Annotated in this window: 55 protein-coding genes; 38 read left to right on the top strand and 17 right to left on the bottom strand. The window is 64.8% G+C overall.

The genetic code is table 11. The features are described from left to right. Positions 1-448 precede the first annotated feature (448 nt). Positions 449-2,110 (top strand): tetratricopeptide repeat-containing diguanylate cyclase, encoded by a 1,662-nt coding sequence (locus E3T50_RS02845; RefSeq protein WP_134550496.1) that lies wholly within the window; start codon positions 449-451, stop codon positions 2,108-2,110. Positions 2,111-2,173: 63 nt separating this feature from the next. Here E3T50_RS02845 and E3T50_RS02850 read toward each other — a convergent pair whose 3' ends face one another. Further along, the gene (locus E3T50_RS02850; RefSeq protein ID WP_134550497.1) at positions 2,174-3,151 is read right to left on the bottom strand and encodes an NAD(P)H-quinone oxidoreductase; all 978 of its coding nucleotides are present in this window, start codon (positions 3,149-3,151) and stop codon (positions 2,174-2,176) included. 246 nt (positions 3,152-3,397) lie between these two features. On the opposite strand from E3T50_RS02850, the gene E3T50_RS02855 reads away from it, so the two are divergent. The 5 genes from E3T50_RS02855 (at position 3,398) to E3T50_RS02875 (ending at position 9,219) form a co-directional block, all read left to right on the top strand. Then, positions 3,398-4,435 (top strand): 2-keto-3-deoxygluconate permease, encoded by a 1,038-nt coding sequence (locus E3T50_RS02855; RefSeq protein ID WP_134550498.1) that lies wholly within the window; start codon positions 3,398-3,400, stop codon positions 4,433-4,435. 39 nt (positions 4,436-4,474) lie between these two features. Next, a complete protein-coding gene (locus E3T50_RS02860; RefSeq protein ID WP_134550499.1) occupies positions 4,475-5,863 on the top strand; it encodes a four-carbon acid sugar kinase family protein in 1,389 nt (462 codons plus the stop codon). Further along, on the top strand, positions 5,860-6,885 hold the full coding sequence (gene pdxA, locus E3T50_RS02865) for a 4-hydroxythreonine-4-phosphate dehydrogenase PdxA (RefSeq protein ID WP_134550500.1): 1,026 nt from the start codon (positions 5,860-5,862) through the stop codon (positions 6,883-6,885). Before E3T50_RS02860 ends, pdxA begins: the two co-directional genes overlap by 4 nt. A gap of 80 nt (positions 6,886-6,965) precedes the next feature. Then, on the top strand, positions 6,966-7,844 hold the full coding sequence (locus E3T50_RS02870) for a GntR family transcriptional regulator (protein WP_134550501.1): 879 nt from the start codon (positions 6,966-6,968) through the stop codon (positions 7,842-7,844). A gap of 190 nt (positions 7,845-8,034) precedes the next feature. Beyond that, a complete protein-coding gene (locus E3T50_RS02875) occupies positions 8,035-9,219 on the top strand; it encodes an MFS transporter (RefSeq protein WP_134550502.1) in 1,185 nt (394 codons plus the stop codon). A 118-nt stretch (positions 9,220-9,337) separates the two neighbouring features. Here E3T50_RS02875 and E3T50_RS02880 read toward each other — a convergent pair whose 3' ends face one another. From E3T50_RS02880 to E3T50_RS02895, 4 genes are all read right to left on the bottom strand, one after another. After that, positions 9,338-9,832, bottom strand: a complete 495-nt coding sequence (locus tag E3T50_RS02880) for a DNA alkylation repair protein (protein ID WP_134550503.1) — start codon at positions 9,830-9,832, stop codon at positions 9,338-9,340. Next, the gene (locus E3T50_RS02885) at positions 9,829-10,344 is read right to left on the bottom strand and encodes a hypothetical protein (RefSeq protein WP_241990730.1); all 516 of its coding nucleotides are present in this window, start codon (positions 10,342-10,344) and stop codon (positions 9,829-9,831) included. Before E3T50_RS02885 ends, E3T50_RS02880 begins: the two co-directional genes overlap by 4 nt. 249 nt (positions 10,345-10,593) lie before the next feature. Next, entirely contained in the window at positions 10,594-11,217 is a 624-nt protein-coding gene (locus E3T50_RS02890; RefSeq protein ID WP_134550504.1) for a LysE family translocator, read from the bottom strand. A 101-nt stretch (positions 11,218-11,318) separates the two neighbouring features. After that, positions 11,319-12,113 carry a hypothetical protein gene (locus E3T50_RS02895; RefSeq protein WP_134550505.1) on the bottom strand — a complete coding sequence of 265 codons (795 nt, stop codon included), beginning with the start codon at positions 12,111-12,113 and terminating at the stop codon, positions 11,319-11,321. A 763-nt stretch (positions 12,114-12,876) separates the two neighbouring features. On the opposite strand from E3T50_RS02895, the gene E3T50_RS02900 reads away from it, so the two are divergent. The 3 genes from E3T50_RS02900 to E3T50_RS02910 all read left to right on the top strand — a co-directional run bounded on the left by E3T50_RS02900 (position 12,877) and on the right by E3T50_RS02910 (position 15,828). Then, positions 12,877-13,932, top strand: coding sequence for a DctP family TRAP transporter solute-binding subunit (locus tag E3T50_RS02900; RefSeq protein WP_134550506.1), 1,056 nt, complete (start codon positions 12,877-12,879; stop codon positions 13,930-13,932). A gap of 130 nt (positions 13,933-14,062) precedes the next feature. Further along, on the top strand, positions 14,063-14,551 hold the full coding sequence (locus E3T50_RS02905; RefSeq protein WP_166784183.1) for a TRAP transporter small permease: 489 nt from the start codon (positions 14,063-14,065) through the stop codon (positions 14,549-14,551). Next, the gene (locus tag E3T50_RS02910; RefSeq protein WP_134550508.1) at positions 14,548-15,828 is read left to right on the top strand and encodes a TRAP transporter large permease; all 1,281 of its coding nucleotides are present in this window, start codon (positions 14,548-14,550) and stop codon (positions 15,826-15,828) included. The genes E3T50_RS02905 and E3T50_RS02910 overlap by 4 nt, the downstream gene beginning before the upstream one ends. A gap of 21 nt (positions 15,829-15,849) precedes the next feature. Here E3T50_RS02910 and E3T50_RS02915 read toward each other — a convergent pair whose 3' ends face one another. Genes E3T50_RS02915 through E3T50_RS02925 form a run of 3 tightly spaced genes read right to left on the bottom strand, consistent with a single transcriptional unit; the run spans position 15,850 to position 18,308 of the window. Next, complete coding sequence (locus tag E3T50_RS02915; protein WP_134550509.1) at positions 15,850-16,551, bottom strand: GntR family transcriptional regulator; 702 nt, start codon at positions 16,549-16,551, stop codon at positions 15,850-15,852. A gap of 47 nt (positions 16,552-16,598) precedes the next feature. Further along, entirely contained in the window at positions 16,599-17,741 is a 1,143-nt protein-coding gene (locus E3T50_RS02920) for a CaiB/BaiF CoA transferase family protein (RefSeq protein WP_134550510.1), read from the bottom strand. Between the two features lie 3 nt (positions 17,742-17,744). Further along, complete coding sequence (locus E3T50_RS02925; protein WP_134550511.1) at positions 17,745-18,308, bottom strand: MaoC family dehydratase; 564 nt, start codon at positions 18,306-18,308, stop codon at positions 17,745-17,747. Positions 18,309-18,473: 165 nt separating this feature from the next. Here E3T50_RS02925 and E3T50_RS02930 point away from each other — a divergent pair, with 165 nt between their 5' ends. After that, positions 18,474-19,673, top strand: a complete 1,200-nt coding sequence (locus E3T50_RS02930; RefSeq protein WP_134550512.1) for an acyl-CoA dehydrogenase family protein — start codon at positions 18,474-18,476, stop codon at positions 19,671-19,673. 38 nt (positions 19,674-19,711) lie between these two features. After that, positions 19,712-20,572, top strand: coding sequence for an HpcH/HpaI aldolase/citrate lyase family protein (locus E3T50_RS02935; protein ID WP_134550513.1), 861 nt, complete (start codon positions 19,712-19,714; stop codon positions 20,570-20,572). Between the two features lie 65 nt (positions 20,573-20,637). On the opposite strand, the gene E3T50_RS02940 is transcribed toward E3T50_RS02935, so the two are convergent. Next, on the bottom strand, positions 20,638-21,321 hold the full coding sequence (locus E3T50_RS02940; RefSeq protein ID WP_166784184.1) for a GntR family transcriptional regulator: 684 nt from the start codon (positions 21,319-21,321) through the stop codon (positions 20,638-20,640). 149 nt (positions 21,322-21,470) lie between these two features. Between E3T50_RS02940 and E3T50_RS02945 the strand changes: the two genes are divergently transcribed. The 10 genes from E3T50_RS02945 (at position 21,471) to E3T50_RS02990 (ending at position 31,498) form a co-directional block, all read left to right on the top strand. After that, the gene (locus E3T50_RS02945) at positions 21,471-22,658 is read left to right on the top strand and encodes a CaiB/BaiF CoA transferase family protein (RefSeq protein ID WP_134550515.1); all 1,188 of its coding nucleotides are present in this window, start codon (positions 21,471-21,473) and stop codon (positions 22,656-22,658) included. Further along, positions 22,658-24,316 (top strand): FumA C-terminus/TtdB family hydratase beta subunit, encoded by a 1,659-nt coding sequence (locus E3T50_RS02950; protein ID WP_134550516.1) that lies wholly within the window; start codon positions 22,658-22,660, stop codon positions 24,314-24,316. Before E3T50_RS02945 ends, E3T50_RS02950 begins: the two co-directional genes overlap by 1 nt. A 20-nt stretch (positions 24,317-24,336) precedes the next feature. After that, positions 24,337-25,740, top strand: coding sequence for an MmgE/PrpD family protein (locus E3T50_RS02955; RefSeq protein ID WP_166784185.1), 1,404 nt, complete (start codon positions 24,337-24,339; stop codon positions 25,738-25,740). Between the two features lie 3 nt (positions 25,741-25,743). Beyond that, positions 25,744-26,928: an MFS transporter gene (locus E3T50_RS02960; protein ID WP_241990733.1), complete on the top strand. Its 1,185-nt coding sequence runs from the start codon at positions 25,744-25,746 to the stop codon at positions 26,926-26,928. A 35-nt stretch (positions 26,929-26,963) separates the two neighbouring features. Beyond that, positions 26,964-27,866 (top strand): NAD(P)-dependent oxidoreductase, encoded by a 903-nt coding sequence (locus E3T50_RS02965; protein ID WP_134550519.1) that lies wholly within the window; start codon positions 26,964-26,966, stop codon positions 27,864-27,866. Beyond that, entirely contained in the window at positions 27,859-28,275 is a 417-nt protein-coding gene (locus tag E3T50_RS02970; protein WP_134468002.1) for a carboxymuconolactone decarboxylase family protein, read from the top strand. The genes E3T50_RS02965 and E3T50_RS02970 overlap by 8 nt, the downstream gene beginning before the upstream one ends. Before the next feature lie 65 nt (positions 28,276-28,340). Next, positions 28,341-29,432, top strand: a complete 1,092-nt coding sequence (locus E3T50_RS02975; RefSeq protein ID WP_174844719.1) for a tartrate dehydrogenase — start codon at positions 28,341-28,343, stop codon at positions 29,430-29,432. Next, a complete protein-coding gene (locus E3T50_RS02980) occupies positions 29,429-30,610 on the top strand; it encodes a mandelate racemase/muconate lactonizing enzyme family protein (protein WP_134550520.1) in 1,182 nt (393 codons plus the stop codon). The genes E3T50_RS02975 and E3T50_RS02980 overlap by 4 nt, the downstream gene beginning before the upstream one ends. A gap of 241 nt (positions 30,611-30,851) precedes the next feature. Then, complete coding sequence (locus E3T50_RS02985; RefSeq protein ID WP_134550521.1) at positions 30,852-31,106, top strand: AbrB/MazE/SpoVT family DNA-binding domain-containing protein; 255 nt, start codon at positions 30,852-30,854, stop codon at positions 31,104-31,106. Between the two features lie 8 nt (positions 31,107-31,114). Continuing rightward, positions 31,115-31,498 (top strand): PIN domain-containing protein, encoded by a 384-nt coding sequence (locus E3T50_RS02990; RefSeq protein WP_166784186.1) that lies wholly within the window; start codon positions 31,115-31,117, stop codon positions 31,496-31,498. An 89-nt stretch (positions 31,499-31,587) separates the two neighbouring features. Here E3T50_RS02990 and E3T50_RS02995 read toward each other — a convergent pair whose 3' ends face one another. Then, a complete protein-coding gene (locus tag E3T50_RS02995) occupies positions 31,588-32,094 on the bottom strand; it encodes a hypothetical protein (protein ID WP_134550523.1) in 507 nt (168 codons plus the stop codon). A gap of 186 nt (positions 32,095-32,280) precedes the next feature. Between E3T50_RS02995 and E3T50_RS03000 the strand changes: the two genes are divergently transcribed. Next, complete coding sequence (locus E3T50_RS03000) at positions 32,281-33,096, top strand: nuclease-related domain-containing protein (protein WP_134550524.1); 816 nt, start codon at positions 32,281-32,283, stop codon at positions 33,094-33,096. Positions 33,097-33,224: 128 nt separating this feature from the next. On the opposite strand, the gene E3T50_RS16105 is transcribed toward E3T50_RS03000, so the two are convergent. Together E3T50_RS16105 and E3T50_RS16515 are read right to left on the bottom strand one after the other, a co-directional pair. Next, the gene (locus E3T50_RS16105; RefSeq protein WP_420898705.1) at positions 33,225-33,464 is read right to left on the bottom strand and encodes an NrtR DNA-binding winged helix domain-containing protein; all 240 of its coding nucleotides are present in this window, start codon (positions 33,462-33,464) and stop codon (positions 33,225-33,227) included. Further along, positions 33,443-34,324: an HNH endonuclease gene (locus E3T50_RS16515; RefSeq protein ID WP_134550525.1), complete on the bottom strand. Its 882-nt coding sequence runs from the start codon at positions 34,322-34,324 to the stop codon at positions 33,443-33,445. The genes E3T50_RS16105 and E3T50_RS16515 overlap by 22 nt, the downstream gene beginning before the upstream one ends. 286 nt (positions 34,325-34,610) lie before the next feature. Between E3T50_RS16515 and E3T50_RS03010 the strand changes: the two genes are divergently transcribed. The 8 genes from E3T50_RS03010 to E3T50_RS03045 all read left to right on the top strand — a co-directional run bounded on the left by E3T50_RS03010 (position 34,611) and on the right by E3T50_RS03045 (position 39,981). Next, entirely contained in the window at positions 34,611-35,261 is a 651-nt protein-coding gene (locus tag E3T50_RS03010; RefSeq protein WP_134550526.1) for a vWA domain-containing protein, read from the top strand. Between the two features lie 103 nt (positions 35,262-35,364). Further along, positions 35,365-35,712, top strand: coding sequence for a DUF4234 domain-containing protein (locus E3T50_RS03015; protein WP_134550527.1), 348 nt, complete (start codon positions 35,365-35,367; stop codon positions 35,710-35,712). Positions 35,713-36,316: 604 nt separating this feature from the next. Next, positions 36,317-36,565, top strand: coding sequence for a type II toxin-antitoxin system Phd/YefM family antitoxin (locus E3T50_RS03020; RefSeq protein ID WP_104089781.1), 249 nt, complete (start codon positions 36,317-36,319; stop codon positions 36,563-36,565). Next, positions 36,562-36,819: a type II toxin-antitoxin system RelE family toxin gene (locus E3T50_RS03025; protein ID WP_134550528.1), complete on the top strand. Its 258-nt coding sequence runs from the start codon at positions 36,562-36,564 to the stop codon at positions 36,817-36,819. The genes E3T50_RS03020 and E3T50_RS03025 overlap by 4 nt, the downstream gene beginning before the upstream one ends. A gap of 313 nt (positions 36,820-37,132) precedes the next feature. Beyond that, complete coding sequence (locus E3T50_RS03030; RefSeq protein ID WP_134550529.1) at positions 37,133-37,468, top strand: hypothetical protein; 336 nt, start codon at positions 37,133-37,135, stop codon at positions 37,466-37,468. Positions 37,469-37,572: 104 nt separating this feature from the next. Next, a complete protein-coding gene (locus tag E3T50_RS03035) occupies positions 37,573-38,799 on the top strand; it encodes an exonuclease domain-containing protein (RefSeq protein WP_134550530.1) in 1,227 nt (408 codons plus the stop codon). 110 nt (positions 38,800-38,909) lie between these two features. Further along, positions 38,910-39,320, top strand: a complete 411-nt coding sequence (locus E3T50_RS03040) for a DUF2256 and DUF3253 domain-containing protein (RefSeq protein WP_134550531.1) — start codon at positions 38,910-38,912, stop codon at positions 39,318-39,320. A 70-nt stretch (positions 39,321-39,390) separates the two neighbouring features. Beyond that, the gene (locus tag E3T50_RS03045; protein ID WP_134550532.1) at positions 39,391-39,981 is read left to right on the top strand and encodes a dihydrofolate reductase family protein; all 591 of its coding nucleotides are present in this window, start codon (positions 39,391-39,393) and stop codon (positions 39,979-39,981) included. A 23-nt stretch (positions 39,982-40,004) separates the two neighbouring features. Here the strand turns inward: E3T50_RS03045 and E3T50_RS03050 are convergent, their stop codons facing one another. Further along, complete coding sequence (locus E3T50_RS03050) at positions 40,005-40,343, bottom strand: type II toxin-antitoxin system PemK/MazF family toxin (RefSeq protein WP_166784188.1); 339 nt, start codon at positions 40,341-40,343, stop codon at positions 40,005-40,007. A 17-nt stretch (positions 40,344-40,360) separates the two neighbouring features. Here E3T50_RS03050 and E3T50_RS16340 point away from each other — a divergent pair, with 17 nt between their 5' ends. Then, entirely contained in the window at positions 40,361-40,816 is a 456-nt protein-coding gene (locus E3T50_RS16340) for a hypothetical protein (protein ID WP_174844718.1), read from the top strand. Positions 40,817-40,828: 12 nt separating this feature from the next. Here E3T50_RS16340 and E3T50_RS03060 read toward each other — a convergent pair whose 3' ends face one another. Both E3T50_RS03060 and E3T50_RS03065 read right to left on the bottom strand, forming a co-directional pair. After that, positions 40,829-41,203, bottom strand: coding sequence for a YccF domain-containing protein (locus E3T50_RS03060; protein ID WP_134460256.1), 375 nt, complete (start codon positions 41,201-41,203; stop codon positions 40,829-40,831). Beyond that, positions 41,200-41,949 carry an IclR family transcriptional regulator gene (locus E3T50_RS03065; protein ID WP_166784189.1) on the bottom strand — a complete coding sequence of 250 codons (750 nt, stop codon included), beginning with the start codon at positions 41,947-41,949 and terminating at the stop codon, positions 41,200-41,202. The genes E3T50_RS03060 and E3T50_RS03065 overlap by 4 nt, the downstream gene beginning before the upstream one ends. A gap of 169 nt (positions 41,950-42,118) precedes the next feature. Here E3T50_RS03065 and E3T50_RS03070 point away from each other — a divergent pair, with 169 nt between their 5' ends. The 5 genes from E3T50_RS03070 to E3T50_RS03090 are packed head-to-tail and all read left to right on the top strand — an operon-like array spanning position 42,119 to position 47,057. Next, positions 42,119-42,937 (top strand): ABC transporter ATP-binding protein, encoded by an 819-nt coding sequence (locus E3T50_RS03070; RefSeq protein WP_134550535.1) that lies wholly within the window; start codon positions 42,119-42,121, stop codon positions 42,935-42,937. Position 42,938: 1 nt separating this feature from the next. After that, positions 42,939-43,784: an ABC transporter permease gene (locus E3T50_RS03075; RefSeq protein ID WP_198417933.1), complete on the top strand. Its 846-nt coding sequence runs from the start codon at positions 42,939-42,941 to the stop codon at positions 43,782-43,784. Then, the gene (locus E3T50_RS03080) at positions 43,785-44,855 is read left to right on the top strand and encodes an ABC transporter substrate-binding protein (RefSeq protein WP_134550536.1); all 1,071 of its coding nucleotides are present in this window, start codon (positions 43,785-43,787) and stop codon (positions 44,853-44,855) included. Between the two features lie 40 nt (positions 44,856-44,895). Continuing rightward, on the top strand, positions 44,896-46,134 hold the full coding sequence (locus E3T50_RS03085; protein ID WP_134550537.1) for a CaiB/BaiF CoA transferase family protein: 1,239 nt from the start codon (positions 44,896-44,898) through the stop codon (positions 46,132-46,134). Next, positions 46,134-47,057 carry a hydroxymethylglutaryl-CoA lyase gene (locus E3T50_RS03090; protein ID WP_134550538.1) on the top strand — a complete coding sequence of 308 codons (924 nt, stop codon included), beginning with the start codon at positions 46,134-46,136 and terminating at the stop codon, positions 47,055-47,057. Before E3T50_RS03085 ends, E3T50_RS03090 begins: the two co-directional genes overlap by 1 nt. 33 nt (positions 47,058-47,090) lie before the next feature. Here E3T50_RS03090 and E3T50_RS03095 read toward each other — a convergent pair whose 3' ends face one another. Then, the gene (locus E3T50_RS03095; protein ID WP_134550539.1) at positions 47,091-47,417 is read right to left on the bottom strand and encodes a cupin domain-containing protein; all 327 of its coding nucleotides are present in this window, start codon (positions 47,415-47,417) and stop codon (positions 47,091-47,093) included. A 171-nt stretch (positions 47,418-47,588) separates the two neighbouring features. Between E3T50_RS03095 and E3T50_RS03100 the strand changes: the two genes are divergently transcribed. Both E3T50_RS03100 and E3T50_RS03105 read left to right on the top strand, forming a co-directional pair. Continuing rightward, positions 47,589-48,137, top strand: coding sequence for a PadR family transcriptional regulator (locus E3T50_RS03100; protein WP_134550540.1), 549 nt, complete (start codon positions 47,589-47,591; stop codon positions 48,135-48,137). Between the two features lie 55 nt (positions 48,138-48,192). Beyond that, positions 48,193-49,848 (top strand): ABC1 kinase family protein, encoded by a 1,656-nt coding sequence (locus E3T50_RS03105; RefSeq protein WP_134550541.1) that lies wholly within the window; start codon positions 48,193-48,195, stop codon positions 49,846-49,848. 152 nt (positions 49,849-50,000) lie between these two features. On the opposite strand, the gene E3T50_RS03110 is transcribed toward E3T50_RS03105, so the two are convergent. Beyond that, positions 50,001-51,302, bottom strand: coding sequence for a GmrSD restriction endonuclease domain-containing protein (locus E3T50_RS03110; protein WP_241990731.1), 1,302 nt, complete (start codon positions 51,300-51,302; stop codon positions 50,001-50,003). Positions 51,303-51,762 lie beyond the last annotated feature (460 nt).

Raw genomic sequence — 51,762 nt, forward strand, 5'->3', positions numbered from 1 at the left:
AACGTGAGAGATGAGGGCCTCCGTGGCATCGAGTGAGTGTGGTAACCCAATCGATACAGGAGGTCCTCACCTTTTTACAACTCGCCACGCACACAACCACCGTGGGAAGAACACCTAGGTAGCCTCAGGAGATCTTGATGCGCGACGTTTTCACCCGCGTCCCTGCCTGATCCGGTCACCAGCCAGACATGCCAAACCTTGGTTGCCGGGGAAGTCCTGGATGGTCGGGCGCATGCTCGCCGATACGCGTCGGGTGTGACATGGCATCAAGAGTCGAGCGAGCTATCCCCAATAGGAGGGCTAGACGCGTTATATCTCCCTCGCCGCGAATTTTTCATGCTTAAGTTGAAGCAATAGCCGAAAAAATATAGGGATTTTTCTTTGCGGGGGACGCGCCGACGCGAACCGCTGATCGACTCACAAATCACAGACAGCCGGGGGGTTGAACATGCCGGAAACCGACGCTGATATGAGCCAAGTCGTTCCGCTGGGCATTGAAGAGCTGCTCGCGCACAGCCGGCTGGCGGCCGAGAGCGGGCAGCATCGCCTGGGCGCGAAGCAGGCCGAGAGTGTTCTGGTCGACAACGGCGCAACTCTGCTGCAGCAGGCGAGTGCGCGGGAGCTCCTCACCTTGCACCGGCTTCGCTTGGGCGACTACCAGGCGTCGGTCGAGCAGGGTCTTCTGGCCCTGGAGTATTTCACGGCAAATGGCGACCTGCTGGCACAGTCGAACGTGCACTGCACACTGGCGTTGGCCTTTTCGGATATCGCTCTGAATGAGACCGCGCTGCACCACGTGCTGGGCGCAATCGAAGCGGCTCGAGCGTGCGGAAACCCGGTAGCGGAATTCTGGGCACTGAGTCGGTCATCGCTGGTTCACGGGGCGATGGGTGACGCCGTGCGTTCGGTAGAGCTGGGCAAGCAGGCGCTGGCGCTCGCCGCGACGCTGCACGACCCAGAGACAAGTTTTGTGGCTCTGAACAATCTGGGCGACACCTATCTCACCATGGCGCGGGCGACTCTTGCCCGCGACGAGGATGCGTCGCAACCCTTCAGCGACGGGCTGGAGCTCACCCGAGAGGCGGTGGGTCTTGCCCAACGGCAGGGGAACACCTTCCACGAGGCGATCGCGCGAACGAACCTGGTGAGCATGCTGATCGGGTTGGGGCAGCACGACGAGGCCCGCGAGCATGGCCGTCAGGGTAAAGAATTATGCAGGGTGCATGGCTACCGCAGCCTCGAGATCGACATCGATTCCCAGCTCGCCGAGCTGGTGCGGGCGGACGGCCGGTGCGACGAAGCCACCGCCATGATGGAAGCCCAGCTCGCCGACCCCGACGTCGACGACGAACCGGCACTGCTTGCCAAGCTCCATCGGTCGCTCTTCGAGATGCACAAGGCCGGTGGTCGGTTCGACCGGGCTCTCGCGCATTACGAGCGGTGGCACGCCGTGACCCGGCGCATGACCATGCAGACGGCCGGGCTGCAGGCTCAGATGCTGATCAACACCCTCGAGATCGAACAGGCGCGCCACGAGGTGGAGAAGTCGCAACTGGAAGTGCGGGTGGAACGCCTCCGCGCCGAGGAACTCGACGACCAGGCAAACACCGATCCGCTCACCCGCTTGTCGAATCGCCGCGCGCTCGACCGAGAACTCCCGTGGATGATGGGACTCGCCCAAAAAGGTACGCAACCGCTGTGCGCGGCCATGATCGATTTCGACCACTTCAAGACGGTGAACGACCACCACGGTCACGCGACGGGTGACCAGGTACTGACGACCCTCGCCTCGATGCTGCGCGCGATCACCCGCAGCACCGACCTCGCAGTGCGGGTGGGCGGTGAGGAGTTCTTGCTCGTCTTCGCTGACACGAGCCTGGCCGACGCGACGGCGGCCTGCGAGCGGCTGGTGGCCTCCGTGCGTGACTATGAGTGGCAAAGCCTTGCACCGGGTCTGGCCTGCACGGTGAGCGCGGGGGTAGCGGCACTGGAACCCCACGAAACCGTATCGGCCTGGCTGTCTCGAGCGGATGCCGCCCTTTACGAGGCCAAGCGCAGAGGGCGGGATCGCGTTCATGCGGCCGGTACCGACGTTGCAGTGATTACCTAGCCGCATCGGCCGTGCCGCGCCGGCGCAGACGACGTTTGCTCCTCTGCCCGAAGGCCGCGCAGGTCAGGGCACGAGCACGACCTTGCCCACGTGAGCGGATGATTCCAGCCGCCGGTGCGCATCCGCTGCATTCGCAAACGAGAATCGGCCGTCGATGACCGGTCGAAATTCGCCCGACGTGATCCACGGCCACACCGCCGCTTCGAGCGACCGCATGATGGCGACCTTTTCGGCGTGCGACCGTGCGCGCAGGGTGGTGCCCCAGTAGCGGGCGCGCTTTTGCATGAGGCGAAACGGGTCGAACGTGGCCGGTTCTCCGCTCTGGTTGCCGAGCACCATGATGCGCCCGTTCACCGCGACGGCCTCGATATTGCGCGCCGCATAGGAGCCGCCCATGATGTCGAGAATCACGTCGGCGCCTCGCCCGTCGGTGGCGGCGGTGATCTCAGCGACGAAGTCTTGCTCCCGATAGTTGATCAGAACCTGAGCCCCCAGGCTGTGACAGGCGGCAAGTTTCTCGGCCGACCCGGCGGTCACGGCGACGCGGGCATCCATGAGCCGGGCAAGCTGGATGGCGGTCGTGCCGATCCCGCTACTACCGCCGTGCACGAGCAGGGTCTCGCCGGGCGCGAGTTCGGCGCTCATGAACACGTTCGACCACACGGTGCCCAGGGCCTCCGGCAGGGCTGCGGCATCGATGAGGTCCATCGACAGCGGCACCAGCAGTGCCAGGTCTTCGTGCACCACGGCTTCGGTGGCGTAGCCGCCGCCAGCGAGCAGCGCGCACACGCGATCGCCGATGCCGAACCGGGTCACGTCGTCGCCCAGCTCGGTGACCACGCCCGATACCTCGAGACCCGGCCAGTGCGGTGCGTCGGCGGGCGAGGGGTAGTGGCCCTGCCTCTGCATGATATCCGCTCGGTTCACGCCCGCCGCAGCCACCTCCACACGGATGTCATGGGCCCCGACAACGAGGTCGGGCACGGTCGTCACGGTGAGGACGTCCGCCCCGCCGGGGGAGTTCACGATAATTGCGCGCATACCCGCAGCCTACGCGCAGGGTGGGACAGGGTCGCCGGTGGCCGCGGCACGGGCGACTCCCGCGCGACTCCCGCGCGGCCGCAGTGATCGACGCCAACATCGGGTCTCTTTCGCAGGGGACCCGGGGTGCCCCCATCGCATCGAACGACGATGGCTTGACATTGCGACTCCGCCGGATAGAGTAGGTACATTGTGTACGGACACACTATCCACGGGCATCGCCGCCCCTAGCTAAGGAGATTCGCCATGGTAGCCGAATCCAAAATCGTCAGCCGAGTGCCTTTGTTTGACGGCATGAACCGCATTCCCGGTGGGCTGATGCTCATTCCGCTTATTCTCGGCTCGGTTGTCGGCACGTTCTTTCCCGGCTTTCTCACCCTGGGAAACTTCACCACCGCGCTGTTCCAAGCCAGCGCGCTTCCCCTGATCGGCCTGCTGATCTTTGCGACCGGCATGCAAATCACCCTGAAGACGTCCGGTCCGGTTCTTGCCACCTCCGGAGTCCTGCTGCTCTGTAAATCCATTCTCCCGGCCACCATCGTCGTGCTCCTCGCCCAGATCGTGGGCCTCGACGGAATATTGGGTGTCTCGATTCTCGCCCTGCTCGTCACCATGGACAACAGCAACGGCGGTCTCTGGCTCGCCTTCACCGGACGCTACGGTGACGCCCGCGACCGCGGCGCTTACATGGCATCGGCCATCAACGACGGGCCATTTTTCTCGATGCTCTTCCTCGGCGTCGCCGGCCTCGCCAACATCCCCTTCCAGCTGCTTCTGGCGGCCGTTATTCCGCTGTTGATCGGCATTCTGGTGGGCAACCTCGACCAGAAGTGGACCGAGATCATGCGCCCGATTCCGAACATGATCATCCCGTTCTTCGCCTTCGCGCTGGGTACCGGCATCAACCTGCAGAACGTGCTGGCCGGCGGGCTCTCCGGCATCGTCGTGGGCATCGTCGCCACCCTGTTCACCGGCGCACTCGCCTACCTCGGCTACCGCTTCATTCTGCGCCGCGGCAATAAGTCCGGCATCGGCATCGCTTCGGCCACCACGGCCGGTAACGCGATCGCCACTCCGGCCATCATCGCCCTGGCCGACCCCACCTTTGCGCCCTACGTCGAGGTTGCCACAGCCCAGGTCGCGTCCGCAGTACTCGTCACCGCGGTTTTTGCGCCCTTGCTGGCCTCCTGGGTGCTCAAACGAGAGGGTGGCCTGGTCTCCAACGAGCCGGAGACCGAGTCGTCCGGCGACACGGTGTCGATACGCACGATCGAGCACTCGTGACCGGCCACCGCGGCATCCGTCACGATCACACCCGACGCCATGACTGAACCCCGCCCGAACGCCGTGGCGCACCCGGCCCCACCCGCAAGCCCGACGAACGCCGACCATATTGCCGTGGGTATCGTGGCCGATGATCTCACCGGTGGCGGTGATTCCTCGGTGCAATTTGCCCGCGACGGATGGCGCACCCGGCTCTTGCTCACCGCGCCCGACAGCGGGCTCGCGAGCCACGGTACAGTTCTCGCGGTGGTGTCCGATGCCCGTGCTCAGCCCGCCCCGCTCGCCCGGCTGAGCACGGCAGAGGCCGTGGTGGCGCTGGGGAATGCGGGTGTCAATCGGCTGCTGCTCAAAATTGACTCGACGATGCGCGGATCGGCCCACGGCCAAATTCTGGGCGCGCTCGACGCCTGGCAGAAGCTTCACACCGCAGCCTTCGCTGTGGTGTGCCCGGCCTATCCGGCGATGAATCGAACCGTGCAGAACGGTCGGGTCCTGGTCAACGACCAGGGCGTTGAGACCACGGCCGCGGGTACCGACCCGGTGACGCCGGTGACGACGAATCTGCTTTCGGAGTTGGTGCCGGGAAGCGTGCACGTCGCCCTCGGCAGCGGGACCGCTTCGGACCACGCCAGGCAACTGCGCGTAGCGGCCCAGAACCCGACCCGCGTGGTCACGGTCGATGCGGCGACGGATGCGGACATCCTGACACTGGCCGAAGCGGTGGTCCTGCTCGGGCCGGAGGCCATTCCCGTCGGGAGCGCCGGGCTTGCGGTTGCGCTCTCGCGAGTCTGGTGCCGTGACCTCGCCGTCCCCGCAGAGCCAGCACCGGTGCGGGCTGCGCGTGTCGTTGTCGTGCTCAGTTCACTGCACGATATCTCCCGGTCTCAGTACGATCATCTCGTCGGTGTCACCCCGCCGCAACACGTGCGCACATTCGCGCCGAGCCTCAACGTGTTTCTCGAACCGGGTGCGATCGGCCGCTGGATTGCCGGTGAACTGGCTGCAACCCCGCACCTTCCCGCTATCGTGATCGTGGCGACCCCGTCGGAGCGGCCTGATGCAGCCACTGCCCCGACGATATCCGAAACGGCGACCGAAACGGCAACCGTGGTCATCGCCGACGGGCTCGCGACCATCACCGCAGCGCTGTTCGCACACCGTTCCGTGGGCGCCTTGGTGCTGATGGGCGGCGAGGGCGCGCGGGCCGTGCTTAATCGTTTCGAGGCCGGTGCCATCGTGGTGACGGACGCGATCCGCGAGGGAATTCCGGTGGGTCTGATCGACGGCGGCCTGGCCGATGGCCTCACGGTTGTCACGAAGGCCGGCGGCTTCGGTGCCACCTCGTCGATTGCCGACATTCTTCCCCAACTCCTGGCTGACCACGTGCTCAGCCCCACAGCCAACCCGAACACTGGAGTACACCTATGACGCTTCCCATCCTTGCGCTCACCATTGGAGACGTGGCCGGAATCGGTCCCGAGATCACGGCCAAGACGCTCCTCGGCCACGGAGACGTTCGCACCCGCTGCGTTCCCGTCGTGATCGGCGATGAGGCGGCGATGCGCCGTGGCGTGCTCAATGTGGGCGGCGACCCGGCGGCCATTCGCGTGATCAAGAGTGTTGCCGATGCCCGTAACGAGCCCGGAACGATTGAGCTGTTGCAGACCGGTCCGTCGCTCGAGCACGTGGAGCAGGGTGTACTCAGCGCGGCGGCCGGCGATGCCGCCTACCGTTTTGTGGTGGAAGCCTGCCGGCTCGCCCGCGCCGGCGAGGTACAGGGAATCGTCACCGCGCCGCTGAACAAGGCCGCGATGCATGCCGGGGGGCACAGCTGGCCCGGCCATACCGAGCTGCTCGCCCACGAGTTCGGGGTGAAAAATTTCTCCCTCGTGCTGTCGGCCGGGGACCTGTACTTCTTTCACCTCACCACACACGTGTCGATGCGGCAGGCGATCGAGAACATCACGATCGAGCGCACCCTGACGGTATTGGAACTGGCTGGCGCCTTCGCCAAGTCCATGGGTAAGCCCAATGAGGTCATCGGGCTCGCCGGACTGAACCCGCATGCCGGTGAAAATCGCCTCTTCGGAGATGAAGATGCCGACATTTTGGCCCCGGCTGTGGCCGAGGCCCGGGCTCGTGGACTAAACGTCGTGGGCCCCCTGCCCGGCGACGCCCTGATACCGGCAGCCGTGCGCGGAAAGTACAACCTGGCAGTGGTCTGCTACCACGACCAGGGGCACGCTCCCTTCAAGGCCGTCTACGGTGACGATGGAGTGAACATCACGGTCGGGCTGCCGGTCGTGCGCGTATCGGTCGACCACGGCACCGCGTTCGATATCGCCGGTCAGGGAATCGCCCGCGAGGCCAGCCTCGTGCTGTCGCTGGAGCGCGCCGCCGCACTCGCGCCCGGGTGGGACCACGTGTGGCGGGCCGCGCAGAACGCTTAAGCGCCATGACTGGGCGAGCGGATGCCGCAGCAGCGCCGGTCGCGCGGCCCGGGCGATGCCGTACTCCGGCCTACGATGGAATGATGTGGCTAGATGAGGTGCCCGCCAGCGCGGTCGATTCGGCAAACGGCGCCCCGCTGCACAGCCAAGTGGGGGCGATCATCCGTTCCCACATCGTGGACGGCGTGCTGCCGCCCGGGTCGCAGTTGCCCACCGAGGCCGAGTTGCAAAATCGATTCGGGGTGTCCCGTTCGGTCGTGCGTCAGGCGTTGGCCGCGCTCAGCGCCGACGGCCTCGTGCAACGCGGTCGCGGGCGCGGCAGCGTGGTGTCGCCGCGCGGAGAGCACCATCGTCTCGTGCAGCGCATGTCGGGACTGTCCACCCAGATCTCGGCCGAGGGCGCTGACGTCTTCACTGCCGTGCTCGCGTTAGCGCCCGAGCAGAATGCTGTCGCGTCGGCGGCGCTGGGCGCGGCTGAGGTGGTGGGCATCCGTCGCCTGAGATCTGCGGGCACCGGCCCCCTGGCGGTCATTCATACCTGGCTTCCCTCGTCGATCGGTGCTGGCCTCACGGTGGCCGAACTGACGGATGCCTCGCTACACACCGTTCTGCGTTCCCGCCTGGGCGTATCGATCGTCTCCGGGCGCCGTCAGGTGCGCGCCGTATCGGCAACGACGGCACTGGCACGGCTGTTGGAGATCGCCGTGGGGGAGCCGGTGCTGCTGCTCGAAGGTACAAGCCTGGACGAAAACGGCGTGCCCATCGAAGTGTTCTCCACCTGGCACCGCGCCGACCGGGTGGTTTTCGACCTCGACGTGGTCGGCGCAGACGTGTCAGCCTTGGCCCCCGCACCAGCAGACGCCGGCGACCGCCCCACCCGCGCTCAGCTGGCGGGCATGGCCGCAGCTCTGGCCCGTCAGCTGCAGGACCTGTCGGTAGAAATGGCTCGAAGCGACTGACCAGCGGTGATGCCTGTGGGCCTCGGACCCACCCGCTTACGGCCGTGATTGACATGAAAGGCACCGATTTGAGCACCATGACACACCGTCCCGCCACCCTGATCAAGCGGATGAGGGGGGTCGAGTGCCATCGCAGCGACCGGCTCGCGGCCGCGTTGCCGGCACGCCCGCGGACTCTCGTGCGTAGCTGATGCGCCGGCGCGAGTCGGGCAAAGGCGCGGTGGTACTCGCGGTGGGCGCCACCATCACGGGCGGGCTGCCGGTGTTCCTGCTCGGCGCCCTGTTCGTGCAGATCCAGCGCGATATTCCGGCGCCGCAGTGGGTGCTCGGCGCGGCCGTGGCCAGTTACTGGGGTGCGGCCGCGATGATGTCCCTGCTGGCCGGGCGCGTGGTGTCATGGTTGGGCATCCGTTCGGCAACGCTGTTCGGGGTGGTAATCGGCGCGTCGAGCCTGATCGGGGGCGCTTTTCTGGTGCCGTCGTGGGTGTGGCTGCTGGTGTGGGCCGCGGTCGGCGGGGTGTGCAACGGCATCAGTCATCCGGCTGCGAATCAGCTGATCAACCTGAGGGTGCGGCGGGGAATGCTTGCGACGGCGTTCGGGATCAAGCAGTCGGCGATTCCGTTCGCCGCGTTCCTGGCCGGGCTGGCGGTGCCCGCGCTCGCGCTCACACTGGGGTGGCACTGGGGGTTCGGACTGGCCGGCCTGTTCGCGCTCGCCGTGGGCGCACTGTTCTGGTGGTCGGTGCCACGCGGTGAGCTCGCGCGCCCCCGGCTCGGCGGATCCCATGTGCCGCTGACCCCGCCGCTGATGAAATACCTGCTGCTGATGGCCAGCGTCACCACGCTGTCGGCGGCTGCCACCGGCGCCGTGACTGCGTATGCGGTGATCACGGGCATTGAGCGCGGGCTGCCGTTGGCCGGGGCAGGCATTCTATTGAGCGTGGCCGGGCTGCTCAGCGTCGTCGTGCGCGTTATCGTCGGCCGAATCGCCGACCGGGCCAACAGCACGTTCGCGCTCGCCACCGTGGCCGCCATGATGTTTATCGGCGGTGGCGGCGTATTGCTCATGGCGGTGGACACCCAGTGGACGTTCGTAGCGGGCATGCTGCTGGCCCTCGGTATCGGCTGGGGCTGGCCGGGGCTCACGCACTTCGTGGTATCCCGGGTGGCGGGGCCGGCCACGCCGAGCGCGACCGGCGTCGTACAGATCGGTACCTATGTCGGCAGCGGCGCCGGCCCGCTCGCCTTCGGACTGCTCTTTGTGGCCCTACCGCAGACGACGTTGTGGATCATCGTTGGCGCGGTGCAGATCGTCGCCGGGTACATCGCGTTCGTGCTTGCCCGAAAGACGCCGCCCGCTGTGCCCGTCAGCTAGGGGCGATTCGCCAGCTCAGTGAAACCCCTGGCATCATCACGACCCTGCCGTTCCGGGACATTCTCACCGACCTCGGCAAACCTCAACCCCGATGAGGAGTTCCCCTTGATGTTGGCAGTCACGCGCGAGCGATTTTCGCGTTGACGGCATGGGCCGCGCGGCGCAGCCACGGGTCACCGTCGCCGGACCACCGCGCCAGGGACGCATCCGCTCGGGCACGATTCGCGCCGGTCAGCGCCTGCATGAGTGGAAGCACCACGGTGAAGGTGAGCGGATCCGCGAGCTCTGGCAGCCCTGCTCCGCGCAGAAACCCCTCAATGCGGGTGAGGTCGGTGTTGTCGAGCCGGGTCACGTTCGATTGCAGCAGCACGATCGCGGCGAGGCGGCGCTCGAACACCGGCACGTTCCACAGCTCGGAGCTCAGCGCGGTCACCTCGTCGTGGCTCATGTTCTTATGCCGGCGGGCCAGGTCGCGGATGGTTCCCCGCACGGCGCCCACCGATGCGCCGTAGAACTCGAGCTCGTTCCCGAACCGGGCTTCTGCCTCAGCCGCCCGCTCCCAGGTTGCTTCGTACTGCAGCGTGCGGTCCACGAAGTCGCCGGCGTCGCTCATCCACCTATTCTGCCTCGGGTGGCGGCAGCCGCGCGCGCGGCGCGAATGATCAGCACGATCAAGGCGAGCAGGGCCGCGGCACTGACCAGGTAAAGCACGACACCCCACGGGGCGTGATCCCCGCCCGAAATCATGAACGTGTCGGCGATCGACATGCCGGGCCCGAAAGCCACAAAGATGTGCCCGGGAGCCGCGAACACGAGCAGAACGAGATAGGCCGCGACAACCGGCCCGACCGCACTCCTGCGTCGCACGATCGTCACCACGAGAACCACGGCGGCGAGCACCATTCCTATCGCCGCCCAAATTACGACGCCGTCCGCGACAAGGGGTTCATTCGCGAGGGTCATATTCGTACGAATTTGCCCGAGCGTCGCGCCCGGCACCGCCGCCAGCGGATTCCATACCAGTATCTGCAGGACCCCGGTGATCGCGTAGGCCGCAATGACGATGAAGCCCACGGCCGCCGACCGGACGGCGCGGCGCGGTTGTCGTGTTTCGGTCTTCCTCATCTCGCCAGCGTACCGACCGACCGCTCCTACTCCGAAGCGGATGCCGTCACACCGATCGTGCCCGTCGCCGTTCGACCTGCGTACGCGAGACCACGCGATTCGCGACTGCTCACCCAAACGTGGCGCGCGCTCCGCGAGCTGTCCGAGGAACTGGCGCGCATCAGGTGAGTTGTCGTGCCAGCGTGGCCCACCACCGACACCGAGAGCACCCGCTGAGCCAGACACACCCGCAGGAGGGACTCTAGCGACTCAGTGCACCAGCGCCAGCAGCAGGGCAACGGTCACGAACAGCACGCCGAACGCGCGGTTGAGAATCCTCTGCCCGCGGGTGGTGTTGGTGAAGCGCTGGAACGATTTCGCCGCCACCGCGAAGAAGAACCACATCACGACGATGTCGATCAGCACGACGGTGACGGTGAGCACCAGGTACTGCGGGAGCAGTGGCTGCTCCGGCCGAATGAATTGCGGCATGAACGCGAGAAAGAAGACGAGCGCCTTGGGGTTGAGCAGGTTCACCCAGAAGCCGCGACGAAACATCGACCTGGCTGGCTCCCTGGTCAGCGGCCTGGTCGGGTCCTGCTTGGAGTCGGGCTTCTGCACAAACAAACGGATGCCCAGAAACACCAGGTAGGCAGCCCCGGCATAGCGAATGACGTTGAACAGCACGGGGGAACCGGCGACGAGCACTCCAACGCCGAGTGCCACCACGATGATGTGCACGATGAGCGCAGCCTGCTGCCCGAGGATTCCCCAGATCGAGCGACGAAATCCACTGGTCAGCGAGTTGTTCATGGTGTTGATCGCGCCGGCGCCCGGGGTGAAGCTGATCAGTACGCCGGCGCCCGCAAGGGCCAGCCAGAGGGAAAGTTGCACACGTTAGCGTAGCGCGGGCGCCATCGTTGCGATGGCACGACAGACTCCGGCCTACGTCCCCGCAGGTCGCCCGGCGAGGACGCCGCCTTCGGTGGTATTTCCTACTCGCGGCCGAACAGGTTGCCAAGTGCAGAGAGACCGGGGATCTCGAAGTTCGACCCCAGATCGGATACCTGCTCGCCGAGGCCGGTCGCGTACTCGCCCGCCCCGTCGGCGACGCCCTGGGTGACTCCCTCGAGACCACCGGTGACGCCCTCGAGTCCGCCGGCGAGGCCCTCGAAATCGACGCCCAGTCCCGCCGCCTGTTCCAGGAGGGGGCCGGCCACATTGCTGAGCATTGCGCCACCGGCGACGGCGGCGAGTAGCCCGCCAGCACCAAGACCAAGGGCGGCGACACCCGCTCCGGCAAGCGCGCCGGCGCCTCGGCCGGACGGCCTGGCAAACAGTTTCTTCAGCAGGCCCGGCTTCTGCGCTTCGCCGCGGGTGGCCGACCGGGCCAGGTCCTCGGGGCTGGTCGATGCCGGGTATTCGTTGGCGGGCAGCTCGGTGCGCAGCTGGGCGTCGACCTCGTCGCGTTGCGCGGGCGTGAGTCGCGCGAACGCATCGCGGTGCACCTGTTCAAGCTGCTGGGGCTCTGCGGTCTGCAGCAGGTAGTCGTAGCGGGCGATGGCCGCGCGGTCGTCTGCGCTCAACGCCGACGACGTGTTCGACCCAGAACGTGGAACGGCACTCCGCTGCACGTTGCTCGCCGGGGGCCTGCTGTCTCCGGTGACCTTGTCGGCTGTGGTGCGCACCATATCGCGCCAATCTGTCTTGCCCGACCCGGCGGAAGACGGCTGCCCCTTCTGCTCGAGGGCCTTCGATGCCATGCGCAGAATGCGTTGGAGGTTGCTCATTGGGGGCCTTTCTGTTTGATTGGGTCCTCAAGTGTGTCTAGCGCGCCTGAGTAAAGCCTCCCAGCCATCCCGCTATCCGGTACTGAGCGCCGCGGTGCAGAGCGGGCAGCCAGAGTGACAGGTGCACGCGGCAGCGCATTGCAGGCGCGCGTCGACGCCGTAATACAGCGGATGCATCGGTTGCGTCAGCAGAACTGGCCGTGGCGTCGCGCTCGACGTACCCTGTCAGCCGACAACCGCACCAACCCGGGTACGTTCACCGTACGTCGCTCCCTATCTTGAACCGTACGTTGCGCCCGCCGTCCAGAACGTTGACACCTACACCGGATGCCGCGCCTACGGCAACAACAAAACCTCCGTCGCTAACAAAGGTCGCCGCTACACGAAGATCCCCTGCCCGTAGATTGGCCAGTGGCTGGAACCGGCAGGTCAAACCGGGCGTCCGCCCTGCACGTAGGGCGGCCCATTTTCGCGAGTCCGAGCAGTCGCCAGATCGCCGGCTCCGCATACACCGCATACAGGCCCGCACGGTCGGGCCCATGTGCCCATGCGCACTGGCGCAGCCCGTGAGGTGTCCACGGTCAGTAAAAGCATGCAAGATTCTAAGCCGTGATCCGTGTGTCCTCGTGTCTAGTAATGCATTTGTTACAAATATAATGCATTGTTTCTTCCCAAAGCATATTTTCCTTGATAGCGTGATTCCTGGCGAACAGTACGCGACGTTCGCCACGCACCGCCTATCAAAGACGATAAGGAAGAAACTATGCAAAGACGCACCCGTAACTCCCGAATGATCGGGGCAACGGCCATCGCTCTCGGAGTCGTCCTCGTACTCGGCTCCTGTTCGTCCGCCCGCGGTTCCGCCGCGTCCGGCGGAGGCGACGGCGAGGTCTACAAGATCGGCTTCTCCCACGTGACGACGACCAACACACCTAAGGGCGCGGCCGCCGAGAAGTTCAAGGAGATCCTGGAAGCATCCTCGGACGGACGCATCGAGGTCGAGATCTACCCCAACTCCTCGCTGTACGGCGACAAAGACGAGCTGCAGGCCCTGCAATCGAACAGCATCCAGATGATCGCCCCGGCTAGTGCCAAGTTCACCACCATTGCCCCCCAGCTCCAGCTTCTCGACCTGCCGTTCCTGTTCAAAGACAGTGAGGACATCGCCGAGATTGCCTCCCGTGACTCCGTCGTGGGCGAGGCCATCTTCGAGAACGAGGACTTGCGCGCGGCGAAGATTAGGCCGCTAGGCCTGTGGGACAACGGCTTCAAGCAGATGGGGGCAAACGTTCCCATTCGTTCCGCAGCCGACATGGCCGGACTGAGCTTTCGCATCCAGCCGGCCGATGTTCTGGTGAGCCAGTTCGAGACGTGGAAAGCCATCCCGTCGATCCTTGCCTTCGCCGAGGTCTACAGCGCTCTCGAGCAGGGCGTCATCAACGGTCAGGAAAACACCTGGTCGAACATGGAAACGCAGAGCATGCACACTGTTCAGGACTACATCACCGAGTCCAACCACGGCTATATCGGCTACATCCCGGCCATCAACAGTGACTTCTTTGAGTCGCTGCCGACCGACCTGCAGCAGCTGGTTCTCGACGCCGTCGATGAGTCCAGCACATACAACCGTGAGATCGCGGCCAAGGTAAATGAAGAGGCCAAGCAGGCGATCATTGCCGAGGGATCGACCGAAATCATCCAGCTAACCGACGACGAACGCGATGCCTTGATGGCCACGGTCATCCCGAGCGTGTGGGAAGAGTACTCCGAGGTACTCGGCCCGGACATCATCGCCGAGCTGCTCGCCAACCGCAACTAGCTCCGCCTCGTTTCTACCCGCCGGCACAGGTTCCGTCGTGCGGCCCTTCCATCGTAAGGACGCCCCCATTCTCAGGTTCAGCCACGCTCTAACTCGGGTGGAAAACTTCCTGGTGTGCACCTGTCTGGCTGTGGCAACGCTTGTTGCCATCGCCCAGGTACTACTCAGGGCCATCTTGAATATTCACCTCTGGTGGGGTGAGGAGACCATCGTCTACCTCATAATCTATTCCACCTTCTTAGGCGCGGTCATCACCCTGCGCCACAACGAACACATCGCCGTGAAGGTCTTCGAACCGTTCCTCGGTAGGATCGGCCGACGCCGGATGGACATCCTAGGCATTCTGGTCACCATCGCCTACCTCGCGATCGTGGGCTTCTTCGCCTGGTTACTGCTGTTCGAGCCGTTCTCGACCTCCACGGTCACCCCCACGCTCAAGCTGCCGCTGTGGGTGGTCGAAGTCGCCGTTCCGTTGGGCTTCACCCTGATGCTGCTGCGGGCGATCGAGATTCTGGTGCGGCTCATTCGCGGCCTGCCCGCATCTGTTGATGGAGATAAAAGCGAATTCCAGCGCGAAGAAGAAGCGCTCGGCCTAGGCGAAGGGGAGGCGAAACTGTGATCGAAGGACTGCTTGCCCTCCTGATTATCCTCTTTGCCCTGTTGCTCACGTCCGCACCCATCGCGGTGGCAATGGGTCTGACCTCGTTCATCTATTTCTATTTCTTCACCACCATTCCACTCACGCAGGTTCCCGAGCGGCTCTTCAACGCACTGAACGCGTTCCCTTTGATGGCTATCCCCTTCTTCATCGTGGCGGCGAACCTCATGAGCCGTGGTGGCATCAGCAAGCGTCTCATTGCGGCCTCGAATGCTCTCGTCGGCCAGTTCCGCGGCGGCCTGGCCATGACGGCCGTGCTCGCCTGCATGTTCTTCGCGGCCATTTCCGGTTCGAGCCCGGCGACCGTGGTTGCCGTGGGAACACTCATTATCCCGGCCATGATCAAGAGCGGCTACGGCAAGGACTTCTCCACGGGCCTCGTGACCACCTCCGGTTCTCTCGGAATTCTGATCCCGCCGTCAATTCCGCTCATCGTCTACGGGATCTCCACCGAGCAATCGATTGGTGACCTCTTCGTGGCCGGAATTGGCCCGGGCATCATGGCCGGCATCGGACTGCTGATCCTTGCCGTGGTTATCTCACGACGCCGGAAATACGGCATGGGTCTGAACGCCATCCGCATGAGCAAGTATGAGCGTTTCACCGCTCTGCGTGATGCCTCGCTCAGCCTGTTTCTGCCTCTCTTCGTGCTCGGCGGCATTTACGCGGGCATCTTCACCCCCACCGAAGCCGCCGCGATGGCGGTGTTCTACGCCTTAGTCGTTTCGATCTTCGTATACAAGGAGATCAAACTCAAGGACCTGCCGTCGATTCTGATGGCCTCAGCGAGGACATCGTCGATGGTGATGTTCATTGTGGCATCGGGAATTCTGTTCTCCTTCGTGCTCACAGCCGAACGCATTCCGGGGCAAGTGAGTGAGGCACTGCTGGCGTCAGAACTCACGCCGGTGATGTTCCTCATCATGGTAAATGTGCTGCTGCTCGTGGTCGGCATGTTCATGGAGACCTCGAGCGCCATCCTCATCCTTGCCCCGGTGCTGCTGCCGGTGGCGATGGAGCTCGGCGTCGACCCGATCCACTTCGGAATCATCATGGTGCTCAACTTGGAGATCGGCATGATGACTCCACCGCTCGGACTCAACCTGTTCGTGGCGAGTGGGCTCACGGGAATGAACATTCTCCGAGTGGCGAAGGCGTGTCTTCCCAGCGTTGGTGTCCTGCTGATCGCCCTCGTCATCGTGACGTTCGTTCCGCAGCTCTCCACCTTCGCGCTCTAGGACACGAGAGAGCCGCCCGATTCAGTCGGGCGGCTCTGGCACGACGTGTTGCGAAGCGGATGTACGTGCGTCGAAGTGCGCGGCGAGCAGCTCGCCAGCATGTTCGACATGCGCTTGCATGGCCACGCGGGTGCCCCGTGGGTCATGCGAACGGATGCCCGCCAGCAGCTGGGCGTGATCGTCGACCGTGGCCTCGGGCCAGCCTAGGATGCTCGGATAGAACTTCCTAGGCACATATCGCGTCATCAGACCGAGCGCCCAAATGATCTTGGGGGCATCCGCGATCAGGTTGATCTCTCGGTGGAAGGCATGGTTCTTCTCCTCGAGCAGTTCGAGGTTGCCGCGTGCGGCGGCGGCGATCAGCTCGTGATGCAATGCCTCGAGCTCGGCGAGGTCGTCGGGTGTGGCGGTCGCGGCCGCTCGTGCGGCGAGCTCGCCCGCGATCAGCGCCTGCACGGTGAACAGATCGCGCACGTCCTGCCCGGTGAGTACGGCTACCTGAAACCCGCGCCGCGGCACGAGCTCCAGAAAACCTTCCACCCGCAGCGCCTGGAGTGCCTCGCGGGCCGGCGTGGTGGAGATGCCGAGAGCGGCACCGATCGTCTCGGCGCGCACGGCTGCCCCTGGCGGCAGCTCGCCCGACATGATCAGCCCGCGCACATAGCCAGAGGCTTCATCGCTGAGCTGGGGGCGCGCGCGGGTCGAGGTACGGCGGGAAGCCATCGCGGGTCCAATCTCGGGCGGGGTACTCCTAATTTACGGCAGTGCGGCTAGAGCGTCAGTCCAAGCTCGGCAAGGATCTGCTCGGTGTGCTGCCCGATTGCCGGCACGGGGTCCATGCGAAACCCGGTCTCGCGGCTCGTCACCGGCGGAATGAGGCTGCGCACCGGGCCAACCGGCGAGTCGACGATCTGCCACCGACCACGCTCGGCGAGCTGAGGGTGCGCGGAGAAATCGTGCATGCTGCGCAGTTGCGCGTTGGCGATGTTGGCCCGGTCCAGTCGCGCGAGTACCTCCACCGAGGTGAGTGTGCCCAGCACGTCGAGGATCGCCGCATGCAGGTCGGGCCTGTTCTGGACCCGCAGGGCATTGCCCAGAAAATCCGGGTGCGCTCCGAGAAGAGGCAGCCCCAGCACATCCGTGCAGAACGTCGCCCATTCGCGTTCGTTCTGAATGCCGAAGAAGACCGTGCCGTCGGCAGTGTCGAAGGGACCATAGGGTGCGATCGACGCGTGCTGTGCGCCGTTTCGCTGTGGGGGAGTACCGCCGTACTCGGCGAAGAAATAGGGCTGCTGCATCCACTCGCCAAGCGCCTCGAGCATCGACACCTCGAGCACGTCGCCGCGCCCGGTCGTGGCGCGCTGCAGCAGCGAGGTGAGGATTCCCGAGAAGGTGTACATGCCGGCGCAGACGTCCGCGATGGAAACGCCGACCTTGGCAGGGTCTTCGGGTGTGCCCGTGACGCTGAGCAGGCCGGCCTCGCACTGCACGAGCAGGTCGTAGGCCTTCTTCTGCTCGTAGCTGCCGCCGCGACCGTAGCCCGAGATGGAGGCGTGGATGAGCCGCGGGTTGAGCGCGAGGGCCTCGTCGGGTCCGAGGCCGAGCCGTTCCACGGCCCCCGGAGCGAGATTCTGCACCAGCACGTCCGCGCGGCTGACCAGCTCACGCAGCACTGCCAGCCCCGACTCGCTCTTCAGGTCGAGCACGATGCTCTCCTTGCTGCGGTTGAGCCACACGAAGTAACTCGACATGCCGTGCACGGTCTCGTCGTAGCCACGGGCGAAGTCGCCGGTGTCGCGCTCCACCTTGATCACCCGAGCGCCGAGGTCGGCAAGCTGCCGGGTGGCGAAGGGCGCGGCGACCGCCTGCTCGAGGGAAACGACCGTAAGCCCGGCCAGTGGCAGCGCGCGCATCCGCTAGTTCGTTTCGGGCGTCGCCGGAAGGCTCGCCTCGCTCGGGCGGGTGTCGTCCATGCCGGGTAGGTGCCCCTCGCGGTAGACCATGAACGTGCGCTGGTAACTCATCACGATGACGCTGTTCTGGTTGTAGCCTTCGGTCGCCACGGTCACGAGGCCCAGGGTGGGCCGCGACTTCGAGGCGCGGGTAGCCAGCACCTTGGAACGGGAGTAGATGGTGTCGCCCTCGAACACCGGGCTGGGCATGCGCACTTCGTCCCAGCCGAGGTTGGCGAACACATTCATCGACAGGTCGATGGTGGACTGCCCGGTGACGAGAGCGAGAATGAACGTGGAGTTCACGAGCGGCAGTTTGTACTCGGTGCGCAGGGCGAAGTTGCTATCGATGTGAGTCTTGGCCACGTTCTGGGTCATCAGCGTGAACATCTGGTTGTCGCCCTCGGTGACAGTCTTACCCAGCGGGTGGTAATAGATGTCGCCCACGGCGAAGTCCTCCCAGAGGCGGCCGGTCCAGCCCGCGACGACGCGTCCAGTGGAATCGGGGGACAGGGTGTGCTCGGCCATGGATCGGTCTCCTCGTAAAAAATATATTATCTATTCTGGCTAGTTTCCGGCAGAAATAGGAGGAAGTCAAGCGAGTCGACGTGCAGGTGGACGCCCTAGCGCGCAATGAATATATTATGTAGTCTCATATCGACCGGCTCGCCCGGCACTCGATAAGGAGCCTTCATGTCAGACCTGCTCGACACCGCACCGGCCACTCGGCAGGCCTCGCCTGAATTCTCGCTCCAGGAGATTCGCGAGTTCACCCGACACCTCTGCGCAGGCTTTCCCGACGAGTACTGGCGTACGAGCGACCGCGACCGCAGCTACCCGCAGGAATTCGTGGAGACTCTCACCCGGGCCCGACTGCTCAGCGCCCTCATCCCTACCGAGTACGGCGGCCTCGGGTACACCCTCACCCAGGCCAGCGTGATCATGGAAGAAATCAACCGGTCGGGCGGTCATTCCGCCGCCTGTCACGCCCAGATGTACATCATGGGCGCGCTGCTGCGCCACGGCACGGCCGCCCAGAAGGCCGAGTATCTGCCGGAGATCGCGGCCGGCCGGCTGCGACTGCAGGCGTTCTCGGTCACCGAGGATGCCGCGGGCCTGGACACCACGAGCATCCTCACCCGCGCCGAGGCCAATGGCGATGATTTCGTGATCACCGGCCACAAGAACTGGACCAGCCGCTTCAACGACTCCGACCTGGCCATGGTACTGGCCCGCACGAGCGACCGGGGCGCCGACAAGACCGTGGGCCTCACCCTGTTCCTCGTCGACCTGCGCCAGGTTCGTGCCGAGCAGCCGCACACCATTGAAGCCATCCCGGTGCGCACCATGTTCAACTACGCCACCAACCAGGTGCACTACCGCGGCATGCGGGTGCCCAAAAGTGCGGTGATCGGCGAGGTCGACCGCGGTTTCCGCTACGTGTTGGACGGCTGGAATGCCGAGCGCATCCTGCTGTCGGCTGAGGCCATCGGTGACGGCTACTGGTTCAGCGCCCGGGCCAGCGCCTATGCGAACAGCCGCGAGGTCTTCGGTCGCCCGATCGGCAGCAACCAGGGAGTGCAGTTTCCCATCGCCGACGCCTACATGAAGGTGCGCGCGGCCGACCTGATGCGCTACGAAGCCGCCCGTCTCTTCGATGCTGGCGCGCCCTGCGGCGCCGAGGCCAACATGGCCAAGCACCTTTCCTCGGAGGCCAGCTGGGCCGCCGCCAACGCGTGCCTCGACACCCACGGCGGCTACGGATTCGTGGACGAGTACGACGTGGAGCGCAAGTTCCGCGAGACCCGCATGTTCCAGACCGCTCCGGTGAGCAATAACCTGATCAAGAGTTTCGTGGCCACCAAGGTGCTTGGCCTGCCCCGCTCGTACTGAGCGCCACCGATCTCGTGCCGATCAACCCAGGAGACACCATGCCCCGTACCACCACGGCCAGCGCCGTCACCGCCCTGTTCGTGCCCGGCGACCGGCCAGAGCGCTTTCGCAAGGCCACCGGTTCAGCGGCCGACGTCGTCATTATCGACCTCGAAGACGCCGTCGCACCCGAGTGCAAAGCGGATGCCCTGGCCGCCATCCTCGAGCACCTTGCCGCCGGCCCCGACCCGGTTCGCGCCCTCGTGCGCGTCAACGCCGAGGGGGCCGTGAGCCTGCCCGCGGAGCTCGCAGCTCTCCGTGACCTCGCCGCGCGGCCCGGCCACGGTTTGCTCGGCCTCGTCGTGCCCAAGGCCGAAAACCCCGAACTGCTCCGCGAGGTTGCGGCCGCGTTTGCCGGGGTCGCCGGGCCGCCGCTCGCGCTCGTGGCGCTGATTGAGTCCGCCGCCGGCGTGCAGAACGCGCCCGAGCTGGCCCGGGTGCCAGGCGTGACTCGGTTGGCCTTCGGCGCCATCGACTATGCCCTCGATATCAACGCCGGTGCTGGCGACCGCGTGCTCGACTACGCCCGCTCGGCTATCGTCGTCGCCTCGCGCGCGGCCGGCCTCGATGCGCCGCTTGACTCGCCGAGCGTGCAAATCAGTGACGCCGGGGCAGTGACCGATTCGGCCGCCCTCGCCCGGCAGTTCGGCTTTGGCGGCAAGCTCTGCATCCACCCCGCCCAGCTCGAACCGGTGGCGGCCGCGTTCCGCCCCACGCCGGCCGAGATCGACTGGGCACGCAGCGTGATCGGCGCCACCGGGGGGGCAGCCCAGGTGAACGGACAGATGATCGACCGCCCGGTCACCGTACGGGCCGAGCGCATCCTCGCCCGCCGCGGGGCAGAGGTCGCGCAAGCGTGAACGTGTCCGGGCGGTGCGCTCAGCGCAACCCACGACATCCGTTGCCCCGGTCCACGAGCCGCGCGTCAGTCGTTGGCGATATCGAAGGGGTCAGCGGGCGGCTTGCCGGTGTAGCGCGCGTTCAGGGCGATAAAGCTGCGTGACACGTGATGCTCGAGGGCCAGCCCGGCCGCCTCGGCGTCGCCGGCGCGCACGGCCTCGAGCATGGCCCGGTGCTCGGTTTCGGAGTCTTCGGCCGGCTCGGGGGAGTCGAGCAGTAGGTCCCACGGGAATACGCGCCAGAGCACGTCGATCTCTTCGACCAGACTCGGAATGCCGCACCGCTCGTAGAAGAAGAAGTGAAAGCGCTTGTTCAGCTGGCGGGCGGAATCCGAATCGTGCCGGGCTGTCGCCGCATTCAGCTCGTCGAGCAGCAATTCGGCTTGGCGCAGTTCGAGCGGGGAGAGCCGGATGGCCGCGCGCCGCATGGCGTAGCTCTCGGTGAGCCGGCGAATGATGTAGGTGGCCTTTGCTCGCTCGAAGTTGATGCCGGCGACCCTCACGCCGCGCCGCGGCTCGCTCACCACGAGGTTCTCGGCCTCGAGGGCGCGCAGCGCCTCGCGCACCGGAGTGATGCTGCTGCTGAATTGGCGGGCCAGTTCGTCCTGGGGCAGCTTCGCACCGCGTGGCAGATTGCCGCTGAGAATCAGGCGTCGCAGTTCATCGACGATCTGATCCCGCTTTGTGGGGAGCGCCTCGGTCATTCCCATCAGATTTCCTTGCATTCTTCGCGGGGTCGCGGTCCAGGATGACACTCTATCCGAACCGCATCCACCGGACGAGGGGTAGATGCCTCCGTTTCAAAATGATACATTATTTAGAGAATCATACATTTTATCCTCAGCGTTGAAGGTTGAACATGTCGAAGACTCTGCCCCTCGAGGGCCTCACTGTGATTTCCTGCGAACACGCCGTCGCCGCACCTCTGGCCACCCGCCACCTCGCTGACCAGGGCGCCCGGGTGATCAAGATCGAACGGCCCGGTGCGGGCGACTTCGCACGCAGCTACGACGAAACGGTGCACGGCTTGTCTAGCCATTTCGTCTGGCTTAATCGCAACAAGGAGAGCCTCACCCTTGACCTCAAGCGGCCAGAGGCCCTGGAGATCATGCACGAACTGCTCGCCACCGCCGACGTTTTCGTGCAGAACCTGGCCCCCGACGCTGCTTCGCGCCTCGGTCTCGGCGCTGCCGACTTGAGAAAGCGCTACCCGAAATTGATCACGTGTTCCATCAGTGGGTACGGCAGCAGCGGACCGTACCGAGACGCCAAGGCGTACGACCTGCTGATTCAGAGCGAGGCCGGGCTTGTCGCGATCACCGGCACCTCGGAGGCTCCAGCGAAAACCGGCATTCCTACGGCGGACATCGGCGCCGGCATGTATGCCCTCACCGGAATCCTCACGGCCCTGCTGCAGCGCGAGCGCACCGGAGAGGGTTCAGAAATTGAGGTGAGCTTGTTTGATTCCGTCGTCGAGTGGATGGGGTATCCGCTCTATTACACCGAATATGGCGGTACCGCCCCCGCGCGGGCCGGCACCAGCCACGCGACGATCGCCCCCTACGGCACATTCCGTGCGGGGGACGGCGTGGACGTGGTGCTCTCCGTGCAGAACGACCGGGAGTGGGCCACGTTCTGCGCCGGCGTGTTGGAACGGCTTGATCTCGTCAGCGACGAGCGGTTCGCCACGAGCGCCGCACGAGTGGCGCACCGCACCGAGCTACATTCCGTGGTCGATGCCGTCTTCGCCATCCACGACGGGACGGAGATGGAACGCCGCCTGTGCGACGCGAAGGTGGCCTTCGCCCGGCAGCGCGAGGTGAAGGACGTGCTCACCCACCCGCAGCTCGCTGCGCGAGACCGTTGGCGCACCGTCGAAACCTCGGCCGGTCCGGTGCGGGCGCTGCTACCGGCCGTGACGGTGGTGGGGCAGGCGGCGCGCATGGACCCGGTGCCCGACGTCGGTGCCGACAACCGGTCCATCCTGCACGGCCTCGGCTATAGCCCCGCGGCCATCGACGAGCTCAGCGGCGCGGGGGTGCTGTGATGGCCGAGTTCGCCTATGTCGACCAGTTGCCGCTCGGCCCCAACGACACCCCGATGCGTCGCCTTGACGTGGCCGGCTACCGGGTACGGGGGAGCGGAGACGATGCCGTGCTTGAGGTCGACCAGTCAGCCATTCAGACCCTCGCCGACGCGGCGTTTCGCGACCTGGCCCACTTTCTGCGTCCCGCTCACCTGGCCCAGTTGCGCCGCATCATCGACGACCCGGAGTCTTCAGCGAACGACCGATACGTGGCACTCGACCTGCTGCAGAACGCCAACGTCGCCTCCGGCGGAGTGCTGCCCATGTGTCAGGACACCGGAACGGCCATCATCTCCGCCAAGCGGGGCCACCGCATCCAGACCGACGGAACGGATGCTCGCAGCCTCAGCCACGGCGTCTATCAGGCGTACCAGGACCTCAACCTGCGCTACTCGCAGATGTCCCCGGTCGATATGTGGACCGAGGCGAATACGCAGAACAACCTGCCCGCGCAGATCGAGATCGGCCTCGGGCAGGGGCTGGAGTACGAGTTCCTCTTCATGGCGAAGGGTGGCGGCAGCGCCAACAAGTCCTTCCTCTATCAGGAGACCAAATCGATCCTCGACGAGAAGAGAATGCTCGAGTTCCTGAAGGCGAAGATTGAGAGCATCGGAACCGCGGCCTGCCCGCCGTACCATCTCGCCGTTGTGATCGGCGGAACCAGCGCAGAATTTGCCCTGAAGACCGCCAAGCTCGCCTCGGCCCACTATCTCGACACCCTGCCCGAGCAGGGCAGTGACGCTGGCCACGGCTATCGCGACCAAGACTTCGAGCAGCAGGTGTTCGAGCTCACTACCCAGCTCGGTTTCGGCGCCCAGTTCGGCGGAAAGTACTTCTGCCACGACGTGCGGGTGGTGCGCCTGCCGCGCCACGGTGGCTCGCTGCCCATTGCGATCGCGGTGTCCTGCTCGGCCGACCGTCAGGTCCTCGGCCGGATCACCCCGGAAGGCGTGTTCCTCGAAGAACTCGAACGCGACCCGGCCCGGTTCATCCCGAGCACCGGGCTGGCAGAGATCACGGATGCCTCGGCATCCGTTGCCATCGACCTCACGGTGCCAATGACCGAGATCCGTGCCCAGTTGAGCGCCTGCTCGGTGAGTACGCGCCTCTCACTGACCGGCACCCTGATCGTGGCCCGCGACATCGTGCACGCGAGGATTCGCGAGCGGGTGGCGCGCGGCGAAGGCATACCCGACTACCTGCTGGAGCATCCGGTCTACTACGCCGGTCCGGCGAAAACACCCGAAGGCCTGCCGTCAGGATCGTTCGGTCCCACGACGGCCGGCCGCATGGACGGCTACGTAGCCGAATTCCAAGCGCTCGACGCCTCGCTCGTGATGCTCGCCAAGGGCAACCGCTCGGCGGCCGTCACAGCGTCCTGCCATGCCAATGGCGGGTTCTACCTCGGCTCGGTGGGCGGCCCAGCCGCACGGCTGGCGCAGGACTGCATCCGCTCGGTCGAGGTCATCGACTACGCCGAGCTGGGAATGGAAGCCGTCTTCCGCGTGGAAGTGGAAAACTTCCCTGCCTTCCTCGTAGTCGACGACAAGGGAAACGATTTTTTCAAGAAAGACGACCGCACCTTCGTGGGACTCAGCCCCACCCGCCTGCGGTCCTGATCGCTATGAAAGGCACCGACATGAGCACCGTCTCACACCGTCTCGCCGCGCACACCGTGGCCGACCACCCCGTGTCGCCCGAGCTCGCGGAGTGGATGCGGCTGCTGCTGCTCGACTACCACGCCGTCACCGGCGGCGGATTCCACCGCGACTCGGCGGTCGCCGCCCGCGCGGCCATCGAAATCTCCGAACAGGCGACGGCCTTCTTTCCGGCAGCGCTGCATGGAGTGGACGGAGCTGGCACGAGCGGGTTCGCCACCGTGGAGCACGCCGCCCTGGTGAACGGCATCACCGCGCACGGTCTCGAACTCGACGACACGTTCGAGGAGTCGTCGCTGCACCCCGCCGTTGTTATCTTTCCGGCCGTGCTAGCCCTCGCAAGCACTCAGCAGTCGCCGACGGGAGAGGTTTTACGGGCCGCCACCGTGGGCTATGACGTGATGTGCTCGGTGGGCGTGCTGCTCGGCGCGCGGGAGAGCTATGGGCGCGGCTTCCACCCGACCGGGGTGGCCGGCTGCCTCGGCGCGGCGGCCGCCGCGGCCCGGCTGCTCGGCCTGACCGTGGAACAGACCATTCATGCGCTGGGACTGGCGGCGAATATGGCGTCCGGTTCGCTCGAGTTCCTGGCCGACGGCTCGTGGACCAAGCGGCTCAACGCCGGGCATGCTGCGGCCACGGGTATCCGGGCCGCGAAGCTCGCCGCCGCCGGATTCACGGCGCCGGCGACCGCGATCGAGGGACGCGACGGTTTCCTGGTGCAATACGGCGCCGGAGTTGTGGACGGCCGACAACTGGCGCTCGAGTTCGGGCGCAGCGCTCTTGACACGTCGATCAAGTTCTACCCCTGCTGCCGCTACATGCACGGCAACATCGACCTTTTGCGCGGCATCCGGGAGCAGAACCCGCTGCTCGGGATCGATGACGTGGCCCGCATTCGGGTCGGGGTGATCCAGGCCGGCGCCTCGCTCGTCTCCGAGCCTGCCGCCCGCAAACTCGAGGTGAACACCGCTGTCGACGCTCAGTTCAACATGCCGTTCGGGGCGGCCGTTGCTCTCGCGACCGGGCGCGCCACGGTTGACCAGTTTGACGACGCCCCGACCGTGGCCGCTGACCTGATGGAGTGGATGCGCAAGGTCGAGTGCTACCGCAGCGACCGGCTCGAGGCCGCGTTCCCGGCCAGGTGGGAGGCCGAGGTGCAGGTGGTGCTTTGGGACGGAACCGTGATCGAGAAGAGCGAGGATTCGTTCCGGGGGGCGCCGGGCGACCGGGCAACCTGGGCCGACATAGTGCAGAAGGCGGAGGCGCTCATCGGAATCACGGAGGCGAACGCGCTGGCCGTGAGCATCAGCCGTCTCGGCGACGCAACGGTGCTCGGCGGCGGTGTGGCGGTGTCCACCGGCACCCTCGCGGACTCTCGTGTATAAGTGATGCGCCGGCGCGAGTCGGGCTCCCGTGCGGTGGTGCTCGCGGTGGGCGCCACCATCACCGGCGGGCTGCCGGTGTTCCTGCTCGGCGCCCTGTTCGTGCAGATCCAGCGCGATGTTCCGGCGCCACAATGGGTGCTCGGCGCGGCCGTGGCCAGCTACTGGGGTGCGGCCGCGGTGATGTCCCTGCTGGCCGGCCGGCTCGTGTCGTGGTCGGGCATTCGCTCGGCAACCCTCCTCGGGGTGGTCGTCGGGGCGCTGAGCCTCGCGGGCGCCGCATTCTTGGTGCCGTCATGGGCCTGGCTGCTGGTGTGGGCCGCAGTGGGTGGAGTGTCCAATGGCATCAGCCACCCGGCGGCGAATCAGCTGATCAACCTGCGGGTGCGGCGCGGCATGCTCGCGACCGCGTTCGGCATCAAGCAATCGGCGATCCCGTTCTCTGCGTTCCTGGCCGGGCTGGCCGTTCCCGCGCTCGCGCTCACCCTGGGGTGGCACTGGGGGTTCGGTCTGGCGAGCCTGTTCGCGCTCGCGGTGGGCGTGCTGTTCTGGTGGTCGGTGCCGCGCGGGGAGCTCTCGCGCAAACGACGGGGCGGCTCACACGTGCCGCTGACACCGGCGCTGATGAAGTACCTGCTGCTGATGACGAGCGTCACCACGCTTTCGGCCGCGGCCACGGGTGCCGTCACAGCGTATGCGGTGATCACCGGCATCGAGCGCGGCCTGCCGCTGGCGTGGGCGGGCATCCTCTTGAGCGTAGGCGGTTTGCTCAGCGTCACCGTGCGCGTCATCGTGGGACGGATCGCCGACCGGGCGAACAGCAAATTCGCGCTCGCGACCGTGGCCACCATGATGTGCGTCGGTGGCGCGGGGGTGCTGCTGATGGCCGTCGACACTCAGTGGACCTTCGTGGTGGGCATGCTGCTGGCTCTCGGCATTGGCTGGGGCTGGCCCGGACTCACCCACTTCGTGGTGTCCCGCGTGGCCGGTCCGGCCACGCCAAGCGCGACGGGCATCATGCAGATCGGTACGTACGTCGGCAGCGGCGCCGGGCCGCTCGCCTTCGGTCTGCTCTACGCGGCGGTGCCCGAGGTAGCGCTGTGGATCATTGTGGGAGCGGTGCAGATCGTGGCGGGATACATCGCCGTGGTGCTGGCTCGAACCACTCCACCCCCGGTGCCCGTGGCCTGAGCACTGTCCTTATTCACACTGTCAAAGGAGACATTATGACCACACTGTTCATCGGCCTCGGCAAAATGGGCGACCCGATGGTTCGCCGCTACGCGCCCGGTCGTGACGTGCTGCTCTACGACGTGGATGCGGCGGCGAGCGGCGCGCTCGCTTCAGCCGTCGGTGCGCGTGCGCTGGCCGGGCTCGACGCGCTGCCGGCGGGCATCCGTACCGTCATCCTGATGCTCCCCAACAGTCGCATCGTCGAATCCGTCGTGGAGGCGCTGCTCGCGCAGCTCGAGCCCGGTGCCCTCGTGATCGACATGGGCTCGTCGGAGCCGGCGAGCACGCAGCGGCTCGCCGCGCAGGCCGCTGCCGCCAAAATCGCGTTCGTGGATGCCCCGGTGTCCGGCGGGGTGGCAAAGGCCAGCATCGGGGAGCTGTCGATCATGGTGGGCGGGCTCGCGGCTGATCGGGAGCGGGCGATGGAGCATCTCGCTCCGCTCGGCACCCGCATCACCGTGGTGGGGCCGAGCGGGTCCGGGCACGCGGCGAAGGCGCTCAATAATTTGCTGTCGGCCACCAATCTCGCGGCTGCGGCCGAGATCTTCACGGTGGCGCGCAGCTTTGGCATCGACGCTGCGGTAATGCTGGACGTGGTGAATTCGTCGACCGGGCGCAGCCAGGCCACCGAGGTGAAGTACGCCAAGCACGTGCTGAACGGCACGTTCGATTCCGGTTTCTCGCTCGACCTCATGCGGAAGGACGTGGCGATCGCCCAGGCGCTCGGCGCCGGAATGAGCACGCCAATCACGGACACGACCGTGGGGGTGCTCGCCGAAGCCCGCCGGGTGCTCGGGGACACGGTGCCCTTAGACCACACCGAGGTCGTGCGCTATGTCGAAGTCGTCAACCAGGTCGAGCTTCGATCCGAATTAGAAGGAGCAGTTCATGTCTGAGAACCCGCAGGACTACATCGACCAGATGGCCCGCAAGCGTGGCTATGTGCTCGATTACCACAAGGTGATGGCGAAACAGGATTTCCCGGTGCTGCAGGCCGCGAACCACCTGGTTTCGGCCGCGTACCTCGACCAGCGCACCCTGGACCGGCGTACCAAGGAGCTCATCTTCATCGTGAGCCTCACGGTGATGCGCGCGGCGAAGGGACACATCCAAAGCCACATCCGGGTGGCTCTAGACCTCGGGGTGTCGGCGACGGAGATTCTGGAAGCGATCGAGATCTCGCTGCCCGAGGCTGGCATCGTAGCGTTCCAGGGCGGGTTCGAGGCCTGGCGTGAGGTGGTCGGCGCGGACGGCATCGAGCCGACCGTGAGCGTGCACGAGGGTGGTTCGGGCGCCGGCGCCTAAAAAATTTTGCGCATTCAGATCTTCCCTCTTCCCAAACGAACTATCCAAACGTGGAGGCTATACCCATGACCATTCCCACCCACCGCGTCGCCGTCATTCCCGGCGACGGAATCGGCACCGAAGTGATGCCGCCAGCACAGCGCCTGCTCGAGCTGGCCGGCCACCGTTTCGGGTTCGCCTTCGAGTGGCAAAATTTTGACTGGAGCTGCGAGTACTACGCCCGCACCGGCGCCATGATGCCCGCCGACGGCATTGAACAGCTCGCCGAGTGCGACCAGATCCTGCTCGGCGCCGTCGGGTTTCCCGGTGTACCAGACCACGTCTCGCTGTGGGGCCTGCTCATACCCATCCGCCGGGCCTTCCAGCAATACATCAACCTGCGTCCCATCAAGCTGCTCCCGGGCATTGAAAGCCCACTGCGCAAGGTGCCCGCCGGGGGCATCGACTTTCAGGTGGTACGCGAAAACAACGAGGGCGAGTACTCCGAGAGCGGCGGGCGCCTCTACCGCGGCCTGCCGCAGGAGGTCGCTATTCAAGAATCGATCTTCACCCGATTCGGCGTGACCCGAGCCATGAACTATGCCATCAACCTCGCCGAAAAGCGCGAGGGACGGCTCGCCAGCGCCACCAAGTCCAACGGCATCATTCACACCATGCCGTTCTGGGACGAGATTCTTCGCGAACTCGGGCAGGAACATCCGTTGCTGGAGATCTCCGAGTACCACATTGACGCCCTCGCTGCCTTGTTCGTACTGGACCCGGGCCGCTTCGACGTGGTCGTGGCCTCCAACCTGTTCGGCGACATTCTCACCGACCTCGGAGCGGCCATCATCGGCAGCATCGGCATTGCGCCCTCGGCCAACCTCAACCCCGAGGGCGAGTTCCCCTCGATGTTCGAGCCCGTACACGGCTCGGCACCCGACATCGCCGGCCAGGGCAAAGCCAACCCGCTCGGCCAAGTCTGGGCCGCGTCGATGATGCTCGACCACCTCGGCCACCCCGAAGCTGGCGCCGCGCTCGTGGACACCATGGGCCACGTGCTGCTCGAAACGGATGTGCGCACCCCCGATCTCGGCGGATGCGCCACCACCGAGGAGGTTTCCGACGCCCTCGCCGATGCATTCGCTACCGTGACCGCCGAGGCTGTGCTGCGATGAGAATCGTCGACGTACGCGAAGAGACCATGCCGATCAACTCGCCGATTCGCAACGCCTTCATCGACTTCAGCAAGATGACCCTGAGCGTGGTCGCCGTCGTCACCGACGTCGTACGCGATGGCCGCCCGGTTGTCGGCTACGGCTTCAACTCCAACGGCCGTTACGGCCAGGGCGCCATCATTCGCGAGCGTTTGTTGCCGCGCCTGCTCGAGGCCGACCCCGCCGACCTGCTCGACCCCCTTCGAGACAATCTCGACCCGGAACGCATCTGGAACACCATGATGACCAACGAAAAGCCCGGCGGGCACGGCGAACGCTCCGTTGCGGTGGGTGCGGTCGACATGGCTGTCTGGGATGCCGTGGCCAAAATCGAAGAAAAGCCTCTGTTCCAGCTGCTGGCCGAGCGTTTCGGTACGGGAACGCCCAACCGTGAGGTCTTCGTCTACGCCGCCGGCGGCTATTACCAGCCCGGGCGCGGCCTCACGGGCCTGACCGATGAGATGCAGAGCTATTTCGACCGCGGCTACACCGTGGTGAAGGCCAAGATCGGCGGAGCGCCGCTGGCCGACGACCTGCAGCGCATCGAGGCCGTGCTGGGCATGCTCGAATCGCATCAGCGACTGGCCGTGGACGCCAACGGTCGCTTCGACCAGGCAACCGCCGTGGAATACGCCCGGGCGCTCTCACAGTACGACCTGTTCTGGTACGAAGAGCCCGTGGACCCCCTGGATTTCGAGGCACAGGCCGCAGTTGCTGCCGCCTACGATAAGCCCATCGCCACCGGCGAAAACCTATTTTCGATGCAAGACGCCCGTAACTTGATTCGTTACGGGGGACTGCGGCCCGAGACGGACTGGCTGCAGTTCGACTGCGCGCTCAGCTACGGCCTCGTGGAGTACCTGCGCACCCTCAACATGCTCGAGCAGAACGGATGGTCCCGCTCGCGCTGCATCCCACACGGTGGCCACCAGATGTCACTGAACATCGCTGCCGGCTTCGGCCTCGGTGGAAACGAGAGCTATCCCGACCTGTTCCAGCCCTTCGGCGGTTTTCCCGATGGTTCGGAGGTAGTGAACGGCTTCATCACGATGCCGGACCTGCCCGGGATCGGCTTCGAGGGAAAGGCCGACCTGTACTCGGTCATGTGGCAGCTGGGCGAGCCCTCGCTCGCGTTGTAGGGAGCCGCTCGGGCGGAAGTTTGCTCGGCGATCCGCGCGGGGACCCGACGACGACCGGCTGGCTCATTCCGAGATCGCTCATGGTCAGGCGCGCCCGGTGGGTGGCACCGGGGCGAGAACCACCACGGCTATGCCGTGCCGTCTAAAATCGACGCAGCTGAGACGCGAATGCACTTGCTCTTACCCACTCCTGCCCGACAGACCGTAGCCATATTGACTTACGAGTCATACACTGTAAGTCATGAAAACTGTCGTCACGCTCAGCAGCAAGGGGCAGCTAACGCTTCCCGCGGCCGTGCGCAAAGCACTGCGACTCGAGCAGGGTGATCGATTTGAAATCTCGATCGACGAAAAGACAGGCACGATGAATATTGCGCCGGTTGCAGGCATCGAAGCCCTCAGCGCGCGAATCTCCAGCTACGCGACCATCATCGAGCCCGTGACAGACGTCGACGCCTATTACCAAGAACATCGGAACGGCGAGCGCGCAAATTGAGCGCATCCTTGGATGCAAATGTCGTTCTCCGATTGCTACTCAACGATGTACCCGAGCAACATGACGCCGCTGTGCTCCTGCTTCAGACGGGCGGCACGTTTTTCGTATCGGACATCGCACTCGTCGAGACAGTCTTCGTGTTGGGCCGCGCCTACGGGCTGAATCGAGAGCAGCAGCAAGAAGCTATTCATGGCCTCGTGAATCTGCCGCAGATCGTCGCCAACGCTTCACTGTTTGATCGCGCGCTAAACCTGTATGTCGCCCATCCCAAATTGTCCTTCGAAGACTGCTATCTCGTAACGGCGGCAGACCTGACGTCGAACCAGCCGCTCTACACATTTGACCACAAACTGGCCAGCCAAACGGATGCTCGCCTGCTGGCGACGGGCTAAAGTGTGCGAAACAGGCTGGCTCAGGACGGCCCCTACCCATCCGAACCGCCCGTTCCCCGCGTCGACGCCGCTGCTGGTCGCCGACAGGCCTACGCGCCCCACCAATCCGCGTCATCATCCCGCTCCTGACCAACCGCCGCAGCCGTGACCGCCGCTTTCAGATCATCCCAGGCGGTCGCGCCGCCTGACAATGATTTCACGCGCGCGATTCCGAGGCTGTTCTGATTGGTCGAGGCCAAATCGCTGCGTGACACCACGTAGAAATCCCATTGGGCCACATTCAGCTGGTCGTAGACATCGTGCGAGGTTGCGGTCTGCACGCAGAACACGTAGAGCATGGCGTTCAGCCGCCGACCGAGAGCATCGCGGCCGCCATCCGGTGCTCGGGGATTCGACCGTATTCCCTGCAACCCGGTGAAGTTCAGCGTGCGGAGCTCCTTTTGATCCCACAGCTGCAGGTAAGCCGATGACTTGACTTCGATGGTGATCTCACCTAACAGCAGATCATAGGAATCCCATTCAATGCGCTGCAGCTCTTGGATGCCGAGTGCAGTGCCCACGAGATACTCGGCCAGGTATCCGCGGGCATTGTTCATGCGCAGGTCTCCGAGAGCAAACTGCCAGAAGTCCTCCACCCTGGCCCTGCGCAGCCCAAGAAACCTCATCCTGCCCGTGAGCGCTTTCCGCACCGGTGGAACCAACCACTGAATTGCATCTTTCATCTTCGGAGCCTAGTGGCGACGCCATGCCCGCTAGATTGGCTCTAAACCATCGGGGGATGCATGACAACACAGGCACCGGCTATGCGCGATCAGATCGCCGCCCAATCGGTCATCGAAGAGTTGCTCCGCCAGCAACAAGCTGTGCCGCCACGCTCGCGTTTCGCTCGGTTCTGGGGATACTCCCCGCTGGCCGCCGACAGCGTCGCCTGGTACCTCGGCGCTCAGGGTGAGATCGAGGTCGGCAAGATTCTCGGCCGCCTCCCGCCCGAATGGAGAGTTTTCCACGCTCTTCCGATCGGCAAAGCCGGCGCCGATATCGACCATCTCGTGCTCGGCGCGGGCGGAATCTTCACGATCAACACCAAACACCACCGCGGCAAGAAGATCTGGATCGCCGAACGGTCGTTCCTGGTCAACGGCCAAAAGCAGCCCTACCTTCGCAACTCCATTTTCGAAACTACCCGCGTCACCAAAATACTTCGAGAGCGGATTCCCCAGCTCCCGGCAGCGCAGGCCGTGATCGCGCTGGTCAGCCCCGGGCAGATCACGATCAAGAAGAAGCCCGACACCGTAAATGTTCTCGATGCAAATCACTTGCGGCGCTGGCTGCTGAAACGGCCGATAGTCCTCGCCGAGACCGATCTGGTCGAGCTCGCGGCGATCGTTGATGCGCCGCCGACCTGGCCGACACCCGCCTTGCCGCGCACGCCGAACCTGATGGCCAAATTCGCCAGCCTCGACGTGGACGTTCGAACCGCGCGCACACGCCGCACCGTCTGGAAGCTCCTGAGTATTGGAACAGCGACGGTGCTGGCCGTGCTCGTCGGCCTACCCCTCCTCAGCAGGGCGGTCGAAGGCTTCATCACTAATCTCTGACGCGTCATACAGGGCTCAGGGGCGCGAACGGCTTGAATCAGACTTGGTGAAGGCTGCCGTCACTTGGACGCGACGAACGAGGCAAAATGGCGCACTTTTCAGAAGAGCCCTCTCACAGCTGTCGCGATTCAGATCATCTTGTGCCGAAACAGCTTCGCTGGCTTGCCGACCAGACCGGGCCGGTAGGCATCCGTTTCGACGAGCTGGCCCAGCATGTGCCGACGGAAGGTATCCTTACCGAGCGGTTCACCCGCAATCGCCGAGTGCAGGCGCAACAGCTCGAGCAATGTGAACTCCGGGCCGAGCAGACGCTCTGGGTCACTGGCACATCGGAATAGGGCGACTACTAAGCCGCAAACTGTTCGTATCGCGTGGCCAGTGCCTCTCGGGAAGGGCGATCGGCAGTGCGGCGGGGGAGCACGAGCGCTCTTCCGTGCATGTCCTGAAGCCCATGCCGCAGCATCGGTCCGTCGACCTCATCGAGAAGTGCATGGTCGATGCGAACGATGAAGTCGGGCGTGATTCCCAGAAGATCTCGGTCGTACGCGGCGTGGTGGATTTTGCAGAGCGCCAATCCGTTGGTCACGCGTGCAAAGCCATCTCTTTCGCCGTCAGGAATGATGTGGGCGGCGTCGAGGAGCGAGACATGCTTTAGGGAGCAAACGGCACAGCTGTCGGCATACGCATGCATGACCTTGGCACGAAATGCGGGTTGGTGAAGTCTTGCTCGCACGGTGCGTTCGGCGTACGCACGTTGGTCGGGCGGCAGCGTGGTGGGGTCACCGAAAAAGCGAAGAGACTCATCCATCGTGATTGTGAATACCCGTGCGACTGGGTCATCCGCGACCACGTATACGGGGTAGTGAGCTGCGTAGACGCCCGTGCGGATGGCTTCGAAATAGATGAGAGGAGCATGCAGCTGATGTGCCCGCTGCAGCTTGACGTTGTCGCTGCTGTTCCCCGCTCGATAGTCGTACTTCACGAACGCTGCGGTATCGAGCACGTCTGCGTACGGACCGTCGACGGTCGTCATGATGCTCAGCGTGGAGCTGAATTCGGCGGGATTGCGGATTCCCCTGCCGCGATCGATCAACGGGAGCCGGAGCTCGCCGATGTAGAAATTTGCGAGCTCGTCACGACTGAATTCGTATTGTCCAGTGACCTCTCGCTCCTCGAGTAGGCGAAAGATCTCGAGGCGAAGAGCCAGTTCCTTTTCGGGAGAATACATATTGCAGTTCTACCAGCTCTCTGAGGGCTGCGCGCAGGGAAGAGCCATCGCCCGAAACTTACTTATGCGGAAAGTTTGCGATCGCGCGAGCCACGTGGCGACCAGCTGGTTTGGGCACACGCGTTCCTCGACGGCCGGTATCGAGAGCGATCGCCGCACCTTAGGGCGGCGCGGAGCAGCCTGACGCTACTGAATTGGCGCCTCAGCGCCGTGCACGAAGCAATGTCGGTGGCTCCTGCGACACTCATCTTGTTCCCGCCGGGAGCAACTTTGAAGGGGGAACACCATGACTGATCCGAACTACACCGCCATACTGCTGGTCATCGATCGCAGTGGCTCGATGACAGGCATCCGCGATGACATGGTGGGCGGCCTCACCACGATGCTCGCCGAGCAGGCGGCCGAGCCGGGCATGCTCACCGTCGACATCGTCACGTTCGACACCGAGATTGAAACGCAGTGCTCGTTGGCCGACCCGAAGAACGTCACGATCTCGCTCGAGCCGCGGGGCGCCACGGCGCTCTTCGACGCCATCGGTCAGTCGGTCACCGCTTTCGGTCGGGTTCTGGCCGCGCTGCCCGAACACGCCCGCCCCGAAACCGTGCAGGTCGTGGTCGTCACCGACGGCGACGAGAACTCCAGCCGCGAGTTCGGCCTCGACGCCGTGCGCGCTCTCGTTACGCGCCAGAAAGAACAATTCAGCTGGGATTTCATGTTTCTCGGGGCCAACCAAGACGCCGTGCTGTCGGGAGAACGCCTCGGCTTTGACCCCGGCAGTTCGATGACTTTCATGGCGAGTACCGACGCGGTGTCGAACATGAGCGCCTCGATGGGTCGTTACGTGAAAGACGTGCGCGGTAAGAGCAAGCGCATGTTCGACGACGAGGAGCGGTACAGCGCGATGATGCCGGAACCGGAGGCACCCATCCGCCCTTGATCTGCCCGGGTGTGATCAGCCCAAAGTGGGGGCGCGAAACGCGCCTAGGTAATGACCTAACCTGTCATTCTTGAAAAGAATTGCAATCTATGGGGGAGCCATAATGAATCGTCGCAGCCCGGCAGCACCGCTGCTTCTACCGATCGTCACTTTTGGAATTTATAACCTGGTCTGGTTCGTTAAGACCAAGAACGAAATCAATCTCATCGCCCAGAGCAGAATCTCCACTGCATGGCTCATCATTGTGCCAATCGCTAGCATCTGGTGGATCTGGAAGTACGCTGTCGGCGTTGAACAGGCAACAAACGGGGGGATCAGCCGGCACGCCACCTTTTGGCTGCTTCTGTTGCTCGGCTTTATCGGTACGGCCATCGTGCAGAGTGCGTTCAATTCAGCGATTGACACTTCCGCACAGCACGGGAATCCCCTGGCGGAGCAGATCGCAGCCTGACCGGTATCGCGGGGAAGGGTACGACGACTAGCGTTTCTCGGCCCGAGTTCGGAAGCGCCTTGAGAAAGCCGATGAGCGACGATGGCTTTGGCATGTCTGCAACAATTCGCAGGTGCGTGACTTGAGTCGTGATCGCGAACAACTTCCGGTGTCGGGAGCGCACCAGCGCCCTCTCGACACCCCATAGACAGCCCCATCCGTGGGCCGCGCGCGCACGCTTCGTGTGTCGCTACAGTTCGAAGTGCCTGTCAAGGGCTCGGGTGGCTCGTCCGCTCTGTTTGCGGTGCGGTCTGGACCGTCCGCGAAATAACCGAGCCGACAGGAAAAAAGCAAAAAAGCAAGAAGAACCCGGGGGTCCACCATTATTGGTTCAATGGTTGCATCGCAATTCGCAGGAGTGGCAGCCGTGAAGTTGTGGGCGGGAATCTTGCCGTTCGTTGCCGTGGCACTTCTCGTGCTCTTTCAACGTGCCCGTGCAAAACGGATGGCGGCACGAGCGCACGCGGACGGCGCCTAACAGACGCCGTCTGGCCCTTGCCTTGCGCCCGGCTGCAGATCTGCACTGCACATGTACATCGCAATCACGCTGATGTACATTTGAGGCATGTCGAAGTCAAGCGTCACCGACGCCAGGGCGCGCCTACCCGAGTTGATTGCCCAGGCCAGCTCAGAGGCCGTATTCTTGGAGCGTCGCGGAAAAGTCGCTGCTGTGCTGGTGAGCCCCGAGCAGTATGCACGCATGCAAGAAGCGCTTGAGGATGCTGAGGATGTCGCGGCGTTTGATGTGGCGATGGCCGACGAGGGCGACAACATTCCCTGGGAGCAGGTCAAAGCGGATCTCGGCTGGATGTGAGCAAAAACCGGATCGAATTGCGCCCGGCAGCGGTCAAAGCGTTGCGTCGCATTGATCCGCAGGACCGCGGTCGGGTACAAGGCGCCATCGCCCTGCTGGGCGAAGACCCTCGCCCGCCCGGGGCGAGAGCGCTGCAAGGACGGGACGGCTATCGGGTGCGGGTGGGCAACTATCGGATTATCTACACCGTCCGCAACGACATCCTTGTGGTGGTCGTGGTCACCGTCGGCCATCGCCGGGACGTGTACGAGTAGCGCTTGGTGCTGCTCGACGGCCGCGTTATCGTGGCCCACAACGCCGCCTTCGACGTCACAGCAGGACTACCTCGCGCTGCTCGACCGCTGCCTGCTCGACCGGCAGCTCTCCACCCACGAAGCCGTGGCGCTCTGATTCGCCAGAACCTCCCCTAAATCGGCCCTGTCTGAGGGCCGCGGTCCGGCTACGTGCCAACTAGAGTGCGGGTTCAAACCCGCCTCGCGTATTCAGGACGAGTGTTGGAATGCACGGCCATTCAGCCGCGACCTGCAGCCGGATTGAACGCGTCGAGCCAGTGAGAGGATAGCCAGCATGCCGCCGACTTGGCAGCCATCCGCCTGGGGCAAGGCTCTCACCAGCTCCGGCGACTGGACACTCGCCCTCGACGGCGACACCGTCACGGTCACCCTGGGCGGCGTCCCTATCGTGACCGCGGTCGAGGACGTCGAGATCGTCACCGTCACCCGCGGCTTGCTCTGGAGCCGGATCGAGCTGCACGTGGGGGAGTGGGTGAGTCGGCTCTACGGCACCCGCTCGAAGGATGCCGCCGCGTTTGAACGAGCCTTCGCCGCGTCACTGAAGGCGCTGCAACTTCGGCAGCTCACCGCCGAATTCGATTCTGCGGCCCACCGAGCGAGCCTAGGCTAAACGGCTTCACCGCTGCAGCCGCTGATGCCCCTCGTCTGTGGGCCGCGGTTGCGCCTACCTCCTCGCTACAGTCTTAGAATCACCACCCTCAGCTCAGGAGCACCATGCCCGGTTTCGCCGTCATCGACTTCGAGACCACGGGACTCTTTGCGGGCGGACATGACCGCGCTATCGAGGTCGCCATCGCGCATGTCAGCCCCGACGGACAGATCGAAGGGCAGTGGGAGACGCTCATCAACCCCGGGCGGGACCTCGGACGTCAGGATATCCACCGCGTGCGCGCCGCCGATGTCATGAATGCGCCCAGCTTCGACGAGATTGTTCCACAGCTCGTGGCGCTGCTGGACGGCCGCGTCATCGTGGCCCACAACGCCGCCTTCGACACCCGTTTTTTGCTCGTCGAACTCGCCCGCGCCGGCTACCCGATTTTCGAACCGGTGATCAGCCTGTGCACCATGCAGCTCGCCCGTGACTTTCTGCCCGGCACCGGTCGGTCGCTCGCCGACTGCTGCGCTGCCTACGACATCGATCTCACCGGTGCCCACCGAGCGTCGGTTGATACGTACGCCGCCGCCCAACTGCTCAGCCACTACATCACCGGTGCCGCCGATCCGATCCTGTGGGCCAACGCCCTCGACCGTGCCGCCGCCTACCGTTGGCCGACCCTGTCGTTGCCGGAGCGCCCGTGGTACCCGCGGCCGGATTTCGCGACCGAGCAGACGGCATCCGCTTTTCTGGAACGCATCAGCGTGCGGCTGCCCGAGATCACCGGTCCGGCCGAACACCAGGACTACCTCGCCCTGCTCGACCGCTGCTTGCTCGATCGACAGCTCTCCGCCCACGAAGCGCAGGCGCTCGTGCAGCTCGCCGAGGAACTCGACCTCAGCCGGAACCGCTGCGAGCTGCTGCACAGCGAGTATTTCGCCGCGCTCGCCCGCATCGCCTGGGCCGACGGCGTGCTCACAACGGATGAGATGGCCGACCTCGTCGACGTCGCCAACCTGCTCGACATTTCAGCGGATGCCCTCGATGCCGCGCTCGACCAGCCGGAACAGGCCATCGTCTCGGTGGCGAGTGCGCACTTCGAACTGCATCTCGGCGACCTCGTCGTGCTGACCGGTGATATGACCCGGCCGCGCAGTGACTGGGAATCGGAGCTGCTGGCCCGCGGCTTCGCCCCGAAGAGTGCGGTGACCAAGAAGGTCACGCTTCTCGTGGCCGCCGACCCGGACCCGCTTTCGGGCAAGGCGCGCAAGGCTCGCGACTATGGAATCCCGATCGTGGGGGAGGCGGCTTTCGCCCGCCTGGCGGGGGCGTTTCCGCTGCTGTGACGTCAAGCCAGTGCCGCGCGCTCCTGGCCGCCTGAATTCGCTGCTATCCCGGGGGCATCGCAAGCAGATTCTACTCGGAGAATCTGCGGTCTCCCGGCAGGATAGAAGGCATGGCCCACCGTCAACGCACACCCGCCGATGCTGACCCCGCAGCTGCTCGGGCGGATAAGACGTGCGCCTCGTGTGGGCGGCGCATCGAGTGGCGCGCGAAGTGGGCTAAGAATTGGGATTCGGTGAAGTACTGCTCGGCGGTGTGCCGGTCACACGGCGTCAATGCGACAGACCTGCAGCTCGAAGCGACCATCGTGACGCTGCTCCAGGCGCGGGCGCACGATTCCACGATCTGCCCGTCTGACGCAGCGCGAGCCATCGGCGGCGAGCAATGGCGCGACCTGATGGAGCCGGCGCGCCGAGCCGCACGCCGCATGGTCGCCCGCGGCGAATTGCAGATCACGCAGGGCGGAGTCGTGGTGGATCCGTCGTCCGCCAAGGGTGCGATTCGGTTGCGCAGGCCGCGATAGTGGTCACCACTTGCAGTGAGCCAGATCTGGGTGTCAAATCGCGGTGACGACACAGACAGGAGCGATCGACATGACAGTGACCTGCGACATGATGGTCTCGGAAGACGGCTACGCGGCCGGCGTGAATCAGAGCCTGGAGCATCCGCTCGGAGAAGGCGGCGAACGACTGGCTCGCTGGCGGTTCGAGCGACCTGACGAGAACGCCGCCGAGATCGCCGCCATCGCGACCGCGGGCGCCTACATCATGGGGCGCAACATGTTCGGTCCTGGGCGTGGCGAGTGGGACGACGAATGGACGGGCTGGTGGCGCGACGACCCGCCGTACCACGCGCCGCTATTTGTGCTGACGCACTACCCGCGAGCCCCGCTCGTTATGGAAGGCGGGTCGACCTTCACCTTCGTCACCGCTGGCATCGAATCTGCACTGGAACAGGCGCGCGCCGCAGCGGGCAAGAAAGAGGTGGCGATCGCGGGCGGTGCTGCCACTGCGCGGCAATACCTGTCAGCCGGGCTGATCGACGAACTGCGGCTGCACATCGTGACGGCGGTGCTGCGTGCCGGCGAGCCGCTGTTGGCCGGACTGGACGACCTCAAGCTCGAAAAGCTCAGCTCGGTGGAGCGGCAACTGGTCACGCACGTCACCTACCGGGTTGCGCACTGAACGGGTCGTGTGCGGCTTGGTCATCAGTCCAGTTGCAGGGCGATACGCAGGGCATCATCGATGCCGTCGAGTTCCTTACGGCTGACATGGCCCACAAGCTGACCGAGGTGTTCAGGCGCGACAGCGGATGTCTGCTCAACGAGCATGAGCGTGCGTTCGCTGCCGATCGCAATTGTCGGGCGAAAGCTGCTAACGCGCGCGGAACGCGAGGTCGGGGCTACCAAGACGATCGACAGCATCAGGTCGTCAGACTGCAAGATTTCGACTCGGGGATACCTTTTGTCTACATGTAACTCGACCCATCCGGTACCGAAATCGCAGGCAGGCAGGACGGTGAGATAGCGCAGGTCGGCACGCGCCATTCGTGGGAGCATGACGCATGCACAACTTCGTGAGCGAGATCGTCAACCAGGCTCCCCAACAGAACAGCTGGTGGCTCAACGGCGGCGGCTGGTTCGTGCTGGCCCTCGTCAATGCGGGCCTGGCTGAACAGAAGAACCGTTCGCGCTGGACCTGGTTCGTGCTTTCTCTGTTTCTCGGGCCCATCGCCACGTTCCTCATCGTGGTCTCGGAGCCCGTCACCCAGCCGCCACTTGAGCTGAGGAATCCGTTTGCGCGGGCCGACGATCGCTATCTCACGCTCGCTTTTCTGGGTCTCGTGATCACGGCTGGCGCAGTGCTCTTCGCCGTGGCCGGGCAGACCTGGTACATGTGGGTCGCCAGCGGCGTTGGTGCCGCGGCGCTCGCGCTCTTTCTCGTTTTGTTTCGACGTGCACGCGCAAAACGGATGGCAGCACGCGCGCACGCGCGCAGCGCCTCCGTGCCGACTGTCTGACCCCTGCAAGCGCTACGGCGTGTCGACGATCTGCTTGCCGAGCGGCATGAGCGCGACCGGGATCAGCTTGAAGTTGGCGATGCCGAACGGGATACCGATAATCGTGATGCAGAGCGCGATGCCCGAGAGCAGGTGCTCGAGGGCGATCCACCAGCCGGCCAGCACCACCCAGACGACGTTGCCGAGCAACGACGCGACGCCCGCGTTCGGTGTCTCAACCACGGTCTTGCCGAACGGCCAGAGCGCGTAGACGCCGATCCGGGCCGCCGCGATTCCCCAGGGGATGGTAACGATGAGTATGCACATGATGAGCGCGGCCACCATGTAGCCGATGAACAGCCAGAAGCCTGAGAGCACGAGCCAGATGACGTTGAGGAGGGTCTTCATGATTGTCTAATTCTCTCAAACCCCAGCGCACTCGAGATCAGCGCCGCGGCCTCCACGACCGGCTCCGTATACCCCGGAATCGCGGTCGCTTCGTTGAGCCTCGAGAACGGGGCCACGATGCCCACCACGGCCACCACGTTGCCATGGTGGTCGAATACGGGGGAGCTCACCGAGGCAACCTCGGGTTCGCGCTCCTCGAACGATGACGCCCAGCCCTGGGTGCGAATCTGATCCAGCAGCTCAGCGGGCAGCGCCTCCTCCGGCGCAACGGTCAGCAGCTCCTGCCGGGCGAACTCGTCGAAGGCGAGAAACACCTTGCCGGCCGAACCCAGGTGCAGCGGCATGACGGTACCTACCTCGAGCACGCGGGAGATGGCGCGCGGCGAGCGGGCCGTGGCCACCACGGTTCGGTACTGCCGCCAGCGCACGTAGAGCACCGACGACTCCTGGGTGTGTTCACGCAGGGTCTGCAGCATCGGGCGGGAGGCCTGGATCACGTCGAGGCCCTGCGTGGCATTGATAGCCCAGCGCGCCACGCCCAGTCCGATGCGGTAGCCGCTACCGTCGCGGTCGAGAAAGCCCTCCGACACCAGGTTCTGTACGAGGCGCTGCGTGGTGCTTTCGGGCAGTCCGGCGCGCTGGCGAATCGCGCTCAGCGACAGGGTGGGTTCCTCCACCGTAAAGCAGTCCATGATCTGGCGAATCTTACCCAGCACCAGAATGCGGTTACCAGCTGTTTCAGTCACGAGGTGTCCTTGTCTGCGCTGGGCGAGCGAAGCATCCGTTTGCCACAGAGCCATTATTCATTGCGTTCGGGTGCAAAGCGCCACTAGGGTTCATGTAACCACATCGCGAGTGGTTCACTCGCAATGTGAGTGAGAATCTCGACACCTGGCCTGTGAGGAATGCATGACAATGACGTCAACAGAATCAGCGCACCAACCGGCAGTCCAGCTCGATGCCTGCACGAAGGAATTCGTGACGCCGCAGGGCGGCTCGTATTTCGCGGTGAAGGGTATCGACCTCACGGTGATGCCGGGCAAGTTTGTGTCGATCGTGGGCCCGACAGGATGCGGCAAGTCCACGGTGCTCAACATGGCCGCTGGGCTGATGGCGCCGAGCCAGGGTGAAGCGCGCAGCTTCGGTGCCCCGGTGGTGGGTGTCAACCGCCGGGCCTCGTATATGTTTCAGCAAGATGCCCTGCTGCCGTGGAAGACCGTGCTCGACAACGTGTCGCTCGGCCTCATCATGCGCGGCGTTGGCAAGAAGGAAGCAGCCGCAGAGGCTCGCCGCTGGCTCGCCAAGGTGGGTCTGTCGAGCTTCGAAGACCGCTACCCGCACCAGCTCAGCGGCGGCATGCGCAAGCGCACCTCCATCGCGCAGGCCTGGATCGTGAACCCCGACATTCTGCTCATGGACGAACCCTTCTCCGCCCTCGACGTGCAGACCCGCCAGATTATGGAGAACGAGCTGCTCGACATCTGGCAGGAGTCGGATAAGGCCGTGATTTTCATCACCCACGACCTCGACGAAGCCATCGCCCTCAGCGATGAGGTCGTGCTGCTCAGTGCCGGCCCGGCGAGCCACGTGGTGGCCCGCTACGACATCACCCTGCCGCGCCCGCGCAACCTGCTCGAGATTCGCGACGATCCGCAGTTCGTCGAACTGCACCGCGAGATCTGGGGCAAGCTGCGCGACGAAGTGGCCAAGACTTATGCGGCAAAGGCGGCCTGACATGTCGACAACCACCATCAAGATGGATGCCGCATCCGCTGCCTCCCCGCCCCGCAGCGGCCCGGCCCGACCTCGCGGCGAAACGCCCGCGGCGCTGATGCGCTTCTACCAGCTACTGCTCACCGCGGTGGTGCTCGGTGCCTGGGAGATTCTCGGCCGGGCCGGCGTGATCGATACGTTCTTCTTCTCGCTGCCGAGCGCCATCGGCGTGGCCGTGTGGGACTGGATCACGACCGGCTTCATCTTTCCGCACCTGTGGATCACCCTGCAGGAAGCCCTCTACGCCTTCATCATCGGTACCGGGCTCGGCCTCATTCTCGGCTTTCTGCTGGCCAGGGTGCGGTTTCTCGAGCGGCTGTTTGAACCGTTCGTGCAAATGTTCAACGCCCTGCCCCGCGTGGTGCTCGCGCCCATCTTCCTCTTGTGGTTCGGGCTCGGCATCGAATCCAAGGTGGCCTTCGGCGTCACCCTGGTCTTCTTCATCGTGTTCTTCAACGTGCTGCAGGGCGTGAAAAGCGTCGACAAAGTATTGCTCGACAACGCCCGCATGCTCGGCGCCACCGAACGCCACCTCATTCAGCACGTCGTGCTGCCGAGCGCCCTCACCTGGATCTTCTCCAGCCTGCACATCAGCGTGGGCTTCGCCATTGTGGGCGCGGTCGTCGGCGAATACCTCGGCGCCGCCGCGGGTGTCGGCTACGTCATCGCCCAGGCGCAGGGTGTGTTCGACACCGAAGGCGTGTTCGCCGGCATGTTCATCCTCATGATCGTGGTGCTCTTCGTCGACCTCGGCGTGAACCGGCTCGAACGCTACCTGCTGCGCTGGCGCCCGGTTCCCGGTGCCTAAATGCTGATCTTCCGACAGAAAGAGAACATCGTGTCCTTGCGCAAGAAAATCACCGTGGCCGCCGCAGCGTTGCTCACCGCGACCCTGCTCGCCGGCTGCAGCAGTAACGCCAACGGGGGAGCGGATACCGCAGCCACCCCCAAGGTCACCATCGGCATCGGCGGCCAGACCCTGCTCACCTACCTGCCCACCACCCTCGCCGAGCAGCTCGGCTACTACGAGGAGGAGGGGCTCGACGTTGATCTGCAAGATCTACAGGGCGGGTCGAAGGCCCTCACCGCGCTGCTCGGCGGCAGCGTGAACGTGGTGAGCGGTTACTACGAGCACACCATTCAGATGCAGGCGAAGAACCAGAGCATCACCTCGTTCGTGCAGATGGGCAAGTCGCCGGCCATCGCCCTCGTCGTGGCTCCGGGATCAACCTCGAAGATCAAGTCCCTCGACGACCTCATCGGCAAGAGCGTTGGCGTCACTGCGCCGGGCTCCTCCACCCACACGATGCTTCGCTTTCTGCTCGAGGAGGCGGGCTTGAATCCCGATGGCGTCAGTGTCGTCGCGATGGGGGCCGGGGCATCCGCTGTGGCCGCCATGGAATCGGGTGGAGTTGTGGCCGGCGTGATGCTCGAACCCGACGTGTCCGTGCTCGCGGAGCGCACCGGCGCCGAAACCGTGAGCCTCGCCGACCTGCGCTCGCCCGCGGGCGTGGAGGAGCACTACGACACCGACATGTGGCCGTCGTCGTCGTTCTACGCGCAGAGCGACTGGCTCGCGAAGAACCCCGAGACCGCGCAGAAGCTCGCGAACGTGCTCACCAAGACACTCGCCTATATTGCCGAGCACACCGGAGCCGAGATCGCGGCCGAGATGCCGGAGACCTTCAGCGGCGGAGACCTCGAACGCTACGCCGCGCTCATTGAGGAGCTCAAGCCGCAGCTCACCGAAGACGGACGCAACAGCGAGGCCGGTGCCGAGGCCGTGCTCGACACGCAGCGCATCGCCAACCCGGAGGTCGGTGACGCCGAGATCGACCTCGCCGCCACCTACACCAACGAGTTCGTCGGCGGAAAATAGCCACGTTGGGCGCCGCCGCATCCGCTTGGAAGGACTTGATATGACCAACGTGGCCCCACTTGCCGGTGTACGTGTGCTCGAACTCGGCAACTTCATTGCCGCGCCAACGGCCGGGCGCATGCTGGCCGATTTCGGCGCCGAGGTGATCAAGGTGGAACGCCCCGGAACCGGAGACGAGCTGCGCAACTGGCGGCTGCACGCCGGCAGCACGTCGATGCTGTTTCGCACCATCAACCGCAACAAGAAGTCGATCGTGCTCGACCTCAAGACCGAGCTGGGGCGCGACATCGTGCTCGAACTCGTGGCGCACTGCGACGTGGTGCTCGAGAATTTTCGGCCGGGCACGTTGGAGAAGTGGGGGCTTGGGCCCGCCGAGTTGAACGCGGTGAATCCCAACCTCATTCTCACCCGGGTGTCGGCGTTCGGGCAGACCGGGCCGCTCTCGCAGCGCCCCGGATTCGCCGCGGTCGCCGAGGCGATGGGCGGCTTTCGAGACCTCGTGGGCGACCCCGACCGGCCTCCCGTTCGGGTCGGCGTGTCGATCGGCGACTCGATCGCCGGGCTCTACGCGGCCTTCGGCTCGGTAATGGCCCTGTTTCAGCGCGAGGTGCGTCAGGGCCGAACGGATGCTGCGCTCGAGTTGCACGAACGCGTCATCGACGTGGCGCTCAACGAATCGATGCTGTCGATGATGGAATCGCTGATACCCGACTATTCGGCGTATGGCGTGGCGCGGGAACGTGTCGGCGGGCGGATGGACGGCATCGCCCCCACCAACGCCTACCTCTGCGGTGACGGCGCCAGCATCGTGATCGCCGGAAACGCAGATGCTATTTACCAGCGCTACATGCACGTGATCGGCCGCGACGACCTCGGGCGCGACCCGGGGTTGCAGAACAACGCGGCGCGGTGGCTGCGGCGGGATGAGCTCGACGCCGCGATCGGGGCGTGGACGTTGGGGCTTTCGGCGAGAGCGGCTTTGGCCGTGCTAGAGGAGGCGGGGGTTCCGTCTGGTCCTATATATACGGCCGCGGACATCTGCGCGGACTCCCAGTACGAGGCGCGCAACATGATCCAGCGCTTCGATGTCTCCGACGGGTCGCAGGTCTTGCCTGGCGTGGGTTTCCCTGGCATTGTTCCAGTGATCGGCGAACGCTCGCTCGATATAAAGACCCTCGGGCCAGACCTCGGGGAACACACTCGAGAGGTGCTGTCTCGGGTTCTGGGCAAGACCTCTGCCGAGATAGACCAGATCATGAGCGAATTGCAGCCCGCCTGATGTTCACCCTCGAACCCGCCGCGGTGCTGCGCGACGTCACCCTGCGCGACGGCCTGCAACTCACCGGCGGCATGCTCTCCACCGAGCGCAAGCTCGCGACCATTCGGTCGCTGCTCGCCCTCGGGGTGGAGTCGCTGGAGATCGGGTCGATGGCCCGGCCCGACCTCGTACCGCCGATGGCGAACACTCTCGAGGTGCTCGCGGAGCTCACGCCCGCTGAGCGTGTGCGCTGCTGGGTGTGGGTCGCCACGCCGCGGCATGTGGAGCGCGCCGCCGCCGCGGGGGCCCGCAATTTTCAGTACTGCTTCTCCGCAACGGATGCCCACAACCAGGCCAACATCGGCCGCACCACCGAGGCGAGCCTCGCCGCCATGCCGGCGGCCGTGGAAATCAGCCAGGATGTGAATGGCCAGATCCAGCTGTGCATCGCGACCTCGTTCACCTGCCCGTTCGACGGGCAGGTCGACCCGTCGCGGGTAGTGCAGATTGCGCAAGACGAACGCGCAGCTGGGGCCTCACACGTGGTGATCTGTGACACGCTCGGGCAGGCCGTTCCGGCTCAGGTGTCGTCGCTCATTACACGTGTTCGCCTCGAGACGCCGGCCCGTGAGATCGTCTTTCACGGGCACGACACGTGGGGGTTGGGCGTGGCGAACACGCTCGCGGCTATTTCTGCCGGGGCCACCATGGTGGACGGAGCGCTCGGTGGTCTGGGCGGATGCCCCTTCGCGCCGGGAGCCAGCGGTAACACCGCGAGCGAGGACATCCTCTTTGCCACACGCCCGCCGTGGCTGACACCCGACGTGTTCGGGTCGCTCGTGCGCGTATCGGAAGCGTTGCTGATGGAGCTCGACGAGCCGAATCGTTCGAAAGCCGCCCAGGGCGCCCACTCACCCGCGAAGGCGTTCGACTGGGTGCTGTAGTTCGTCGAACACGTGGCTCGGATGCCGTGGCGTCTAGCCGATCAGGGTGAGCATCAGCCGTGATTCCTCGAGCGCTTCGACCTCGTGCTCCAGACCGGCATCGAGCCGGAGCAGGGCGCCGGGCACCAGGTCGGTGACCTGCCCGCCGGCCGTGACGCGCAGGCATCCATCGAGGGCCTGCAGGAGCAGAATTTTGGGCGCTGAGTGCTTCTTGAGCACGAAACCGGCTTCGAAGGTGAGCACGACCACGCGCACCCCGGGGGAGGCGAGAACCGTGCTGTGACCGAGCTGACCGGGTTCAACCGCGGCGTCAGACCGAATGTCCGCGATGTGCGTGAGGGGCAGCGTTGTGTGTTCCATGATTCAACGCTAGACCCGTGAATACCTTTCTCTCGGTCGACGGTGATTGCTAAAATTGATGCTGTCTGGGAGCCAGCCCTGAGCATCGGCTTGAGTGTGTCGCTCGAAGGCATCGCTGGGTATCGTTGAACTATCGCTGTATATCGTTCGCAATACTTACAGGAGGCAATCATGGGCAATTCATATCCGACAAGCGGGTTCAACGCTGGCAACATGGACGGCATCTGGCAGGCGATGGAGCAGTTTCGTTCGCGGTTCGAAAAGCAGACCGGTACCCGCGCCGGCCGTGGTGAGGTGCGCACGGCGGTGCTCGCGCTGCTCGCTGAGCAGTCGATGCACGGCTACCAGATCATTCACGAAATCGAAGAGCGCAGTGGCGGTAGCTGGAAACCCAGCGCCGGCTCGGTCTACCCGACCCTGCAGCTGTTGGCCGACGAGGGCCTCATTAGCGCCGAGGAGTCCAATGGTCGCAAGATCTACTCCCTGACCGATGAGGGTCGCGCCGCTGTCGCTGACGCTGACATGAGCGCGCCGTGGGAAACTACGGCGTCGACTCCTGGCCACGGGCATGGCCATGCGGCATTGCCGAAAGCGGGGATCGAGCTCGCGCAGGCAGCGGCGCAGGTTGGTCGCACCGGCTCGCCGGAGCAGATCAAGCAGGCCGTCATGGTGCTCGACGACGCACGTCGCAAGCTCTACTCGATCCTCGCCCAGGACTGACGGGGTGCCACTGGCTCGTCGAGGTAGCTACGATTCGAACTCGGGCGCAGGAAACATGCGCGCCCGCTACCGCCGCATTCTGCGTTTCGCCAGCTGGTATCTGGCCATAACGTGGTGGTTCGAGTTGTTCCTGCCTCGCATCGGGCTGGTGAAAATCGCGGAGCGCACACGTTCTAAACGGATGCAACGCTTCGCCAAGGGTTTTCACATGCTCGCGTCCGACCTTGGTGGCCTCATGATCAAGGTCGGGCAGTTCATGTCCTCGCGCCTCGACGTGCTGCCGCCCGAGATCACCAAAGAACTCGAGGGGCTGCAAGACGAGGTCGCCCCCGTGGCCTTTGCCGCTATTCGTGCAGCAGCCGAAGCGGAGCTGGGCATGCCGCTTGAGCGAGCCTTTATGTCGGTCGACGAGACGCCGGTGGCGGCGGCATCGCTCGGTCAGGCGCACCGAGCCCGACTGACCGCGCTTGATGCTGCCGACACGGGGCTCGACGGGGTCATCATCAAGGTGCAGCGCCCGGGCATCGACGCGATTATCGACGTCGACCTGGCCGCCCTGCGCAAGGTGGGTGGGTGGCTCAGCCATGTGAAACTCGTCTCCAACCGGGTCGACATGCCCGCGCTCGTCGAGGAATTCGCCCAGACCAGCCTCGAAGAGATCGACTATCTGCACGAAGGTGCCAGCTCGGAACGCTTCGCGGCAGCCTTTCCAGACGACGACCGGGTGAGCGTACCTGTCGTCGTCTGGGAGCGCACCACCCGCAAGGTGCTCACCCTCGAAGACGTGACGGCGATCAAGATCACCGACGTTGGGGCCCTGCACAAGGCGGGCATCGATCCGGCACAGGTGGCCCCGCTCTTCGCGGAGATCATGTTCGACCAAATGTTCACCAAGGGCTTCTTTCACGCTGATCCGCATCCCGGAAACATCTTTGTCACCCCGGACGCTGATATCGAACGCGGGTGGAAGCTGACGTTCATCGACTTCGGAATGATGGGCGAGGTTCATACCAGCACGCGCACCGGACTGCGCAAAATGTTGATCGCTGCCGCCTCGCGTGACGGGCGCGGCCTCGTCAGCGCCATGAACGACGTAGGGGTGCTCCTGCCTTCGGCGGAGACGACGGAGCTCGAACGGGCGATGACGACCTTGTTCGCCCGCTTCGGCGGCATGGGGTTTGCAGAACTGCGAGAGGTCGACCCGCGGGAGTTCCGCGACTTCGCGGTGCAGTTCGGCGATGTTGTGCGATCGCTGCCCTTTCAGTTGCCCGAGAACTTTCTGCTCATCATTCGAGCGATGTCCCTCACCTCCGGGGTGGCCAGTTCACTCAATCCCGCGTTCAACCTCTGGGACTCCGTCGAGCCCTACGCGGCGCAGCTGCTTCGTGACGAGAGCGGCAACCTGGTGCAGGACTTCGCGAAACGAGCAATGGATACCGCCGGCCTCGCTTTTCGCCTGCCGAAGCGGCTCGATGAGTTCATTAGCCGAGTCGAAGACGGCTCGGTGGGCGTCGCCAACCCTGGACTGGAGAAACGGGTCGTCCGCCTTGAACGCACCACCCGGCAAGCGGTCTCGGCGCTCGTCTTCGGCGCACTGCTGATCGCCGGCGTTCTTCTGCGAGCGGATGACGCGGTGCTCGGCACAGTACTCATGGTCGCGTCGGTCGCCCCGCTGCTGCACGCGCTGTTCGCGGGACGCCGCGGGCTCTGAGCGCGTGGGTGCTAACCCGATGCAGCGGTGAGAAAGCCCGACTACCCGGCGCGGTGGCATCCGTTTGTCGTGGACTGCAGCGGGCCATCGTTGCGCGCGGAGTTCGCTACTGAGCCGTCGAAGGGCCGACTAGTCGTGTCTGGCCGTCTCGGCTAGCTCTCGCAGCCGACCCCATCGCCGTCCCGGTCAAGGTGCCGTCCGTAGCCAGCGTCGCCTGCACGCACAGGAGCCGCACCCGCCGCTCGTGCCGCGTCACAGTTCTGGTAGTACGCACTTGCGGGTGCGGGTGCGGGTGCTGGTGCTGGTGCTGGTGGTGTTGCCGGCGCCGGCGCAGCGGGTGCCGGTTCTACAACGACCGGAACCGGCACAGCTGCGACTGGAACCGGCGCCACCGCCACGGGGGCCACGACCACGGGAGCCGGCGCAAAAGCGGATGCCATAGCCCGCTCGTCGGGGCAGGCCGTGAGAATCCGAGTCATCGCGTCGTGCTCCGGCTGCGTCACCCACAACCCGTAAGTTGCCTTCACCGAAATCTGCCGCGCAACGTAAGCGCACCGGTACGCCTTCATCGGTGGCAACCACGTGGCCGTGTCGCCGTCACCCTTACTGGAATTCGTGCGTCCATCAACGGCCAGCAGGTTGAGCGGGTCGTTGGCCAACGATACCCGCTGGGCCTGGCTGAGCTGCTGAGCCCCGGTCTGCCACGCATTCGACAGGGACACGACATGGTCGATCTGCACGAGCGACGACGTCGAGGTTCCCCGCACAAAATGAATCTTTTTTCCCGTGTATGGTCCGGGCAGCGTGCCGGTCAGAACGCGACAGTTTCCCGATTTCACCGTGCCGGTGAGGTCGCGAGCCAAGATGTCGTTACGCGTGTCGCAGCCGTTCTGGTCGACGTCGAGCCAGGCTGTGCCGAAGCTGCCGCTGCGATCGTATCCAGTCTTGGGTGCGCGGCCCTTCACCGTCAGGGTCGCCAGCAGTGCGATGGCCGTGGTGTCGGTCGCCGCGGTATCGGTGAGAACGATGCTCGCGGCTTCCGATGCCGGCGTGGTGGTAGCCGGGTCGGCCGGCGCTTCCTCGGTGAATGCCGAGGGAGTTGGCGTCGGGCTCGGCGTCGCTGAAGGTATGGCCGTCGCAGTCGGTTGCGAACTCGTGCTCGCCAGATCTGTCTCCACGGATGCCGGTACCAGCGACGATCCCACGATGCCGACAATGATTGCCCCGCCCAGCGCGACGGCAGCAACTTTTCGTCTTGGGATGACGGCCCAGGATCGACGCCCGGTGACCAAGACGTAGATGGCGGTGAGGGCGCCTATCGCGCTGGCCGTCATGAACAGGGCAGAGAAACCGCCGGTCGACGCGGCCACGAGCAACAGCACGAGTGACACGCCGAGCATGATCCAGGTGAGCGTGGAGAATTGGGGACCGCGAAGGCGGGGCTGTGCAGACAAGGGACTCCTTCGGCCGCATAACCACGACCAGCTGAATGTATCGTCGAGTCTTGGTGTGCGCACTCCCACCTTCGGGGGCCTCGGCGAACGATGACTCGGTCGTGACGAGGCGCGGTGAGCGTTGCGAGCCGGCTCACCGAATGGGACGGGACATGTTCCCGGCCCGAAGCTCCGGTCGCGGCTCGCGAAAGCGGATAAATAGTTGCTCCGCGAGCGATGAATCGACCGGTCGCCTGCTCTATTTGATCGTAGACAACTCTTATAAAGTCTTCACTAACTTATGAGATTTTATCGCCTTTGAGGGCGAATCGCGGTAGAATTGTGGGTGAAGGAGGCACCGTCGCCATGACCCTCACCGCCCCGCCCGCCGCAGCCGACTCCGTGCCGGATCCCGAGGTTTCTCGGGTCGCGGCAATTACCCAAGCCGGTGCGATTCTGGCTGCAGCGTTGGACGGGGTGC

It is taken from the genome of Cryobacterium gelidum, assembly GCF_004403985.1.
In the GTDB taxonomy this organism is placed as follows: Bacteria; Actinomycetota; Actinomycetes; order Actinomycetales; family Microbacteriaceae; genus Cryobacterium; species Cryobacterium gelidum.

What these genes read in the sequence shown, in the direction of transcription:
- E3T50_RS03015 (WP_134550527.1), top strand. Translation starts at nt 35,365, where the DNA reads ATGAATCGTCGCAGCCCGGCAGCACCGCTGCTTCTACCGATCGTCACT.
- E3T50_RS03100 (WP_134550540.1), top strand. Translation starts at nt 47,589, where the DNA reads ATGGGCAATTCATATCCGACAAGCGGGTTCAACGCTGGCAACATGGAC.
- E3T50_RS02970 (WP_134468002.1), top strand. Translation starts at nt 27,859, where the DNA reads ATGTCTGAGAACCCGCAGGACTACATCGACCAGATGGCCCGCAAGCGT.
- E3T50_RS02850 (WP_134550497.1), bottom strand. Translation starts at nt 3,151, where the DNA reads ATGCGCGCAATTATCGTGAACTCCCCCGGCGGGGCGGACGTCCTCACC.
- pdxA (WP_134550500.1), top strand. Translation starts at nt 5,860, where the DNA reads ATGACGCTTCCCATCCTTGCGCTCACCATTGGAGACGTGGCCGGAATC.
- E3T50_RS03070 (WP_134550535.1), top strand. Translation starts at nt 42,119, where the DNA reads ATGACGTCAACAGAATCAGCGCACCAACCGGCAGTCCAGCTCGATGCC.
- E3T50_RS02950 (WP_134550516.1), top strand. Translation starts at nt 22,658, where the DNA reads ATGGCCGAGTTCGCCTATGTCGACCAGTTGCCGCTCGGCCCCAACGAC.
- E3T50_RS02955 (WP_166784185.1), top strand. Translation starts at nt 24,337, where the DNA reads ATGAGCACCGTCTCACACCGTCTCGCCGCGCACACCGTGGCCGACCAC.
- E3T50_RS03080 (WP_134550536.1), top strand. Translation starts at nt 43,785, where the DNA reads ATGCTGATCTTCCGACAGAAAGAGAACATCGTGTCCTTGCGCAAGAAA.
- E3T50_RS02880 (WP_134550503.1), bottom strand. Translation starts at nt 9,832, where the DNA reads ATGAGCGACGCCGGCGACTTCGTGGACCGCACGCTGCAGTACGAAGCA.
- E3T50_RS02975 (WP_174844719.1), top strand. Translation starts at nt 28,341, where the DNA reads ATGACCATTCCCACCCACCGCGTCGCCGTCATTCCCGGCGACGGAATC.
- E3T50_RS02940 (WP_166784184.1), bottom strand. Translation starts at nt 21,321, where the DNA reads ATGGGAATGACCGAGGCGCTCCCCACAAAGCGGGATCAGATCGTCGAT.
- E3T50_RS02915 (WP_134550509.1), bottom strand. Translation starts at nt 16,551, where the DNA reads ATGGCTTCCCGCCGTACCTCGACCCGCGCGCGCCCCCAGCTCAGCGAT.
- E3T50_RS02855 (WP_134550498.1), top strand. Translation starts at nt 3,398, where the DNA reads ATGGTAGCCGAATCCAAAATCGTCAGCCGAGTGCCTTTGTTTGACGGC.
- E3T50_RS16515 (WP_134550525.1), bottom strand. Translation starts at nt 34,324, where the DNA reads ATGTATTCTCCCGAAAAGGAACTGGCTCTTCGCCTCGAGATCTTTCGC.
- E3T50_RS02945 (WP_134550515.1), top strand. Translation starts at nt 21,471, where the DNA reads ATGTCGAAGACTCTGCCCCTCGAGGGCCTCACTGTGATTTCCTGCGAA.
- E3T50_RS02985 (WP_134550521.1), top strand. Translation starts at nt 30,852, where the DNA reads ATGAAAACTGTCGTCACGCTCAGCAGCAAGGGGCAGCTAACGCTTCCC.
- E3T50_RS02845 (WP_134550496.1), top strand. Translation starts at nt 449, where the DNA reads ATGCCGGAAACCGACGCTGATATGAGCCAAGTCGTTCCGCTGGGCATT.
- E3T50_RS03000 (WP_134550524.1), top strand. Translation starts at nt 32,281, where the DNA reads ATGACAACACAGGCACCGGCTATGCGCGATCAGATCGCCGCCCAATCG.
- E3T50_RS03045 (WP_134550532.1), top strand. Translation starts at nt 39,391, where the DNA reads ATGACAGTGACCTGCGACATGATGGTCTCGGAAGACGGCTACGCGGCC.
- E3T50_RS02870 (WP_134550501.1), top strand. Translation starts at nt 6,966, where the DNA reads ATGATGTGGCTAGATGAGGTGCCCGCCAGCGCGGTCGATTCGGCAAAC.
- E3T50_RS02900 (WP_134550506.1), top strand. Translation starts at nt 12,877, where the DNA reads ATGCAAAGACGCACCCGTAACTCCCGAATGATCGGGGCAACGGCCATC.
- E3T50_RS03020 (WP_104089781.1), top strand. Translation starts at nt 36,317, where the DNA reads ATGTCGAAGTCAAGCGTCACCGACGCCAGGGCGCGCCTACCCGAGTTG.
- E3T50_RS02860 (WP_134550499.1), top strand. Translation starts at nt 4,475, where the DNA reads ATGACTGAACCCCGCCCGAACGCCGTGGCGCACCCGGCCCCACCCGCA.
- E3T50_RS02935 (WP_134550513.1), top strand. Translation starts at nt 19,712, where the DNA reads ATGCCCCGTACCACCACGGCCAGCGCCGTCACCGCCCTGTTCGTGCCC.
- E3T50_RS16340 (WP_174844718.1), top strand. Translation starts at nt 40,361, where the DNA reads ATGCACAACTTCGTGAGCGAGATCGTCAACCAGGCTCCCCAACAGAAC.
- E3T50_RS03075 (WP_198417933.1), top strand. Translation starts at nt 42,939, where the DNA reads ATGTCGACAACCACCATCAAGATGGATGCCGCATCCGCTGCCTCCCCG.
- E3T50_RS02980 (WP_134550520.1), top strand. Translation starts at nt 29,429, where the DNA reads ATGAGAATCGTCGACGTACGCGAAGAGACCATGCCGATCAACTCGCCG.
- E3T50_RS03095 (WP_134550539.1), bottom strand. Translation starts at nt 47,417, where the DNA reads ATGGAACACACAACGCTGCCCCTCACGCACATCGCGGACATTCGGTCT.
- E3T50_RS03105 (WP_134550541.1), top strand. Translation starts at nt 48,193, where the DNA reads ATGCGCGCCCGCTACCGCCGCATTCTGCGTTTCGCCAGCTGGTATCTG.
- E3T50_RS02965 (WP_134550519.1), top strand. Translation starts at nt 26,964, where the DNA reads ATGACCACACTGTTCATCGGCCTCGGCAAAATGGGCGACCCGATGGTT.
- E3T50_RS02885 (WP_241990730.1), bottom strand. Translation starts at nt 10,344, where the DNA reads ATGAGGAAGACCGAAACACGACAACCGCGCCGCGCCGTCCGGTCGGCG.
- E3T50_RS02925 (WP_134550511.1), bottom strand. Translation starts at nt 18,308, where the DNA reads ATGGCCGAGCACACCCTGTCCCCCGATTCCACTGGACGCGTCGTCGCG.
- E3T50_RS03035 (WP_134550530.1), top strand. Translation starts at nt 37,573, where the DNA reads ATGCCCGGTTTCGCCGTCATCGACTTCGAGACCACGGGACTCTTTGCG.
- E3T50_RS02895 (WP_134550505.1), bottom strand. Translation starts at nt 12,113, where the DNA reads ATGAGCAACCTCCAACGCATTCTGCGCATGGCATCGAAGGCCCTCGAG.
- E3T50_RS02930 (WP_134550512.1), top strand. Translation starts at nt 18,474, where the DNA reads ATGTCAGACCTGCTCGACACCGCACCGGCCACTCGGCAGGCCTCGCCT.
- E3T50_RS03010 (WP_134550526.1), top strand. Translation starts at nt 34,611, where the DNA reads ATGACTGATCCGAACTACACCGCCATACTGCTGGTCATCGATCGCAGT.
- E3T50_RS03040 (WP_134550531.1), top strand. Translation starts at nt 38,910, where the DNA reads ATGGCCCACCGTCAACGCACACCCGCCGATGCTGACCCCGCAGCTGCT.
- E3T50_RS03030 (WP_134550529.1), top strand. Translation starts at nt 37,133, where the DNA reads ATGCCGCCGACTTGGCAGCCATCCGCCTGGGGCAAGGCTCTCACCAGC.
- E3T50_RS02960 (WP_241990733.1), top strand. Translation starts at nt 25,744, where the DNA reads ATGCGCCGGCGCGAGTCGGGCTCCCGTGCGGTGGTGCTCGCGGTGGGC.
- E3T50_RS03090 (WP_134550538.1), top strand. Translation starts at nt 46,134, where the DNA reads ATGTTCACCCTCGAACCCGCCGCGGTGCTGCGCGACGTCACCCTGCGC.
- E3T50_RS03050 (WP_166784188.1), bottom strand. Translation starts at nt 40,343, where the DNA reads ATGGCGCGTGCCGACCTGCGCTATCTCACCGTCCTGCCTGCCTGCGAT.
- E3T50_RS02875 (WP_134550502.1), top strand. Translation starts at nt 8,035, where the DNA reads ATGCGCCGGCGCGAGTCGGGCAAAGGCGCGGTGGTACTCGCGGTGGGC.
- E3T50_RS02995 (WP_134550523.1), bottom strand. Translation starts at nt 32,094, where the DNA reads ATGAACAATGCCCGCGGATACCTGGCCGAGTATCTCGTGGGCACTGCA.
- E3T50_RS02920 (WP_134550510.1), bottom strand. Translation starts at nt 17,741, where the DNA reads ATGCGCGCGCTGCCACTGGCCGGGCTTACGGTCGTTTCCCTCGAGCAG.
- E3T50_RS03060 (WP_134460256.1), bottom strand. Translation starts at nt 41,203, where the DNA reads ATGAAGACCCTCCTCAACGTCATCTGGCTCGTGCTCTCAGGCTTCTGG.
- E3T50_RS03085 (WP_134550537.1), top strand. Translation starts at nt 44,896, where the DNA reads ATGACCAACGTGGCCCCACTTGCCGGTGTACGTGTGCTCGAACTCGGC.